This window comes from Pseudomonas sp. IT-93MI4 (assembly GCF_949767635.1).
Lineage (GTDB): Bacteria > Pseudomonadota > Gammaproteobacteria > Pseudomonadales > Pseudomonadaceae > Aquipseudomonas > Aquipseudomonas putida_A.
This window is the reverse complement of sequence record NZ_CATKPP010000022.1, coordinates 341949-397723: the sequence shown is the minus strand read 5'-3', so window position 1 is coordinate 397723 and position 55775 is coordinate 341949. Positions and strand designations below refer to the sequence as shown.

Below are 55775 nucleotides of genomic sequence, written 5' to 3'. Positions count from 1 at the left end.
GGTAAACAATACCCGCTGACGATGATCAACAGCGTCACGGACATGGCCATGCGCACCTTGCGCGATGACATGCCGGCGATCATTTCCCGCGCCATGTTCCGCGCCAACATGGCCGCCATCAGCCAGGCGCAAATGAACGAGCGCGATCCGTCCAAGGCGTCGTTGGTGGTGACCGATCCTGATCCTTTTGAAGAGGCTGACACCCGAACCTGGCGCACGCTGCCGGACAAAACCCTGGTCGCCCGTCTGCGGCTGAAAAAAGGCCTGCACCGCGTGCGCTTTCCGTATTTTCGTGCAGAAGACGGGTTCACGGTACGCGTCGACCACAGCCATCAAGTGTTCAACCTGCGGGTATTCATGGGCCAGAACTATTACGTCGGATCCGCATTGGTCCTGCCCGAAACGCCATGAACGAAAGGTGTCAGATAATGCAGAGGAGTAATGGCACCAAACTAACAAGTGCGATTAAAAAGCTATTACATGGCCAGCATCGGCCGCTTATAATGCCGCGCCCGCGCTATCGCGATGCGGCATAAAAGCTCCTCTGGTTATGAGGAATTGGCAGGAGGCCAGCGCCACTGTCGATGGGTCACACCAGCCCGACCAGCACCGGCGGCTGATGCAGTTACTAGCTCAGGGAAGAAGTACCCCCATGGCATTGCGCACTCCCACCTTGATCGCGCTCAGCGCGGTTACTCTGCTGTCCGGCTGTTCGGCGTTTCGCAACTACGATTCGGAACTGGCCCAGACCAACCAGCAACTGGCCACCGGCAACGTCGACGCCGCGCTGAGCCTGCTGGAAAAAAACAACACCGGCCCCGACAAAGACCTGCTCTATTACTTCGAGAAAGGTGAGTTGCTGCGCGCCAAGGGCGACCTGTCCGGCAGCCAGAACGCCTGGACCAGCGCCGATCAGGTGGTTGGCCAGTGGGAAGATTCGGTCAAGCTCGACACCGGTAAATACCTGGCTCAGTTCGGCAGCTTCCTGGTCAACGACAAGGTGCGTCGCTACGAAGGCTACGACTACGAAAAAGTCATGCTGACCACACAGATGGCCCTCAACCTGCTGGCAGTCAATGACTTCGACGGTGCCCGCACCGCGATCAAGAAAACTCACGAACGTGAAGCGGTGATCGCCGACCTGCGCGACAAGGAATACCTCAAGAGTGAGGAAGAGGCCGAGAAAGAAGGCATCAAGACTCAGTACAAGGATCTGCAAGGCTACCCGGTCGCCAGCCTCGACGCGCCAGAAGTGGTCAGCCTGAAAAACAGCTACCAGAGTGCGTTCAGCCATTACCTGGCCGGTTTCGTCTACGAAGCCCTGGGCGAGAAAGACCTGGCTGCGCCGGGCTACCGCAAGGCGGCCGAACTGCGCCCGAACACCCCGCTGCTGGAGCAGGCGCTGGTCAACCTCGACAAGCCGAGCAAGTCCGACGACAGCGATATCCTGATCGTGGTGCAAAGTGGTCTGGCACCCTCGCGTGATTCGATCCGCGTGCCACTGCCATTGCCGATCTCCAACAACGTGGTGATCACTCCACTGTCGTTCCCGATCATCAAGCCTGACACCTCGACCGCACCGTTCGCGCAGATTGGCGTCGATGGCCAGCAAGTCAACCTGACCGCTCTCAACAGCACTACCGCCATGTCGCGCCGCGCCCTACGCGATGACATGCCGGGGATCATCGTCCGCACCACCGTGCGCGCAATCACCAAAGCTGTGGCGCAGAAGAAGATCAACGAAACCAACCCGCTGGCCGGTCTGGCCGTGGGTATTTCTTCAGCTGTGCTGGAAGGTGCCGATACCCGTACGTGGCGTACCCTGCCGGACAACACCCAAGTGGTGCGTCTGCGCTTGAAGAAAGGCGAGCACCAGGTCAGCCTGCCGAGCGCCGTCGGCGGTTCGTTGGTCAAGGTCACCGTCGATCAGCGTTATCAAGTGATCAGCCTGCGTGCCGTGGGCAATCAGGTATTTGCCGGCGGCGTCGCCGCCCATGTCATCCCGAGCGCCGGCGCGACCAACGTCGCCAGCCTCAAACAACCTTAAGAACGGAGTCTTTGCATGCGCTTGAAACTCTTCGCCGTCGCCGCTCTCGCCATCCTGGCCAGCGGCTGCGCCACCCCGCCACCACCGGAGCCGGGCAGCGCCGCGAGCAAGGTCGTGGCCATGGGCCCGCAGAAACACATTGCGGTCGGCGCCATGCGCGTCGCCCGTGAGAACGGCTTCATGACCGTCAATGTGCAGTTGACCAACACCCTCAACAGCAACAAGACGTTCTACTACCGTTTCGCCTGGCTCGGCCCGGAAGGTTTCCCGATCGCCGAGGAAGAAGTCTGGAAAAGCCAGATGATGTACGGCGCTCAGACCAGCTTCATCCAGGGCATCGCCCCGACCCCGAAAGCCGTGGATTTCCGTCTCGAACTCAAGACGCCTTAAGTCCGCCACCCTATTCCTGTTTTAGAGAGCATTCCCATGTTTGCACGCTTTTCCCTGATCGCTGTCCTCGCCCTGCTGGCTTCCGGTTGCGCCAACACCTCGCCGACCCTGGGCAGCAAGAACATCAGCTACGGCGACACCAAAGCGGTTGAAACCGTGACCAACGAATTCGGCTCGACCGACCTGCAAATGATCGCCGAATCGATGACCCGCTCGCTGGCCCAGTCCGGCATTCTGCAGGGCCGCCCGGTGGTGCAGGTTTACGACGTGAAGAACAAGACCAGCGAGTACATCGATACCCGCGAAATCACCACCAGCATCAAGACTCAGCTGATGAAGTCCGGCACCGCCCGCTTCGCCAGCGACAACACCGCGATGCAGAGCCAGGTCGACCAGCTCAAGCTGCAGAACCAGAGCGGCCTGTACAAGAAGAGCACCGTGGCCAAGACTGGCAACATGATCGCCGCCAAATACCGTCTGGAAGGTTCGATCAGCTCGATCGTCAAGCGCAGCAGCGACTACAAGGACGTCTTCTACAAATTCAGCCTGCAACTGATCGACGTCGAAAGCGGTCTGGCCGAATGGATGGACGAAAAAGAGATCCGCAAAACCACGGAGCGTTAATTGATGCGCGCATGGATTGGCATGATGGCCCTGGCTTGCGCGTTCAGCGTGCAAGCGGCCCCGAAAGTCGCGGTGACGGATCTGGCGTATCAGGAGCGTGTGGAGCAGTACATTCACATCGTTTCGGCGCAGAACAATTACCGCGAGGGTTACTACAGCTCCAGTGGTTCCTCGAACTACAACGAGCTGGAAGCGACCACCAGCTACATCGAACAAGGTGAGCTGCGTAAATTCACCGGCGACATCAAGGGCGAGATCCTCCGCACCGGCATGTTCCAGCTGGTGCAGGGCACGCCGTACACCGCGTCGTCCAAGGGTGACGTCTACGACGTGATCAAGCGCATCAAGGCCGGCAGCTTCAAGGGTGCCGACTACGTGCTGTTCGGCACCGTGTCGGACATCGACTTCACCCAGGACATGAACGAGCTGGCGCACACCGACAGCTACTCGGCGGTGCTGGGCCTGACGCTGGTGGCGGATTTCAGCCTGATCAACACCAAGACCTACGAGATCACCTCGGCCTTCACGGCAATGGGCGAAGCGCAGGACACCAAACTGGTGAACGGCCGCGACATCAAGATTTCGTTGAACCGCCCACGGGTGGTGCGTGAGGTATCGAAAGCGCTGGGTGAGGACGTGGCCGGGCAACTGAGCATGCAGCTCGGTGGCGGCGGTTACGAGCAGCCGCGTGAGGCGCAGCAGCGCAACAATCTGCCGCGTGATACCGCGCCGGTGATTTTGCACTGACCGGCTGAGTGAATAACTCTGTGGTGAGGGGATTCATCCCCGATGGACTGCGCAGCAGGCCCCTTCTTGTCAGGTCAAGAGCGGGGCCGCTTCGCGCCCCATCGGGGATGAATCCCCTCGCTACAACGGAGTTCACTGGAGAAATCAGTAGGAATAAAAAGGCGACCTCAAGAGGTCGCCTTTTTTGTGCCGGCAGGTTTTACACCGCCGCTTTACGCAACGTCGCCATGAATGCCGCCGCGCCAATGAACAGCCCGGCAAACGTGCGGTTCATGCGTTTCTGCTGCTGCGGTGTACGCAACAGGCGCAGCACCTTCGACGCCAGTCCGGTGTAGCCGGCCATGACAATCAGATCCACGCAGATCATGGTCGCACCGATCACCACATACTGAATCAGCAACGGTGCGTGAGGATTGATGAACTGCGGCAGCACCGCCAGCATGAACACCAGTGCCTTGGGGTTGCTGATGTTGACCAGGAAGCCGCGAAACACCAGCGCCAGAGGTTTGCCGATCGGCCGTACCGCCGCGTCATCGCTCATGTCCATGGGCAGCGCACGCCATTGCTTGATCGCCAGATAGACCAGATAGGCCACACCGAACCATTTGATCGCGTGGAATGCGGTGGCCGAGGCGGTCAGGATCGCGCCGACACCGGCGCCGACAATCGCAATCTGCACCGCCAGGCCGATCTGCAGGCCGAGGGCGTTCCAGTAACCGCGCCAGAAACCGTATTGCAGACCGCTGGACATCGACGCAATGGCGCCAGCACCCGGGGACAGACTGATCACCCAGCAGGCGGCAAAGAATGCCAGCCATGTTTGAAGCTCCATCGCACACCTCGACTCTGAATCGTGACAGACGTCAAAGCTAATGCGCTTTGGCGCGGATGACTACCGATTTTTGCTGGAGGGTTCGGGCGCGGCTGAGGGCCTCTTCGCGAGCAAGCCCGCTCCCACGTTGGATTTGTGTCGATCACAGATCCAATCTGGGAGCGGGCTTGCTCGCGAGGGCGTCAGATCAGACGCCCGAAGACTACTTCTCGAAACCGCTCGAAGGAAACACATCACTCCCGCGCCAGCGCCGCACCGAACGCTGGAAGAACAGGCTGTTCGGCACTTGCACCATGGCGCTGCCCGTCCCCAGTTCCTCTGCTTCGATCAACGTGGTGTAGAGCAGATTGATCGCCACCACCCGGCCTTTGACACCCGGCTTGTCGGTGGTGTCCACCAGCTCGACCACATCGCCGAGGCGGAACGGGCCGACGGTGAAGATCAGGATCGCGCAAAGCAGGTTCGACAGCACACTCCACATGGCGAAGAACGCCACCGCCGCCACCGCGACGAAACCCGACAGCGCCGTCCACAACACCGTGGCCGATACGCCGAGGCGTTCCAGCACAAAGATCAGCGCGCTGCCCATGATCAGCCAGCGCAGACCGCCCCGCAGGGGCATCAGCAACTGCGGCGGAAACGGATAGCGCTCGCCCAGGCGGGTGAGGAATCGAGCGACGACACGTTGAGCGAAGTAGCCGGCCAGCAGGATCAGCAGAATCTGCACGCCGAGCCAGATCGGTTCGACCCACACCGCCGGCAGCGGCAGCTTGAACGCTTCCATCAGGACAGCGCCTCCAGCTCCGCCTGCATGCTTTCCAGCGTTTCGAGTGCCTCCATCCACGCTTCTTCCAGCTCGGCTTCGCGCACTTTCAGCTTGGCCTGCTCTGCCAGCAGATCACGCAACTCGTTCTTGCGCGCCGGCTCGTAGATGTCGCTGTCACCGAGGCTGGCATCGACCTTGGCGAGTTTTTCGTGGAGCTTGCCCAGTTCGGCTTCGAGCTTGTCGGCCTCGCGCTTGTGCGGTGCCAGTTGCTGACGCAATGCAGCAGCGGCCTGGCGCTGGGCCTTTTTGTCGGTCTTGTCCGGGTTCACCGGGGTGTTGCTGACCGGCGCATTGCGTTGACGGTATTCCACCAGCCAGCGCGCGTAGTCTTCGAGGTCGCCATCGAACTCTTCTACCTTGCCGTCAGCGACCAGGTAGAAGTTGTCGGTGGTGCTCTTGAGCAAGTGCCGATCGTGAGACACCACCAATACCGCGCCGCTGAATTCCTGCAGCGCCATGGTCAGCGCCAGGCGCATTTCCAGGTCTAGGTGGTTGGTCGGTTCGTCGAGCAGCAACAGGTTCGGCCGTTCCCAGGCGATCAATGCCAGCGCCAGACGCGCTTTCTCGCCACCGGAGAAATTCAGCACTGGCTCGTCAATGCGTGCGCCACGGAAATCGAAACCGCCGAGGAAGTCGCGCAGGGTCTGCTCGCGTTCGGTCGGCGCCAGACGCTGCAAGTGCAGCAGCGGGCTGGCCTTGGCATCCAGCGAGTCGAGCTGATGCTGGGCGAAATAGCCAACCACGGTGTTTTCGCCACGGGTCAGGCGCCCGGCCAGCGGTTCAAGCTCGCCGGCGAGGTTCTTGATCAGCGTCGATTTACCGGCACCGTTCGGCCCGAGCAGACCGATCCGCGCACCCGGGGTCAGTTGCAGCTTGACCTTCTCCAGGATGGTTTTGTCGCCGTAACCCAGGCGCGCATCGGACAGGTCGATCAGTGGACTGGAGATCTTGGTCGATTCGCGGAACACGAAGTCGAACGGTGAATCGACGTGGGCCGCCGACAGCTCTTCCATGCGCTCCAGGGCCTTGATCCGGCTCTGCGCCTGACGGGCCTTGGTGGCCTGAGCCTTGAAGCGGGCGATGTAGCTTTCCATGTGCGCACGTTGCGCCTGCTGCTTCTCGTAGGCCTGTTGCTGCTGGGCCAGACGTTCGGCACGGGCGCGTTCGAACGCGGTGTAGCCGCCACGGTACAGGGTCAGTTTGCGCTGATCGACATGGGCCACGTGATCGACCACTTCATCGAGGAAGTCGCGGTCGTGGGAAATCAGCAGCAGGGTGCCCGGGTAGCTTTTCAGCCACTCTTCGAGCCAGATGATCGCGTCGAGATCCAGGTGGTTGGTCGGTTCGTCGAGCAGCAACAGGTCCGACGGACACATCAAGGCCTGCGCCAGGTTCAGACGCATCCGCCAGCCACCGGAGAAATCTCCTACCTGACGATCCATCTGCTCGTTGGTGAAACCGAGACCGGCCAGCAACTTGCGCGCCCGCGCATCGGCGGTATAGCCGTCGGCGCTGTCGAGTTCGGCGTGCAGGCGGGCCAGAGCCGTGCCATCGTGGGCCGCTTCGGCCACGGCGAGGTCACGTTGCACCTCACGTAGACGCAGGTCGCCATCGAGCACATAGTCGACCGCCAGGCGTTCGAGGGTGTCGACCTCCTGGCGCATGTGCGCGATCCGCCAGTCGGCCGGCAGCAGGCAATCGCCCGAGTCCGGGTGCAACTCGCCGCGCAGCAAGGCAAACAGGCTGGATTTGCCGGCGCCGTTGGCACCGATGAGGCCGGCTTTGTGGCCGGCGTGCAGGGTCAGCTCGGCGTCTTCTAGCAGACGTTGCGGGCCACGCTGTAAAGTCAGGTTCTGAAGTCGGATCATAATGGCGGCGGAGTCTACCAGCTTCGCTCACAACTGGCGCGAGTAGCACGATGTCCTCTGACCTGTGGAGCTTTTCCCTTGCCATCTACGCCCGACCGGGCGTGGAACCTGCTTGCCTGCAACTGCAAACGGCGGGGGCCAATGTCTGCCTGCTGCTCTGTGGTCTGTGGCTTGAGCAACGGGGCACGGCCTGTGACGAACAGCGCGTAGAGCAGCTGAAAGAGCTGGTGGGGCCTTGGGATCGGGAGGTGGTGCAGCCACTGCGTGCGTTGCGCACTCAATGGAAAACCCTGGCCGAAGACGATCCGGTACTCAAGGGTCTGCGAGAACAAATGAAAGCGCTGGAGCTGGAAGCCGAACGGCATCTGCTGTGGCAACTGGAGCAGGTTGCGCAGGACTGGCCGCGCGATGATGCATCAGCGTCGGGGCAATGGCTGGAGAGTCTGGCTGGATCGACCGCCAGCCCGAACCGCGACGCGCTGCAAGTGCTGCGCGTCGCGGCAACCGGCACTTAGGAAGCGCTGGTCGGGTTGCTGCTGGCGCTCGACGCGGCGGCTGGCGTTGGCGCCGTCGTGGTGGTCGAGGTGGAAGCGGCTGGAGCAGGCGCGGCGGCGGCCGGCGCCGGAGCGGCTGGCTTGGCGGCAGGTGCAGTCGCCGGCTTGGCGGCAGCTGGTTTGGCAACGGCCGGTTTTTTCGCGGCAGGTTTGGCAGCTGGCTTGGCGGCTGGTTTAGCGGCTGGCTTTGCGGCTACTGGTTTGGCGGCAGGCTTGGCTGCAGCGGTCGCAGGTTTTGCTGCTGCAGGTTTGGCAGCGGTTTTAGCGGCAGGCTTGGCCGCTGGTTTGGCAGCAACCTTGGCAGCAGGTTTTGCCGCGACTGGTTTGGCCGCAGTCTTGGCTGCCGGTTTTGCAGCGGCGGTTTTCGCGGCAGGTTTGGCAGCCGGTTTTACCGCTACTTTGGCAGCTGGTTTAGCAGCAGCGGTTTTTGCCGGAGCGACTTTGCGCGCAGCAGGTTTTGCTGCTGGCTTGGCAGCCGGTTTGGCCGCTGCAGGTTTGGCAGCGGCAGTACGTGCGGCCGGTTTCGCAGCGCTCGCCGCAGCCGGTGTTTTCACTGCGGTTTTTGCAGCAGGTTTGGCGGCGGTTTTAGCCGGTGCCTTGGCTGCTGGTTTGGCTGCCGGTTTTGCCGCAGCGGTTTTCGCCGGGGCTTTCGCCGCAGCAGGTTTGGCTGGCGCTTTTTTCGCAGGCGCTGCTGCTGGTTTGGCGGCGCGGGAGGACAGCGCTTTGCCGGCGGCCTCTTGCACCCGGCCGACACCCTGGGCCAGTTTCAGGCTTTCCTGGGCATCGCGCTTGAGTTGCAGAATGTAGCCGCGAGTGTCGGACTGACGATCCTTCAACGCATCGAGCAGGTCTTCAAGTTCTTTGACGGCAGCCTTGGCCTTGTTCTGTGCCTTGGCTTTACCGGCAGCAGCGGCGTCCTGCAATTTGGTGCGGGACTTGTGCAGTTTTTCTTGCGCCTTGCCGCGTTGCTTTTCCAGTTTGGCGAGCAGTTTTTCAGCATCAGCCAAGGCTTGGGAGCAAGCGTTTTCCAAATGCTCGAGCAGGCTGCCCGAGAGTTGTTGGAGTAAGTGCAACGGAGTGTTTACAGGCTTCTTGGTGGCCGACATGGTTTACCTCCTGGCTGACGTGAGTGCGGCTCATACTAGACCTCTGCAGTTACCGCCGCTAGGTCATCTTGACAGTAACGAAACCGTTGCGTTGCAACGAAGCGAAAATGTTCTGCACAAAGACAAAAGCAGTTCACCGTTGCAGACCTTCGCGCTGGCATAATCGCCCGCATCTCAGGACGGAGAGTGCCCATGTCGCGCTACCTTTTTTTATCCCTCTGCATGATTTTTTCCGCCGCCCACGCCGACGAAAAAACCACCGCGAACGATGCTCACGATCTGGCCTACAGCCTCGGCGCCAGCCTCGGTGAACGCTTGCGCCAAGAGGTGCCGCAATTGCAGATTCAGGCATTGGTCGACGGTTTGCAGCAGGCCTATCAAGGCAAGCCACTGGCACTGAGCGAAGCACGGATCGAGCAGATCCTCGCCGATCATGAATCGCAAAACGCCGAACACGCGTCGCTGCCTTCCAGTGATGCTGCGATGGAAAACGAGCAGCGTTTTCTCACCGCCGAAAAAGCCAAACCGGGTGTGAAGGAATTGGCCGACGGCATCCTGCTGACCGAACTGACGCCGGGCACCGGTGCCAAGGCCGGTCCGGATGGAAAAGTCCAGGTGTTGTATGTCGGACGCCTGCCGGATGGCACGGTGTTCGATCAGAACACTCAGCCACAATGGTTCAGCCTCGACAGCGTGATAGCCGGCTGGCGTTCCGCGCTGCAGAACATGCCGGTGGGTGCCAAGTGGCGACTGGTGATTCCATCGGATCAGGCCTATGGCGCCGACGGTGCGGGCGATCTGATCGCGCCGTTCACACCGCTGGTGTTTGAAGTCGAATTGCGCGGTGCAACGAGCTGAACGACGCCGATTCGCAGGCATAAAAAAACGCGGTGCGCTTTCGGCGCATCGCGTTTTTTTGCCTGAGAAAACCAATCAGGCCTGAGCGGTATCTTCTTCCTTGTGTGCCGTGTGCAACACTTCAATCAGGCAGTCTTCAAGTTCGAAGCGTTCGTGAAGCAGGCCACCGAGCTCCTTGAATTTCTCCGCAACGCATTTGCCTTCGTCGCAAAGGTCGTTGAACGCGAGGAGTTTTTCGGTGATGACGTCGATGCGCGGGTAGATTGTCTCGGCCAATTCCAGACCGCGCGTGTCACCGAACGCCTTGGCTTCACCGGTCAGCTGTTCGTAGATCTCGAAGTGCCCGGCCGAGACGTAATCGACCAGCACGCCGCAGAATTCAAGCAAGGGTTTACGGTTCTCGGACAGAGCCTGTGGTTTGTCACCCAACTTGTCGTAGGCACCGATCAGATCTTCACGCTCTTGCAACCAGCGGTCGATCAGCAGATGAACTCCACCCCAGCGTTCCTGAGCATTCTGACAACTTTCGAGCATGGCGATCTCTCTTCCCTTGTGGGTCATGCTGCTCTACACCCGCGCCCCTCTTCTGGCTGTTATCGCTTGGGGGCCGACCGGGCAGAGCGTCATCGAGCAACATAAATCCAATGACACGTGCGGGCCAGATTATGCCCGCACGCCTATGGCTTCAAGGTACGCAGGAGATAAAGTTCATACAAGTGTTTAATCCCTGACCAGCGTGCGGTGCGACGCTTCGCCGCTGAGCGGTCGCTGCAGAGCGCTCCAGACCAGCCGCAGCAATTGATAGACCGCCAGGATCGACATCGCCACAAAGAACAGCAGGCTCCATTCCGGGATGCTCAAATCGAACAGCGTCCAGGAAATTTCTGCGCAATCTACACCGCCCCTAAGCATCCGCAACGTTGCACACAACCACGGCAGGTTGCTGAACAACGCTTCGGCATCAGGCGCGCACCTCGCCATCTGCATCAACGGGTCACTCTGCAACAATACCTGTCGCCAGGCCGCCGTAGTCCCGCCCAGGCTCAGGCCAAGCGCGGCGACCCAGTACAGCGACAGGCCGACACGCCGTGGGCCGTGGACCGCCGCCAACCCGCAACAGAACGTCAGCAACGCCATGAAAAACCTTTGCGCCAGGCACAGGCTGCAGGGCGTCAGCCCGACCGCATACTCGAGATAATAGGAAGCTCCCAGGGCCATGGCCCCTGCAGTGAAAGCCGTGAAAAACAAGGAGCGTGAACAGGCCAACGACATGGCTTTTCCGTAACAGTGGAGACAGGCAGTTACGGTAGAGGAAAGCTTGTCAGCCTTTCAAGGCGGGGCCTTGGCGACAGTTCACCAGAAGTGTAGGGAAAACCCGACAGGTGCGAGAGGAATAGGTGTAGTCCGTTGTAGGACTTTGCCCAAGACGCCCGCCACAGGTAATTTTTCGCTCACTGAACGTTAACGAGGGAGCATGCTCCCTCGCGATATCAGGCGTGAACCGGCACCGGCAACGGCGCGGCCAGCAGACGCTCATCCAGCAATCCGAGACCCTCCTGGAACAGCTGGTTACTGCGCTCGGTGTCACCCAGTTGCGCAAGCAGACGTGCCAGCTCGGCGCAGGCTTCAGGGTTACGCTGCACTCGCAGACTGCTTTCCAGGTAATCCCGTGCCTTGCCCCACAAGCTGGCTTGCAGACAGAGACGACCGAGGGTCAGCAACAGGCTCGGGTCAGCAGGATGTTCCTTGAGCCAACCTTCGGCGGTCTGCAACTGGCGCGCCGGATCGCTGCCGCGCACCAGGCCATACAGACGCGCGAGATGGCTGTCGTACTTGCGCTTGAGGGCACTGCGCAGGATTTCTTCTGCTTCGACCTGAGCACCCAACTGACGCAATTGCTCGGCGTATGCCAGCACCAGCGCCGGCTCCTGACGCTGCGCGGAGGTCAACTGCTCCCAGGCACGGGTGAGTGACTGCAGACCGACCTTGCCGTCCTCGTCCCGATGCGCTGCCAGAGACAGGTTGTTGCCCCAGGCACGCCGCTCCAGTTCAGCCAGTTCGGCCGCAGGCAAAGCCTTGTCCTTGCGCAGCTCCGGCAACAGGCGAATCACCGCCGACCAGTCGCCGCGCTGCTGATGCAGACGCTGCAACTGTCGCAAGGTCTGCACGTTATGCGGATGTCGCTCGTGCATCGCCTGCAGGGTCACCAAGGCGCCGTCGGTATCACCACGATCGGTCTGCAACTGCGCATGACTCAAGGCAATCGCCAATTCGGCCTGCGGCTGGCGCTCCAGCGCACGTTCAAGCAGGTGATCACACTCTTCGTACTTGCCTTGTTCGTTGGCCGCGCGTGCCGCGCCGAGGTAATACAACAGCGGCTGGCGCTCGGCCTCGGCGGCGCGAGACAGATGACGTTGCGCGCTGGCCCAGCGACCTTCGGCCAGATCCAGCTGCCCGTGTTCGATGGCCACCTGCACCCGCCGGCTGCGGTTGCGGCGCGACCACGGATTGACCACGCCACTGGAGGCCATGACCAGCTCGACCAAGGCCTTGATCCCCCAGATCAGCAGCCACAACACCGCGATCAGGCCCAGCGTGGCCCACAGACTGGCCTCGTAGCGGAAGCTCTTGTAGGCAATCAACACGTACCCGGAGTGCTCGGCAATCGCCAGGCCCAGTGCCGCCGTCGCCGCGATCACCAGAAACACGATCACATACAGGCGTTTCATGGCGTGGTCTCCTGCGCGGTATTGGCGGCAGGTTTGGCGAACGGTTTGACCGATTCTTCAGCGTTGACGTTACGGCGCTCCAGATAAGCCTGCACCGCACTCAGCGTGCCGGTCAGGTCCGGCGTCTTGACCGTGACCGGTTGCTGGCTCAGCTCGGCAACCTGTTCAAGCATGATTTTGCTCTGCGGATTGTCCGGGTTGAAATTGCCCGTGAGCACATCCCGCGCTTCGGTCAGTGCCTGGGTGTAGACCGGTGCCTGGCCATTGAGCGCCGCCCATTGCGCTTGCTCCAGCGCGAGACTCAGGGCAAGGCGCACCTGGCTCAGACTTTGCCCGGCCAGCAGTGGCTTCACGTTCTTGTCGGCATTGAAATCGATGCGGATGTAACGCGACACCTGATCCCACCACTGCGCCCAGCGACTGGCACCATCGCCGTCAGCGGTCAGGCCCAGCAGCGACTCGCCGCGATCCTTGTACTCAGGCGCCAGCTCGGTCAGTTCGATGACCTGATCACGCAAGGCACCGATGCGCAGGAACAGACCGGTGCGATCCGGCTGCTCGGTGCTGCGCAGCGCGACGAGGGTTTTCGCCACTTGCTCGCGGGCGGCGAACGAGCCGGGATCGTTCTGCTCACGCAGAATTTCGTCGGCACCCTGCACCAGCGCCTGGGCGCTGCTGATGTCCTGCAAGGCCGACAGACGCAGGCTGGCCAGACGCAGCAGATGCTCGGCCTCGGCCAGACGCCAGTCCTTGCGGCTGGCACCGAGGACGGTTTCCAGACGCTGGTTGAGACGCTGCTGATCCCCCTGCAGTTGCGTCACCAGACGCTGACGTTCGGCGAGTTCATCGGCACCGGGCAATTGCGCGAGGCGCTCGGTCAGGCGCTGTTCGTTGAGCTTGAGGCTCTGCGCCTGATCGTTCAGTGCCTGCACCTGGCCTGACTGTTGTGCGGTGTTGCTCTGCAGGTGACGCACCTGCCAGACACCCCAGCCACCGATCGCCACGCCGGCAGCGCCGAGCAACAGGGCGACAATGGCCAGTCCGTTGCCTCGGCGCGGCTCTTTGGCCGGCGGTGGAGTTTCAACCTGGGCATCGATCACAGGCTGGACATCATCTTTAGGCAAGGCTGTTTCGCTCACGTATCCATCCTTTGCATTAGAGAACGGGCACGGGATGCTCCCGTAACGCCGTCAGCAAAGCCGCGGCACTCGCGCCGCGGCAATCCACAACTGTTCGGGCCCCGGCGGCACGTGCCAGCTCGGCGACCCTTGGGCTTGGCACAAACAACGGCAACTGCGCAATTGACGGCCAGGCATCGCCGGCCATCTGGCGCAAGTGCTCGAAACCCTGTCCACTGCTGACCACCAGCCCGTTCAAGCGTTCCGCTGCGATGCGCCGCGGCAGCTCTTGCGGCGGGTAGGCCGGCAGGTCACGCCGATACAACTCCAGATACTCGACACTAGCACCAAGCGCGCGCAGGCGCTCGGCGAGCAGCTCGCGACCACCCTCGCCACGCAGGATCAGCACCTGCGCGCCGGGCTCGGTGACCGCCTCGCGCAGACGCGACAATTGCAGCAGGGCTTCACTGTCATCGCCGTCGGCGGGACAGTGCACATCGAGACCGTGATCGCGAAGAATCTGCGCGGTCGCCGCACCGACGCTGAACCACGGCATCGACAGCGACTGAAGCCCATGAGCGTCTAGCAGATCAAGCGCAATCCGCGCCGCCGGCTTGCTGACCACGATGACCGCGCTGCAACCCGAAAGCCGCGCCAGCGCCTGACGTATCTTGTCAGAGACCGGCAGCGGCGCGATGTCCAGAAGCGGCAGGCAACTGCTGAAAATCCCCTGTCCGGCCAACACCGCGGCCAGCGCCGCGCAGTCATCCGCAGGGCGCGTCAGCAGCAGGCGCCAGCCAGTCACTCGTGACCTGCCTCGCCATACACCGCTTTGAGAATGTTGTCGGCACCCTGGCTGAGCAAGTCTTCGGCAACCTTCACCCCCAGCGTCTCGGCATCGGCACGCGGCGCGCGCGCCTCGGCGCTGAGCAGCTTGCCACCGCTCGGTTCGCCCACCAGACCACGCAACCACAACTGCTCACCTTCAAGCACGGCGTAGCAGGCGATCGGCACCTGGCAGCCGCCATTCAGGTGTTTGTTGAGGGCACGTTCAGCGGTCACGCGCGAAGCGGTGTCGGCGTGATGCAACGGTGCGAGCAAGGCGTGGATTTGCGTGTCGGCGCTGCGGCATTCGATGCCGACAGCGCCTTGGCCACCGGCCGGCAGACTGTCGTCGACGCTGATCGCAGAAGTGATGCGCTCTTCGAAACCGAGGCGGATCAGGCCGGCCGCCGCGAGGATGATCGCGTCATATTCGCCGGCATCGAGCTTGGCCAGACGGGTATTGACGTTACCGCGCAGGAAGCGGATTTCCAGATCAGGACGACGGGTCAGCAGTTGCGCCTGACGCCGCAGGCTGGAGGTGCCAACGATGGCGCCGGCAGGCAGCGCATCGAGGCTGGCGTAGGTATTGGAAACGAAAGCATCGCGCGGGTCTTCGCGTTCGCAGATACAGAACAGGCCAAGGCCTTCGGGGAAGTCCATCGGCACGTCTTTCATCGAATGCACGGCGATGTCGGCTTCGTTTTCCAGCAGCGCGGTTTCCAGCTCCTTGACGAACAGGCCCTTGCCGCCGATTTTCGACAGCGGCGAGTCGAGCAGCTTGTCGCCGCGACTGACCATGGGCACCAGCGTCACCAGCAGACCCGGATGGGCCGCTTCCAGACGGGCTTTGACATATTCGGCCTGCCAGAGGGCCAGCGCACTTTTACGGGTGGCGATGCGGATTTCGCGAGAGGACATGGATCAATCCGTACTGAATAGATACGGCGGATAATAACAGCTCAGCCAAATCCACTTTGACTTGAATCAGAAACGGCGTGGCCTCCCTGGCCTGCAATGCCCGGCAGAAGAAAGTGCAACCGTGCGCGAAGGCCGGGTCAGAGGCCCTGCATCATCTTGCGCACACCGGCCACATGCCGGCGGCTGACAATCAGCGCATCACCATTGAGGCCTTTGAGGAACAGCTGGAAATGCCCCAGCGGTGTGCGTTGCAGACGCTCGATGCGGTCGCGGGCGACCAGCGCGTTGCGGTGGATGCGCACGAAACGCTCGCCGAATTCGTCTTCGAGGGCTTTCAGCGGCTCATCCAGCAGCACCTCGCCGCTTTCATGGCGCAGGGTCACGTATTTGTGATCGGCAATGAAATAGACCACCTGATCCAGCGGGATCAGCTCGATGCCTTTGCGGGTGCGGGCGCTGATGTGACTGCGCGGGCCATTACCGCTTTCGGCGGCGGGACGGGTCAGGGCCGAGAGTTGCGCCCGGTTGGGACGTTCAGCCCGTTTCAGGGCGTCATGCAGATGTTCGGTTCGCACGGGTTTCACCACATAGCCCACGGCGCTGGCCTGCAGGGCTTCCACGGCAAATTCATCGGGGCCGGTGCAAAACACCACGGCCGGCGGCGTTTCGCGTTCGCACAGACGGGCAGCGACTTGCAGGCCATCAAGGCCCGGCATGCGAATATCGAGCAGCACGATATCCGGCTTGTGGCTGTCGATCAGCGCCAACGCCTCTTCGCCATTCGTGGCGCTGGGCTCCAGGACTGTATAACCCTCGAGCTCGCTTACCATTCGGCTTAGGCGCTCGCGAGCCAGTGGTTCGTCATCAACGATCAGGACATTCATATTGCGCTGGATTCCTGCGTGAGTCTCGCACAAGGATAGCGTAGACAGGTGAAGTGACGTCCGTCACCGCGATCCACGCTAAGACTAGCCCGAGCGCCAAAAAGTGCCGTACGTCGGCCAGCAATATTTGCCAGTGTCCGGGTCGTACCGCTCAAAGCCCGCTGTTTCCTGCGTTTTTCACGGGGTATGCCAAAGGACAAAACCACCCACCCCCTCTTCTTATAGTCGGCGTCCGAACCTTTGTGCGATCCGCAGTCGCGCCGACCCTTATGTCCAACTGTAGACGCTTGCCGGGCCGATATTGCTCAATCGAAAAATATCCTTGCGCAAATCCCCCGCAGACGGCGCCGACTATGAATGAGCAGATGAGAAAAAAACGTATCGACCGGTGTCAGCGACAGGATTGGCAACCCTGTTATTATCCGCGCCAGCGTTTCACGCCTTCTTTCTTCAAGCCGATACGAGCGAATTCATGAGCACTGACAAGACCAATCAGTCCTGGGGCGGCCGCTTCAGTGAACCCGTCGACGCCTTCGTCGCCCGCTTCACCGCCTCCGTCACCTTCGACCAGCGCCTGTATCGCCACGACATCATGGGCTCGATCGCCCACGCCACCATGCTGGCCAAGGTCGGCGTGCTGACCGATGCCGAGCGCGACAGCATCATCGACGGCCTGAAGACCATTCAGGGCGAAATCGAAGCCGGCCAGTTCGACTGGCGCGTCGACCTCGAAGACGTGCACATGAACATCGAAGCGCGCCTGACCGACCGCATCGGTATCACCGGCAAGAAACTGCACACCGGGCGCAGCCGCAACGATCAGGTCGCCACCGACATCCGTCTGTGGCTGCGTGACGAGATCGACCTGATCCTGGCCGAAATAACCCGCTTGCAAAAAGGTTTGCTGGAACAAGCCGAGCGCGAAGCGGCGAGCATCATGCCCGGCTTCACTCACCTGCAAACTGCTCAGCCAGTGACCTTCGGCCACCACATGCTGGCGTGGTTCGAAATGCTCAGCCGCGACTACGAGCGTCTGGTCGACTGCCGCAAGCGCACCAACCGCATGCCGCTGGGCAGCGCCGCGCTGGCCGGCACCACCTACCCGATCGATCGCGAATACACCGCGCAACTGCTGGGCTTCGACGCCGTGGGCGGCAACTCGCTGGACAACGTTTCCGATCGCGACTTCGCCATCGAATTCTGCTCGGTCGCCAGCATCGCGATGATGCACCTGTCGCGTTTCTCCGAAGAGCTGGTGCTGTGGACCAGCGCGCAGTTCCAGTTCATCGATCTGCCTGATCGCTTCTGCACCGGCAGCTCGATCATGCCGCAAAAGAAAAACCCGGACGTACCGGAACTGGTTCGCGGCAAGACTGGCCGCGTGTTCGGCGCATTGATGGGCCTGCTGACCCTGATGAAAGGCCAGCCTCTGGCCTACAACAAGGACAACCAGGAAGACAAAGAGCCGCTGTTCGACGCCGCCGACACCCTGCGCGATTCGCTGCGGGCGTTTGCCGACATGATCCCGGCGATCAAACCGAAACACGCGATCATGCGTGAAGCGGCCCTGCGTGGTTTCTCCACCGCGACCGATCTGGCGGACTACCTGGTGCGCCGTGGCCTGCCGTTCCGTGACTGCCACGAAATCGTCGGTCACGCGGTGAAGTACGGCGTCGACACCGGCAAGGATCTGGCCGAGATGAGCCTGGAAGAACTGCGTCAGTTCAGCGACCAGATCGAGCAGGACGTGTTCGCCGTGCTGACCCTGGAAGGCTCGGTGAATGCCCGTGACCATATCGGCGGGACTGCGCCGGCGCAGGTCAAGGCAGCGGTGGTTCGCGGTCAGGCCCTCATCGCCAGCCGCTAAGGTCAAAAGCTTCGCGAGCAGGCTCGCTCCCACATTTGGATTTTTGTTAAATACAAAATTTGTGGCCGACAAAAATCCCCTGTGGGAGCGAGCCTGCTCGGGAAGGCTTCCCTTCAGAGCGCTATAAAATTCACTTCTTGGCAGCGATCATCGCCAAAAACGCCGGCATCGCCGCCTCTTTGTCCGCTGCAATCTTCTGCACATGCGGATTCTGCTCAAGCCGCTCCAGCAGCGCCTTGGCTTTCGGCATCTCTGCCAGCAAATCGATCCCGAACAGTTTCTGCCCGACCGCACACGCCAGCGGCACGCTGTACAGGAAATACAAATCCGCGATGCTCAAACTGTCGCCCGCCACGTACGGGGCGAATTTGCCGTGGCGGCCCAGTGCCGCGAAACCCAGCAGCAGCTCGGCTTTGGTTTTCTCCTTGATCGCCTCCGGCACCGGCGAGCCGAAGAACGCTTCGCCATAACAGGCGCGGCCCGGCAGTTCGATGTACAACTCGATTTCCTTGGCGATCGCCAGCACCTGCGCCCGCTCGAATGGATCGCTCGGCAGCAGCGGCGTGCCTTTCTGGGTCTGCTCGAGGTATTCAAGGATGATCGCGGTCTCGTTGATGAAACCCGCCTCGACGCCCAGCACCGGCACTTTGCCGCGTGGACTGATCGCCAATGATTCAGGCGTCGGCGTCGGGTAGAAGGTGACTTCTTCGAACGCCAGGCCTTTTTCCAGCAGCGCCAGCTTGACCATGTTGTAGTAGTTGCTGACAGCGAATCCGTAGAGCTTGAACATCACATAGCCTCCAGGCCGTGCGGGGTGGGCAGGCACTGTTTATAGATCGCCGGGCTCGATCCTGCCAGCAGCATCACGCCGCTGAATGCGGGTAAACTGGCGCCTTTCCTTGAGGAGCCTGCCATGAGCGAGCCGACTGACATCGACAATGATGAAGAAGAGTTCACCGAATCGACGCTGATCGAAGCGATCGAGAACCAGATCGAAAGCGACAACCCGCCAGCGGCCAAGGCAACCTTCAACAAGCTGACGCTGGTCGGTTACGAGCGTGATGACATCCTGAATCTGATGGCCCACGTGCTGGCCTACGAAATCGACGCGATGCTTGACGAAGACCGCGCGTTCAATACCGAGTGGTATGAAACCGCGCTGCGTGCATTGCCTGAGCTGCCACCGGAAAAGCAGTAGGCCAAACACATCCCCCCTGTGGGAGCGAGCCTGCTCGCGAATGCCGTGCATCAGCAAAGACAACGCTATATGACACATCGCTTTCGCGAGCAAGCTCGCTCCCACACAATTTGTCACCCATCCATCCAGCCAACTCTCCGGCCCCGACTAGACTGGAATCCGCCTCAAGACAAAATCCCTGATCTGAGCACTGGACATGCCGCAAAAGCGGGTTCACCTTAGGGGCGCTGTCGTCCAATTCCTAGAAAGTCTGGAGTCCTTATGTCGCTTACCCCTGAGCTGGTTGCCGAACTGGAAGTCCTCGCACTCTTTCCCCTGGACAGTTCCCAGGAAGGTTTGAAAATTCATCAGACCGCTGCCCCGAAACATATCGCCGCCGCCAAACGCCTCTTCGAGAAAGACCTCACCGACCAGCCCGATGGCGGGTATCTGACCAGTCTGGGTCGTGATGCCGCGCAAAATGTGCAAACCGTGCTGACCATTCTGAGAGAACAGGAAACCGCCTGATTTTTCCCGTCTTCGCCCACGGGAACTCCTGCCACGGGATTTCCGCGGGCCCGCTTGATCGCTCACCGCTAAAAATCTGACGTCAAAAAACAAATTCAGCTTAAAAGTCCCGCTGCGCAAAGGCTAAACTGCCTCCCATTCCGAGACCCTCTTCTTCCGAGCCTGCGAGCCGGTTTGAGCTGACATGACGCGCACCCATGAAATCCGCCCCGACCTGGACGAAGGCATCGACCGCAAGGTGCTCAGCCAGCTGCGCGCGCGCTTTCTCAAGCTCAATGAGGGTCGCCTTGGCCGGGCGCTCGAAGGTCTGTCGAGCCGCCAGCAAGGCGTGCTGACCCTGCTGCCGCTGTTCTTCCACGTCAATCACCCGCTGTTGCCGGGCTATGTTTCCGGCAGCACCCCAGCCGGGCTGTCCAACTATGAACCGGACGCCAGCGCCCTCACCGAAGCGCAGCGCCTGACCCGCTCGTTCTCCTACAAGCCGCGCCATGGCAGCAACCCGCCTCGGCCGATTCACGGACTGTTTCTGATGGGCAGCCTCGGCACCCTGGCCCAGGCCGATCAGAGCGACATGGACGTGTGGGTTTGCCACGCACCGGACCTGAGCGACAACGAACTCGCCGAGTTGCGCAAAAAATGCCAGCTCCTCGAAGCCTGGGCCGCGACCCAAGGCGCCGAGGCGCACTTCTTTCTGATCGACCCGGTACGCTTCGTCAAAGGCGAACGCGACACCCAGCTCAGCTCCGAAAACTGCGGCAGCACGCAGCACTATCTGTTGCTGGACGAGTTTTATCGCACCGCGATCTGGCTGGCCGGGCGCACACCGATCTGGTGGCTGGTGCCGGTCTACGAAGAACGCGCTTACGACCTGTACACCCACACTCTGCTGTCCAAGCGTTTCATTCGCGCCGACGAGACGCTTGATCTCGGGCATCTGGCGACAATTCCGCCGGGCGAGTTCATCGGTGCCGGCCTGTGGCAGTTGTTCAAGGGCATCGAATCGCCCTACAAGTCGGTGCTCAAGCTGTTGCTGACCGAGGTCTACGCCAGCGAACACCCGCAAGTGCAGTGCCTGAGCCTGCGCTACAAGCAGGCCGTGTTCGCCAATCAGCTGGATCTGGATGAGCTGGATCCGTACATGGTGGTGTACCGACGCATCGAGGAATACCTCAGCGCCCGCAACGAACCGGAGCGTCTGGAGCTGGTGCGCCGCGCGCTGTACCTCAAGGTCAACCGCAAGCTCACCGGCAACAGCCGCACCCAAAGCTGGCAGCGTTCGCTGCTGGAGCGCCTGGCGCACGAATGGCATTGGGATCAGCGGCAACTGGCCTTGCTCGACAGCCGCAGCCAGTGGAAAGTCCGCCAGGTCAGCGCCGAACGCCGCGCCCTGGTCAATGAGCTGAATTACAGCTACCGCTTCCTGACCCAGTTCGCCCGCACCGAACAGACCGTCAGCCTGATCAACAAGCGCGACCTGAACGTGCTCGGTCGTCGCTTGTACGCCGCATTCGAGCGCAAGGCCGACAAGGTCGAATTCATCAACCCCGGCATCGCCCCGGATCTGGCCGAAGACACCCTGACGCTGGTGCAATCGCCGAACAAAAAAGAGCCCGGGCAAACCCAGTGGGGTTTGTACAACGGTAGCCTGAACGCGCTGGAGTGGGAGCACTTCGCGCCGATCAAGCGCAGCCGCGAGTTGCTCGAACTGCTGACCTGGTGCCACCGCAACGGTGTGATCGACAGCAGCACCCGACTGGCGCTGCACCCCGGCACTAGCGATATGAGCGAGTTCGAGCTGTTCAACCTGCTCGGCAGCCTGCAGCAGTGCATCGCCCTGCCCCTGCCGACCGTTGCCGAAGAACGACTGCTGCGCGCTGCGGTGCCGAGCGAAGTGCTGATGCTGGTCAACGTCGGTATCGATCCGCTCAAGCATCACCGCGACCTGAATATCCTGATGACCACCGAGCGCACCGACTCACTGAGTTACGCCGGGGTGCGCGAAAACCTTGTGCTGACCCTCGATCAGGTCACGCTCAACAGCTGGAATGAAGTGCTGGTCAACCGTTTCGACGGCCCCCACGCGCTGCTCGATTGCCTGCGCGACTACCTCAACAATCTGCCGCGCGGCGCGCAGCAGCCGTCATTGAAGGTGCGCTGCTTCTGCCACAACCGCGCGCAGTTCATTGCCCGGCGCGTGGAAGAAGTCATCGACACCGCGCAGACCCTGCTGCTCAGCGAGCTCAATCACCGCTACCTGATTCAGGTGCAACAGCACTATCACGTGCTGGAGCTGGTGCCGGGCCAGGTCAACCATGTCGCACTCGCCACACTGCCGGCGCTGCTCGATTATCTGGGCGAAGAACAGCCGCGCTACAGCCCGCTGCACCTGGACCCGATGGCGCTGGAGGATCACGACCTCGCGTTGATCCTGCCGATGGGTCAGCCGGAATCGATTCAGGTGTTCTACCGGATCAGCGAACAACAGGCCGAGCTGTACGTGCTGGATGAGTTCAACGCGCTGTGGCAACAGCATCTGCCGTATCACGATGAACAGAGCCTGCTGGTACCGCTGCAGCGCTTCCTGCAATCGATCCAGTACCGACGCGAAGCGCTGTTGCCGATGGATGGCAACCCGGCGGTCGGCCTCGACACCTTGTATTACCAGCTATTGCCTTCCGGCCCCGGGCGGGCGCGCCGGGTCGAACCACGACCGGCGCCGCAGACACCGGTCAACAAACCGTTCTACGACGTGCAGGCGATCGTCGGCAAAGCCGCACCGGGCGAGGTGCAGGTCACCTTGTATTGCAATCAACGGGAATTCAGCGAGCTGGAATATGGCGACCAGCTGTTCCACGTGGCCGCCCGGGAGATCGTCGAGCAGCGCCGCGAGACCGAGCGCTATCGCTGCTACATCACCGACCTGGACCTCTCGGGCCTGCTCGGTGATGGTCAGAGTTCAAGCAATTTGTATCTGCGCTACAAGGCCGACCTGGAGCGCGCCCTGAACGAGGCGCTCGAACAGGTCTGAGGCGGGATCACTCGCGGAATTCACCGCCGTTGGCAGGCTGCGATTCAACTTCCAGCAACGTCAGTTTTAGGGTCTTGCCACCCGGAGCCGGCCAGTCGATGTGCTGACCGACCTTCAGGCCCAGCAGCGCGCTGCCGACCGGCGCGAGGATCGAGATCTTGCCTTCGTCGGCGTTAGCGTCCTTGGGATAGACCAATGTCAGGTGATAGTCCTTGCCACTGCCCTCTTCGCGGCAGTGCACACGGGAATTCATCGTCACGACATCAGCGGGCACTTCATCGTGGCCGACCAGTGTATCGGCGCGGTCCAGTTCGGTTTGCAGCGCGATCACGCCCGGCGCAGCCTGGTCTTTCTCATTCAGGTTGTCGATCAAGCGCTCCAGACGTTGCACGTCCAGACGGGTAAGAGTGATGGAAGGTGCGGTCATGATCCGGGCAGACTCCTTTCTTCTGCACACAAAAAAAGCAAAACCCCGCCAAAAAAGACGGGGTTTTCACCATGCCTCGATGGGTTGAGGCGTGTTCGGACACTATCACAGCTCAAAAAATATACAAGTCACCCACTTTTGAAATGGCAAGAACCCCTGTGGCGAGGGGATTTATCCCCGATGGGTCGCGCAGCGGCCCCAAGCTTCTGAGACTGCTGCGCAGTCTATCGGGGATAAATCCCCTCACCACAAGGTCGAGTCAAGTCAGGGCTTTTCGTGCGGCAGCCTGCTGGCAGATGATCCGGCGGCGTTGATCGTCTGCCGAGCGCCATTCGCGAATATCCTCGACATGGCGGAAGCAGCCGAGACAAACCTTCTGTTCATCCAGCCGGCACACGCCGCTGCACGGCGAAGGCACGGCCGGGCTGATGTTGCTGTAAAGCGGCTTTGGCGGACGAACAGATGCGCTATCAGTCACGAAATCACAGACCTTCGAAGTCAAATTCGACGCCGGCTTGCTGCTTGACGATGCGCTCGAGCATCTCGCCCAGTTGCTCTTCGCTCTTGTCGCACATCCAGCGCTCGCTCTCTTCGTCGTAGTCGAAGTGGAAACCGCCGGACACCGCCGCCAACCACAGCTGACGCAACGGCTCCTGACGACTGAAAATCAGCTGCGTGCCGTTTTCAAACTTCACAGTCAGTACACCGGCCGAGCTTTCCAGGTCGATATCCAGGTCGCTTTCGTCAAAGATGTCCTCCAGTTTTTCCTGGGTTTCATCGACCAGATCGTGGAAACGCGCTTCGGACAAACTCATTGTGGCAACCTCAAAAAATGTCTGATCAGGCTCAAGCGCCGCAAGATACGGACGCTGCCGGCCGATTGCAAAGATTAACGACCAAGCACCTGCCGGCACATCCAACACAACACTTGTGGGAGCGGGCTTGCTCGCGAAGGGGCCGGCACATCCAGCATTTTTCTCGACTGGACCGACGCCTTCGCGGGCAAGCCCGCTCCCACAGGGGTTTGTGTGTATTCACAGAGCCCCGCCGGACGGGAACCCCCTCGCATAGGCAAGCTGCCGGGTGGCCGGTATACTCCGGCGCAATTAACGCATTTTCAAGGATTTCGCCATGAAGCGCCTGATCTCTTCCCTTGCTGCGCTCGTCGCGGTTGCCTGCCTCGTTTCGGCCTGTGGTCAAAAAGGCCCGCTGTACCTGCCGGATGACGATCAGGACCCGGCCGAGCAAGCCCAGTCTTCGCAAAAGCAGCCGTCCAAAGCACACAAGCACGACGTTTACCAATAAGGGATCGCCATGGACGCTTTTAACTACCGTGGCGGGGAGCTGTTCGCGGAAGGTGTGGCGCTGTCCGCCATCGCCGACCGCTTCGGCACGCCCACCTATGTCTACTCGCGTGCGCACATCGAAGCCCAGTATCTGGCCTACGCCGACGCGCTGGCCGGCATGCCGCATCTGGTCTGCTACGCCGTCAAGGCCAACTCCAACCTCGGGGTTCTGAATGTCCTGGCCCGTCTCGGCGCCGGTTTCGACATCGTTTCCCGTGGCGAGCTGGAACGTGTACTCGCCGCTGGCGGCAGCGCCGACAAGATCGTGTTCTCCGGCGTCGGCAAGACCCGTGACGACATGCGTCGCGCGCTGGAAGTCGGCGTGCACTGCTTCAACGTCGAATCCACCGACGAGCTTGAGCGCCTGCAAGTCGTGGCTGCCGAGCTGGGTGTTCGCGCACCGGTCTCGCTGCGCGTGAACCCGGACGTCGACGCCGGCACCCACCCGTACATTTCCACCGGTCTCAAAGAGAACAAGTTCGGCATCGCCATTGCCGACGCCGAAGACGTGTACGTGCGTGCCGCGCACCTGCCGAACCTGGAAGTGATCGGTGTCGACTGCCACATCGGCTCGCAACTGACCACCCTGCCGCCGTTCCTCGATGCCCTCGATCGCTTGCTGGATCTGGTCGACCGCCTCGGCGACTGCGGCATCCACCTGCGCCACATCGATCTCGGTGGCGGCCTGGGCGTGCGGTATCGCGATGAAGAGCCGCCACTGGCCGGCGACTACATCAAGGCTGTGCGCGAGCGTCTGAACGGTCGTGACCTGGCGCTGGTGTTCGAACCGGGCCGCTTCATCGTCGCCAACGCCGGCGTGCTGCTGACCCAGGTCGAGTACCTCAAGCACACCGAACACAAGGATTTCGCCATCGTCGACGCGGCGATGAACGACCTGATTCGCCCGGCGCTGTATCAGGCCTGGATGGACGTCACCGCGGTCAAACCGCGTGACTCCGCTGCGCGCAAATACGACATCGTCGGCCCGATCTGCGAAACCGGCGATTTCCTCGCCAAGGATCGTGAGCTCGCGCTGGAAGAAGGCGACCTGCTGGCCGTGCATTCGGCCGGTGCCTACGGCTTCGTGATGAGTTCCAACTACAACACCCGTGGCCGTGCCGCTGAAGTGTTGGTAGACGGTGATCAGGTTTTTGAAGTGCGCCGCCGCGAAACCGTGGCCGAGCTGTTTGCCGGCGAAAGCCTGCTGCCGGAGTAACCCATGCTGCTGCGTTTTACCAAAATGCACGGCCTGGGCAATGACTTCATGGTTCTCGACCTGGTCAGCCAGCACGCGCATATTCAGCCCAAGCACGCCAAGCAATGGGGCGACCGGCACACCGGTATCGGTTTCGACCAGTTGCTGATCGTCGAAGCACCGAGCAACCCGGACGTGGATTTCCGTTACCGGATCTTCAACTCCGATGGCTCGGAAGTGGAACAGTGTGGCAACGGTGCGCGCTGCTTCGCGCGCTTCGTGCTCGACAAACGTCTGACGGCCAAGCGGCAGATTCGCGTCGAGACCAAGGGCGGCATCATCGAGCTGGACGTGCGTAACGACGGCCAGATCGGGGTGAACATGGGCGCGCCGCGTCTGGTGCCGGCGGATATTCCGTTCGACGCACCGGCGCAGGCCAGCAGCTATCAGCTGGAAGTCGACGGCACCACGGTCGAACTGGCCGCTGTGTCAATGGGCAACCCCCATGCGGTGCTGCGCGTACAGGACATCAACAATGCACCGGTGCATGAACTGGGGCCGAAAATCGAACACCATCCGCGCTTCCCGGCGCGGGTCAACGTCGGTTTCATCCAGGTCATCGACCGCAACCGCGCGCAGTTGCGCGTCTGGGAACGCGGGGCCGGGGAAACCCAGGCCTGCGGTACCGGCGCTTGTGCCGCTGCAGTTGCGGCCATCAGCCAGGGGTGGATGGATTCGCCGCTGTTGATCGACCTGCCCGGCGGGCGTCTGTCCATTGAATGGGCAGGCCCTGGCCATCCAGTGCTGATGACCGGCCCGGCAGTGCGTGTATACGAAGGACAAGTGCGTCTTTGAGTGAGCAGAAGCCATGACCGATAAGCCTCAGGTACCCGCCCGACAGTCCGACGAATCCGCGTCCGAGAGCCTGGAGGCGGCAGCGGTTGCCGCATACCTGGAGGCTCATCCGGACTTCTTCGTCGAGCACGAAGAACTGCTGCCCGCCATGCGCATTCCCCACCAGCGCGGTGACACCGTTTCGCTGGTCGAGCGGCAGATGAGCATCCTGCGCGACCGCAACATCGAGATGCGTCATCGTCTCTCGCAGTTGATGGACGTCGCCCGCGACAATGACCGGCTGTTCGACAAGACCCGTCGCCTGATTCTGTCGCTGATGGACGCGGCCAGTCTGGAAGACGTGGTGATCAGCGTCGAAGACAGCCTGCGCCAGGACTTTCAGGTGCCCTTTGTCAGCCTGATCCTGCTCGGCGACAACCCGGCACCGGTTGGCCGCTGGGTGACTCATGCCGACGCGCAAACCGCGATCGGCGGGCTGCTCACCGAAGGCAAGAGCGTCAGCGGCACTCTGCGAGAACATGAGCTGGACTTCCTGTTCGGCGAAGAACAGCGCAAGCAGATCGGCTCCACCGCGGTAGTCGCGGTCAGTCATCAGGGCATTCACGGCATTCTGGCAATCGCCAGCCGCGATCCACAGCACTACAAGAGTTCGGTCGGCACGCTGTTCCTCAGCTACATCGCCGAAGTCATGGGCCGCGTGCTGCCAAGGGTCAACAGCTCCCTGCGCTCGGTACGCTGAGCATGGAACGACAACTGGACGCTTACTGCGAACACCTGCGCAGTGAGCGACAGGTGTCGCCGCACACCCTGTCGGCCTATCGCCGCGACCTCGATAAAGTCCTCGGCTGGTGCATCAAGCAGAACATCGGCAGTTGGGCGGCGCTGGATATTCAGCGTCTGCGCAGCCTGATCGCCCGCCTGCATGCGCAGGGTCAGTCGTCACGCAGTCTCGCCCGATTGCTTTCAGCGGTGCGCGGGCTCTATCACTATCTGAATCGCGAAGGTCTGTGCGACCACGACCCGGCGACCGGTCTGGCGCCGCCGAAAGGCGAACGGCGCCTGCCGAAAACCCTCGACACCGACCGCGCATTGCAACTGCTTGAAGGCGCGGTCGAGGACGACTTTCTCGCCCGTCGCGATCAGGCGATTCTCGAATTGTTCTATTCCTCGGGCCTGCGCCTGTCCGAGCTGACCGGGCTCAATCTCGATCAGCTGGATCTGGCCGACGGCATGGTTCAGGTGCTCGGCAAGGGCAGTAAGACCCGCCTGCTGCCGGTCGGCAAAAAGGCCCGCGGAGCACTGGAGCAATGGCTGCCGCTGCGGGCCATGACCAACCCGGCCGACGACGCCGTGTTCGTCAGCCAGCAAGGCCGCCGCCTCGGCCCACGGGCGATTCAGGTGCGGGTGAAACTGGCCGGCGAGCGCGAACTGGGGCAGAACCTGCACCCGCACATGCTGCGGCATTCCTTTGCCAGCCACTTGCTGGAATCCTCACAGGACCTGCGCGCGGTGCAGGAATTGCTCGGCCACTCGGACATCAAGACCACGCAGATCTACACCCACCTGGACTTCCAGCACCTGGCGGCGGTCTACGACAGCGCCCACCCACGGGCCAAACGCAGCAAAGGCGACGATTCATGAACATCCAGTTGATCACCTTCGACCTCGACGACACCCTGTGGGACACCGCCCCGGTGATCGTCAGCGCCGAAGCGGTATTGCGCCAATGGCTGAGCGAACACGCGCCGAATCTGGGCGCAGTGCCGGTGGAGCATTTGTGGGGGATTCGTGAGCGGGTACTGGCCAGCGAACCGGGCCTCAAGCACCGCATCAGTGCGTTACGTCGGCGGGTGCTGTTCCACGCACTGGAGGAAGCCGGGTACGCCCACGGCGAAGCTGCGGATCTGGCCGACAAAAGCTTTGAAGTGTTCCTGCATGCGCGGCATCAGATCGAGGTGTTCCCGGAGGTCGAACCGACTTTGGAAATCCTCGCCAACCATTACGCACTCGGCGTGGTCACCAACGGCAACGCCGACGTGCGTCGGCTGGGCCTGGCGGATTACTTCAAGTTTGCCTTGTGCGCCGAAGATATCGGTATCGCCAAGCCGGATGTGCGGCTGTTTCACGAGGCGTTGCAGCGTGGTGGCGCCACAGCCGAAACCGCCGTACATATCGGCGATCATCCGGGCGATGACATTGCCGGGGCGCAACAAGCGGGCATGCGTGCCGTCTGGTTCAACCCGACGGGCAAGGTCTGGGAAGCCGAGCGACTGCCGGATGCTGAAATCCGCAGCCTGACCGATTTGCCAGCCGTGCTCGCACGCTGGAATGCCCTCTCCACCTGACGTAACCCCCTGTGGGAGCGGGCTTGCTCGCGAAGAGGCCGTGTCAGTCGACATACAATTTGAATGACACACCGCCTTCGCGAGCAAGCCCGCTCCCACAGGGGGTTGCGTGTATCCATGACCTCTTTGTTTCAGGCATGAAAAAGCCCGCAGCGACGGCGGGCTTTTTCAGCAAGCAGATAGCACGCCTCAGATAGGGCGGCTGCCGTACTTGTTGTCCGGCTTTTTGGGCGGATCGGCGACCACGTTGGCCTCCACTTCCTGCACCTTGCCGCCGCGCGCAAGGAATTCTTCCATGGCCTTGGCCAGGGCGTCGCGCTCCTTGTTCTTGGCTTCGATGCTCGGCAACTCGTCGACCGACACCGCAGCCTTGGCTTTGCCTTTGGCAGCCGGGGCCGGCGTATCGTCACCGCCATCGTCTTCAGCAACGTCTTCCGCTGCTGCTTCCAGACCGTCCTCGGCCTCGTCTTCGTCGCCTACTTCGAGGTCGTCGTTTTCCAGATCATCGTCGCTCATGTTCTACCTCATGACTTGCGAAAAGCAGATTAGTTATAGACCAGCTTTGGCGACTGTCGAAAGTCGCCGGAAAAAAATCGGTAACCGCGGGTGACCAACGGTTTACGCCCCTTCACCCTGCAGGGTGGCGAGGACTTTACGGGCACCGCCATGATCACGGTGCTCGCCCAGATAAACACCTTGCCAGGTGCCCAGTGCCAGTCGCCCTGCCGAAACCGGCAGACTGATCTGACAGCCAAGTACGCTGGCCTTGAAGTGCGCCGGGAGGTCGTCCAGGCCTTCGTCGTTATGCTCATAGCCGTCTGTTCCTTGTGGGATCAGACGATTGAAAAATCGTTCGAAGTCGCGACGGACCGCCGGATCGGCGTTCTCGTTGATGGTCAACGACGCCGAGGTGTGCTGCAGCCACAAATGCAACAGACCGACCCGGCACGCCTTGAGTTCAGGCAGGCCGGCGAGTAACTCGTCCGTTACCAGATGAAAGCCCCGGGGCCGTGCCCGCAGGGTTATCAGAGTCTGTTGCCACATACAGTTCTCCGCACGTTCGGGGCGCATTCTAGCGCGCTCTGGGAAAAAACAAAGGCCCTAATATTCCTGCAATGATGTAAGCGATTGGCCGCAGAAAAATGCCCGCCGTAAACACGACCAAAGCCGTACGAAAAATCCTTTCAGCCTTCCTTTCAATGACAAATTCCAGACAAAAAAATGCCCGGCGAACCGGGCAAGTTTTTTAATGCGCGTACTTACAGGTTGTAGCCGCGTTCGTTGTGTTGTGCCAGATCCAGACCCACCGACTCTTCTTCCTCAGTCACGCGCAGCCCCATCACGGCGTCCAGGACCTTGAGGATGATGAAGGTGACGATCGCGGTGTAGATCACCGTGAAGCCGACACCTTTGCACTGAATCCACACTTGAGCGGCGATGTCGGTGACGGTGCCGAAGCCACCCAGCGACGGTGCAGCGAACACACCGGTGAGGATCGCACCGAGGATACCGCCGATACCGTGTACGCCGAACGCGTCCAGAGAGTCGTCATAGCCGAGTTTGCGTTTCAGCGTGGTGGCGCAGAAGAAGCACACCACACCTGCCGCCAGACCGATCACCAGTGCACCCATCGGGCCCACAGTGCCGGCCGCCGGAGTGATTGCCACCAGACCGGCAACCACACCCGAGGCGATGCCCAGTGCGCTTGGCTTGCCGTGAGTGATCCACTCCGCGAACATCCAGCCCAGAGCCGCTGCTGCTGTTGCAATCTGAGTGACCAGCATCGCCATGCCGGCGGTGCCGTTGGCGGCTGCGGCGGAACCGGCGTTGAAGCCGAACCAGCCGACCCACAGCATCGCAGCACCCATCAGGGTGTAACCGAGGTTGTGCGGCGCCATCGGAGTGGTCGGGAAGCCTTTGCGCTTGCCCAATACCAGGCACGCAATCAGACCGGCCACACCGGCGTTGATGTGCACCACGGTGCCGCCCGCGAAGTCGAGTACGCCCCAGTCCCACATCAGGCCGCCGTTACCGGACCAGACCATGTGCGCGATCGGTGCATAGACGAGGGTGAACCAGATGCCCATGAAAATCAGCATCGCGGAGAATTTCATCCGCTCGGCGAACGCACCGACAATCAGCGCCGGGGTGATGATCGCGAAGGTCATCTGGAAGGTGATGAACACCGCCTCGGGGAACAGCGCCGCAGGGCCGGTCAGGCTCGAAGGCGTGACACCGGCGAGGAACGCCTTGCCCATGCCGCCGAAGAACGAGTTGAAGTTGACGACGCCCTGCTCCATGCCGGTGGTGTCGAACGCAATGCTGTAGCCATAAATGACCCACAGGATGCTGATCAGACCGGTAATGGCGAAGCACTGCATCATCACGGAAAGAATGTTTTTCGAGCGAACCATGCCGCCGTAAAACAGCGCCAGGCCCGGGATGGTCATGAACAGCACGAGGGCTGTCGAGGTGAGCATCCAGGCGGTGTCGCCGGAATTGAGGACCGGGGCCGCCACTTCGTCTGCCGCCATTGCAAGGCCGGGCATTACGATGGACAACAGGGCTCCTAGCCCTGCGAATTTACGCAGAGTCATATTGTTTTCTCCTGGGGCGTTGGGGTTTGTGGCGGCTTAAATCGCGTCGGTATCGGTTTCGCCGGTACGGATGCGGATCGCCTGTTCCAGATTGACCACGAAGATCTTGCCGTCACCGATCTTGCCGGTGTTGGCCGCTTTGGTTATCGCCTCGATAACCCGATCCAGATCCTTGTCGTCGATGGCCACGTCGATTTTCACCTTGGGCAGAAAATCGACCACATATTCCGCGCCGCGATACAGCTCGGTGTGACCCTTCTGCCGGCCGAAGCCTTTGACTTCAGTAACGGTAATGCCCTGCACGCCGATTTCGGACAGCGACTCGCGCACGTCGTCCAACTTGAACGGCTTGATGATGGCAGTGACTAGCTTCATGAAACTCTCTCCCGAATTGGTGGACTTGCCCCAGGAAAACAAACCCGACTCAAGTCTAAGCGCAGTGCCTGGCTTTGTAACGCATCGTCGGCCTTACCTGCCCGACTGACGCCAGCTAACCGCTGCCGGCGAAACTCCCCGTCCCGCCTGCCGCACTGCATTCGTCACAGCGACTGCATCAGTGCATGGGTCACTACCGACTAAGCAGAAAGCTTGCCATCTCGCCAAATTCCCCTGATTTCAAGCCCTTGGCCGCTGCCACAGGCGCCCGCGCAAAAAAGCCCCGACGGTTACGCACAACAACGGTGCGTTGCCGTCCGTCCGCTTGCGCGAAAAGCGTGCATCCGTGCCTGCGTCAATGACTATAGACACTGCGTGATACACTGCCCGCCACTGTTTACAGGACACATTCCATGCTCGCGCCCAAAGACTTCCTCGACGCCCTGAGCGGCACCGCCTCCCGCCTGTTCAGCGGCGACACCCCGCTGCCGAAAGCCGAAATCGAAAGCCAGTTCAAGATGCTGCTGCAGAGTGCGTTCAGCAAACTCGATTTGGTGAGCCGTGAAGAGTTTGACAGTCAGATGGTCGTACTGGCCCGCACTCGTGCCCGCCTCGAGAGCCTCGAAGCGAAAGTTGCCGAGATGGAAGCGAAGCTGACACCGCCTGCGGAATAACAATCCCGAGTAGAAATGCCTTCAAATTTGCGAAGAGAAGTTAAACCGCTCCTGCCAAGGCAGGAGCGGTTTCCGTCAAATCAATCCTTACAACGAATTATTCCAACGGTCTCGCAGAAACTCGTACAGGCGAAAAGCCCATAACGCGATTCTGACGAGGCGCCACATATGTTTAAGAAACTTAGACATACTTTGGCCCTCCTTGCGTGGGGCCAAACCTCCGATGCACTTTCCGGCGTACGAACACCTTCGGGACTACACGTGAGTATGTCCGCTAAGGCGGCCGGGTGTGGGTTCCTCAAATACTGCACCGGCACGGGTCTCACACCGTGTCGAGGAACATGAAGTCTTTGCGCTCCCGGCCACACTTCGCGAATACCCCATGAGTGGGCATCGTCATTGCGGACTTTATGACAGCCCTTAGAAAGCGATTTAAACAACTTGTATCAAGTCGTTATGAGGCACTATCAACGGGACCGTTGCCCCCCTTTCAAGCCCATCTGATACTTGCGCCAATGAGCAAACATGCATAACCTGATCGCACGTGAGTGTGTCCGCAAAGGATACGCAGGCCTTGGCCTCACCGAAGCCTGCAAACTGAAAACCGTCTCCTCAAGGCGGTTTTTTTTCGCCTCGAGATTGGTTGACCACTTTCCCGCAACATCCAGTGAAAGTTCGCCCCGCCTGATCGCCCTTCCCCAACTACCCTTAAAAAACCCGCAGGAAGCGGCTCCCGATTCAGCTCAAGGAACGACCATGTCCCTCTCCATCGTCCACAGTCGCGCCCAGATAGGCGTGGATGCTCCCGCCGTCACCGTCGAAGTCCATCTGGCCAACGGTCTGCCTTCGCTGACCATGGTCGGCCTGCCCGAGGCGGCGGTGAAGGAGAGCAAGGACCGGGTGCGCAGCGCGATCATCAATTCCGGGCTGCAGTTTCCGGCGCGGCGGATCACCTTGAATCTGGCGCCGGCGGACTTGCCCAAGGATGGCGGGCGCTTTGATCTGGCGATTGCCCTAGGGATTCTGTCGGCGAGTGTGCAGGTGCCGTGTCTGACGCTGGATGAGGTGGAATGCCTTGGTGAACTGGCGTTGTCCGGCGCTGTGCGGCCGGTACGCGGAGTGTTGCCGGCGGCGCTGGCGGCGCGCAAGGCCGGGCGGGCACTGGTGGTGCCGCGGGCGAATGCCGAGGAAGCATGTCTGGCTTCGGGTTTGAAGGTGTTTGCGGTGGATCATCTGCTGGAAGCAGTGGCGCATTTCAACGGGCATACGCCGGTCGAGCCTTATGTCTCGGACGGGCTGATCCATGCGGCGAAACCTTATCCCGACCTCAGTGAGGTGCAAGGACAGATGGCCGCGAAACGGGCGCTGCTGATTGCGGCGGCAGGCGCGCACAACCTGTTGTTCAGTGGGCCACCGGGAACCGGCAAGACCTTGTTGGCAAGTCGCTTGCCGGGGCTGCTGCCGCCGCTGTCCGAATGCGAGGCGCTGGAAGTGGCGGCGATTCAATCGGTCGCCAGCGGCGTGCCACTGACCCATTGGCCGCAACGGCCCTTTCGCCAGCCACACCACTCGGCCTCCGGGCCGGCGCTGGTCGGTGGCAGCTCGAAACCGCAACCCGGCGAGATCACCCTCGCCCACCACGGTGTGCTGTTTCTCGACGAGCTTCCGGAATTTGATCGCAAGGTGCTGGAGGTGCTGCGCGAGCCGCTGGAATCCGGGCATATCGTGATTGCCCGAGCCAAGGATCGCGTACGCTTTCCCGCGCGTTTCCAGTTGGTGGCGGCAATGAATCCTTGCCCCTGTGGATATCTTGGCGAGCCGAGCGGCAAGTGCTCTTGTACACCGGACATGGTGCAGCGCTACCGCAACAAGCTATCGGGGCCGTTGCTGGATCGGATCGATCTGCACCTGACGGTGGCGCGGGAAGCGACGGCGTTGAATCCGGCAGTGAAGCCAGGCGAGGACAGCGCCAGTGCGGCAGCCGTGGTGGCCGAGGCACGCGAACGCCAGCAAAAGCGTCAGCGTTGTGCCAATGCGTTCCTCGATCTGCCAGGCCTGAAGCGGCACTGCCAATTATCTACAGCCGATGAGAAATGGCTGGAGTCAGCCTGCGAACGGCTGACCTTGTCACTGCGCTCAGCCCATCGTTTGCTCAAGGTCGCCAGAACCCTGGCAGACCTTGAGCAAGTCGATGCAATCAGCCGTGAGCATCTGGCCGAAGCGCTGCAATACCGCCCGGCGACGCCTTAATGCTCGGTCAGATCCACCAGCGGCGCCTGTCGCACTTCGGTTTCACGCCCGGCCTGGATTTCGCTCACGCGCTTCAGCGCGTTATCCACAGCGCCTTTGTCTGCCAGCAGGCTGTAGCTGATCTGAAACTGTTGGCTGGCCTTTGGCGCAATGGTCGGCACCAGATTCAGCGGACGCTGATAGCGGCGGTTGTAGGAAAAGCTGGTGCCTGGCTCAAGGCCCGTGACATAGCCCTGCCCTTGGGTGTCGGTGTTTTTCCACAGGGAAAACACTGGCAGCTGTTGAGTATTGAAGCCAACAGAGACACCGAGGCTGCCAGCCTTGTTGTGCAAAACAGTCAGGGTTTCGCCTTTGGCGTCGGCGTAGGGCACGACGTTATAGACGGTTTCATCGTAGTCCTTGGTTGGACCGCGATAAATCTGCCAGTCCGCCAACTCGGCTTTGGCCTTGTCGTTGAATGGCGAGACCTGTTTCACCGGCGCCGCGAACCGCGCGCCCTGCTCAAGGAACGGTGTACTGAAGTTACTGTGATACAGCGCCTGGTATTCCTTCGGATAATCACCGTTGTTGGTCAGCGTATCGTTGAGGGCAAAGCGCACGCTGCCCGGCTCGGTGACCAGCTCAGTGACGACCGAGAAGTCGACTTTCTTGAACGCCTGTTCCTTCAGTTCACCGCGCAGACTGATGGCGTAGGGTGGTTTTTCATCGATGTGCAGCGTGACAGTGCTGGCCGGAATGTTCGCGGCGCGGCCGTGCAGGGTCAGCAACTCGCCATTGTCCATACCGGGATGGCCGACCCATTCGTAACCGCAGCGGGTCACCAACTCATTGAAGCCTTCCAGCCAGCCCAGGCCACCGCGTCCATTGAGTTCGATGAAGGCCGGGTTGACCACTTCCTTGACCGGCGAATCCCAACCCATGCGCACGTTGCCGACAGACGCCTGCAGGACATTCATGCCACGGGTCGGCACCACCGAGAGTTTCATCGTGCCGTTATCGATATCGACGATGCTGACACCTTCCTGTCGCCCGCCGTGCAAGGTGCGCAGGCTGACGGAGAAAGGCTTGTCGGTTTTCAACCCGAGCTGCTCACTGGTAATGCTCCAGTTTTGCGCGGGCTTGTTGGTATCGAGGAGTACGTAATCCCAGGCCATGGCGTGGGAAGCAGCAGAGAGTGCGCCGAATGCAACGGCGAGTTTGAACGGGGTCATGGCAGCAGCCTTTATTGGAGTTGTGCCATTTTTATAGCGTTGCGGAAACGTTTCAGCAAGAAAAGATGAGAGACATATAGGATGATTTGCCATGGATCGGCGGCGTTGCATTCGCGAGCAGGCTCGCTCCCACAGAGTATTCGGGTGCTCAAACGATTTATGAGCTACCCCGGAAACTGTGGGAGCGAGCCTGCTCGCGAAAGCGATATCAAGGCTGTATCAACGGAAGCGATCAACCTCGGAACGCAAATCCGCCGCCAGCTTTTCAAGCTCTTTGGCGGTGACCGCGAGGTTCGACACCACCTCACGCTGCTCACTGTTGGCCAGCGCAATGCTCTGCAGGTTACTGCTGAGCAAAGTAGCCGTGCTGCTCTGCTCCTGGGTCGCGGTGGTAATCGCGGCGAACTGCTGCCCTGCCGAACGGCTCTGCTCATCGATCCGCGCCAGCGCCGACGCCACGTTGGCGTTGCGCGACAGGCCTTCCTGCATCAGCAGATTGCCCTGCTCCATGGTGCTGATGGCGTTGCCGGTTTCCTGCTGAATGCTGTGAATCATCCCGGAGATTTCATCAGTGGCCTGACGGGTGCGCGACGCCAGGTTACGCACCTCATCGGCGACCACGGCAAAACCACGGCCCTGTTCACCGGCACGGGCCGCTTCGATGGCCGCGTTGAGCGCCAGCAGGTTGGTCTGTTCGGCAATCGAGGTGATCACACTGACAATGCCGCCGATTTCCTGGGAACGCTGGCCAAGGGTGTTGATCACGGTAGCCGTGGTGTTCAACGCGCCAGCGATTTGCTCCAGCGAGGAAGACGCTTCGTCCATGGAAGTACGACCGATCTGCGTCTGCTGAGCGTTTTCCTGGGCCAGACGCTGGGTGGCACCCATGTTGTCGGCAATGTTCAGCGAGGTGGCGCTGAACTCTTCAACTGCGCCGGCCATGCTGGTGATTTCGCCGGACTGCTGTTCCATGCCTTCGTACGCACCGCCGGACAAACCGGACAGCGCCTGGGCGCGGCTGTTGACCTCTTCCGAGGAGCGGCGGATGTGTTCGACCATCGTCGACAGCGCCTGGCTCATCTGGTTGAACGCGCGGGACAGCTGACCGATCTCGTCGTTGCTCGACACGTTCAGGCGCACGCTCAGATCACCGGCACCGAGAGCTTCGGCCTGACGCACCAGATCACTCAGCGGCGCCAGTTTGCTGCGCAGCAACCACACCACCGAACCCACCGCCAACAGCATCGCCAGCAGGCTGCCGATGGCCAGTTGCGTGCCGACGCTCCAGGTCACCGCGCGAATCTCGGCTTTCGGCATACTCGCCACCACCGCCCACGGCCCACCGTCAAATGGCACCGAAACGCTGTAGAAATCTTCGTTCTTGTCGCTCCAGAACTGCCCCTTGCCCGGGGTTTTCGCCAGGCCGCCGATCACCGTGACCGCCTGATCCAATGCCTGGACGCCCGCCGGGGCCACCAACCATCTGTTCTGCTCATCCAGCAACGCCAGCGAACCGGTCTGGCCGATGCGGAAGCGCTTGAGGTTGTCGAACTGGGCGTTCTGCGCATCGGTGTAATCAAAACCAACGAACAACACCGCAATCACTTTGCCGCTGCCATCGCGCACCGGGGTGTATTGGGTCATGTAGGAGCGATCAAACAGCAACGCGCGGCCGACGTAACCCTGACCCGCCATCAACTTCGCGTAGGCCGGGTGTGCGTGATCGAGCAGAGTGCCGATAGCGCGCGTGCCGTCCTGTTTGGTCAACGAGGTGCTGACCCGCACGAAGTCTTCGCCGCTGCGCACGAACAGCGTGGCAACGCCGGCGGTCATCTGCTTGAACTCGTCGACTTCCTTGAAGTTGTTGTTCAACACTTCGCTGCCCAAGTGCAGGCCCGGGGTCTGGGTGCCGGCGACGTTCACCGGTTCATCCGGGTGAATGCTCAGGCCCGCGCTGAAGCGCTTCTCGAACAGCCCGCTCAGGCGCTGGGTGCTTTCGCGCAGCGTGCCGTGGAAAGTGCTCAACTGGTCGGCCAGCAGCCGCGCCTCACTGGCGAGGTGCTCTTCACGGGTGGCGAGGTTGGCGGAATCCAGCGAACGCAGGGCGAACACCGTACTGCCGCTGATGACGATCGCCAGTATCACAGCGAGCGCGAGGCCCAGCTGCGAGGCGATCCGAGCGCGAGGTTGAGACATGGACAGCTCCTGGCCGAACTTGCCGATCCTCCTTGATCGCAGCTCGGATAATTTTCTAATGGGGGTGAATCGTGGATACCTGCACGGCGGTTCCACATGCACGTATTCGGCGGTAAAGCCGAATACTTGAGCGAACAGCAGGGTTATGGCACAAGGCCGGCATTGTGGCGGCTCTAACGTTTCAGCTCAAGCGCTTGACCACCGGCAACGCCATGGCTCGCACTTCGCCTTGCAGGAAGTCGCTGAGACGGCGCAAACGTTCACCTCCCGGACGGGTTTTTGGCCACACCAGGTAATAATTCAGTCCGCTGGCGACCGCGGTCGGCCATGGCAGGCTCAGTCTTCCTTGCGCCACATCTTCGGCGACCATCAGCAGATCGCCCATCGACACCCCGTAGCCTCGCGCCGCGGCAATCATGCCCAGCTCCAGGGTATCGAACACCTGTCCGCCCTTGAGCGAAACCTGATCGGACAGCCCCATATGTTCCAGCCAACTGCGCCAGTCGCGCCGGTCCGGGGTCGGGTGCAGCAACTCGGTGGAGGCCAACCGCGTCACATCCCAGGGTTGATCGTTCAGCAGGTTCGGCGCGCCGACAGGAATCAACTCCTCGGGAAACAGCAGGCTGGCCTCCCAGTCCGGCGGGAAGTGCCCATCGCTCAGCAGCACCGCGCAGTCGAAGGGCTCGTTGTTGAAGTCCACCGAATCCACGTCCATCCACGCACTGGTCAGTTGTACTTCATTGCCGGGCTGTAGGTGACGAAAACGGCTGAGCCGGGCCAGCAGCCAGCGCATGGTCAGGGTCGACGGCGCTTTCATGCGCAGGATGTCGTCTTCGGCGCGCAAGGTGTTGCAGGCGCGCTCCAGCGCCGCGAAACCATCGCGAATGCCGGGCAGCAGCAGCCGCGCCGACTCGGTGAGTTGCAGGTTGCGTCCGCTGCGGTGAAACAGCTTGCAGGCGAAATGCTCTTCCAGCGTCTTGATGTGCCGGCTGACTGCACTCTGGGTAATCGACAATTCCTCGGCCGCCCGGGTGAACGAGCTGTGCCGCGCCGCCGCTTCGAATGCGCGCAGGGCATACAAGGGAGGAAGACGACGGGACATACACAAAGCTCCTTTAGCGGCATCCGGCCACCCCGGCGAGGTTTACTCATGATGAGTTTTAATCATGCCACCCATCCTTTTTATCCTTTTGTGCAAACCCTGCCAAGCGCCGAGAATCGACGGTCTCTTGTTCCCTCTGATTAATGGGTGGTGATGACCATGCAGCATCCTGTGCGTACCGAACTCTGGGCCATCCTGCGGCTGGCGGGGCCGTTGATTGCTTCGCAGTTGGCGCACATGTTGATGGTGCTGACCGACACCCTGATGATGGCGCGCCTCAGCCCCGAAGCCCTGGCCGGCGGCGGACTGGGGGCAGCGAGTTATTCATTCGTGTCGATTTTCTGCATCGGTGTGATTGCAGCGGTCGGCACGCTGGTGGCGATCCGTCAGGGTGCCGGCGACATCATCGGCGCGGCACGCCTGACGCAGGCCGGGTTGTGGCTGGCGTGGCTGATGGCGCTCGGCGCCGGGTTGCTGTTGTGGAATCTGAAACCGGTGTTGCTGCTGTTCGGCCAGACCGAAACCAACGTCAACGCCGCTGGACAATTTTTGATCGCTCTGCCCTTCGCCCTGCCCGGCTACCTGAGCTTCATGGCCCTGCGCGGCTTTACCAGTGCGATCGGCCGGGCAACCCCGGTGATGGTCATCAGCCTCGGCGGCACCGTGGCCAATTTCCTGCTCAATTACGCGCTGATCACCGGCATGTTCGGCCTGCCGAAACTGGGGTTGACCGGCATCGGTCTGGTCACGGCAATCGTTGCCAACTGCATGGCGCTGGCCCTCGCCTGGCACATTCGCCGGCACCCGGCCTACGACGCCTACCCATTGCGCGCCGGCCTGTCACGGCCAAATCGTCAGTATCTGAAAGAACTGTGGCGTCTCGGCCTGCCGATTGGCGGTACCTATGCGGTGGAAGTCGGCCTGTTTGCCTTCGCGGCGCTGTGCATGGGCACCATGGGCAGCACGCAACTCGGCGCACACCAGATCGCTCTGCAGATCGTTTCGGTGGCGTTCATGGTGCCGGCGGGGATGTCCTACGCGATCACCATGCGCGTCGGCCAGCACTACGGCGCCGGGCAACTGAGCGATGCGCGGATGTCCGGCCGGGTCGGCATCGTTTTCGGTGCAGTGGTGATGCTGGGTTTCGCCATGGTGTTCTGGCTGTTGCCGAATCAGTTGGTCGGGTTGTTCCTTGATCACAACGATCCGGCCTTTGCCGAAGTGATTCGTCTGGCGGTGAGCCTGTTGGCCGTGGCGGCATGGTTCGAATTGTTTGACGGCACGCAGACCATCGCCATGGGCTGCATCCGTGGGCTCAAGGATGCGAAAACCACGTTTCTGGTCGGCCTTGCTTGTTATTGGTTGATTGGCGCGCCGGCGGCGTGGTGGATGGCGTTCCACCTGAACTGGGGGCCGACGGGCGTCTGGTGGGGCTTGGCGCTGGGACTGGCGTGCGCGGCGGTGAGCCTGACGCTGGCGTTTGAATGGAAGATGAAGCGGATGATTCAGCGCGAACCTCTGTCATCAAACCAGTACACAGTCGCTCAGGCAGACTGAGATTCCCTTGTGGGAGCGGGCTTGCTCGCGAAAGCGGTGGGTCAGGCAGCCTATGCTTTGACTGACACGACGCTTTCGCGAGCAAGCCCGCTCCCACAGGGATTCATGCCTAACCCGGAGATTGCGTTCAACTGACGATTTCGAGGGCTGGCTGCTGGCTAGAGCCGAAGGTCAGGTACTCCACCAGCTCGGCCAACGGCAACGGCCGGCTGATCAGATAACCCTGCACCTGATCACAGCCAAACCCGCGCAATAACTCCAGTTGTTCAGGCGTTTCCACCCCTTCCGCCACCACTTCCAGATGCAGGTTGTGCGCAAGGTTGATCATCGCGTGCACCAGTTTGCGATTCTCTTCGCGCTGCTCCATGCCGCCGACAAAGCTTTTGTCGATCTTCAGCAAGGTGATCGGCAGGCTGTTGAGGTGCACGAACGAGGAGAACCCGGTGCCGAAGTCATCCAGCGAGAAACGCACACCGAGACGGCCGAGGGCGTCCATGGTCTGTTTGACCAGATCGCTGCGGCGCATGACGGCGGTTTCGGTGAGCTCAAACTCCAGCCACTGCGCCTCGACCCCGCGCTCGGCAATCAGCCGGCTGAGCGTCGGCAGCAACTGGCTGTCCTGAAACTGGCGGAACGACAGGTTGATCGCCATGTGCAGCGCCGGCAGCCCGCGCTCGCGCAGTGCCTGCATGTCGCGCAACGCGCGGGAAATCACCCAGTAGCCCAGCGGCACGATCAGACCGCTCTGCTCGGCCAGCGGCACGAATTCGCTTGGCGGTAGCAGACCGCGCTCGCCATGGCGCCAGCGCACCAGGGCTTCGAGGCCGACGATCTGCCCGTCTGCCAGATTCAGCCGTGGTTGGTAGTGCAGCTCCAGCTCATCGCGGCGCAAAGCCCGGCGCAGCTCACTTTCGAGGTCGGCCATGCTCCGGGCGTTGCGGTTGATGCGTTCGTTGAAGATATGGAAGGTGCAGCCCTGCGTACTCTTGGCCTGCTGCATGGCAATGTGCGCGTGCCACATCAGTGGGTCGGCGCCACCCTGTGCACGGGCATGGGCGATGCCGAGGCTGGAGCCGATCAGCAGGCTTTCGCCATCGACCCAATACGGTTCGGCCAGGGCTTCGGTAATGCGTTCGGCCATCCACTCGGCGCGTTGCGGCGCGCGACGGGTGTCGATCAGCAGGGCGAATTCGTCGCTACCGAGGCGCGCCAGTTGATCACCGGCCTCGAGCTGACTTTTCAGCCGCGCGACGACTTGCAGGATCAACCGGTCGCCAGCCTGATGACCGAGGGCGTCGTTGGCGTGACGGAAGTTGTCGAGATCGAGATGCCCGAGGGCCAGACCACGGCCGTCGTTTTCCGCCAGGCGCGCCGCGAGCAGGGTCTGGAAGCCCTGGCGGTTGGCGATGCCGGTCAGAGGATCCTGTTCGGCCAGGCGTTGCAGGGTGTTTTCGAGGACGCCGCGTTCACGCACATGGCGCAGACAACGGCGGAGCATGCCGGCGTCGAGGGCGTCGAACACCAGCCAGTCGCTGACACCAACCGGCGCGGTGACCGGCTCGTGATCCAGCAGCAACACCGTCGGCAGGCTGCAACGGCCCGGGGCCGGCTGCAACGCGGGAACGGTCAACAACACCGCGTGACGATTGTCTTCGAACAGACTGCTGACCGACTCCCAGCTCGGCGCACTGATCAGCACCGCCGCGCTCCCCATCGGAGCCAGACACTCGCGCAATAACGCTGTCCACGCTGGCTCTTCGGCCAGTAGCAGCAAACGCAAGGGTTCGACAGGCGTAGACAAGCTAGCTCCCTAGACTCTGCAATGATGTGGGCGGGGCATTATGCCGTTGCGATGTTCAATGACAACGATTATCAGAACGTTATTTTGTGTCACGAATGAGAACATTAGCCGCAAAATCACCGTGTATCCTCCGCGAAAGTAACAAAACCGGCAAATTTGAATCGCGTGGTACGTCACAAGTCGGACAGAGCAGCACAAATCGCTGAGCCTGTTAAAATGCCGGCCCATTTCGTCAACGACTCCCGAATTTTCGTATGTCCCGACTCAATCCCCGGCAGCAAGAAGCCGTGAACTACGTCGGCGGCCCTCTATTGGTGCTCGCCGGCGCTGGCTCCGGCAAGACCAGCGTGATTACCCGCAAGATCGCGCACCTGATCCAGAACTGTGGCATCCGCGCCCAGTACATCGTCGCCATGACCTTCACCAACAAGGCTGCGCGCGAGATGAAGGAGCGGGTCGGCACCCTGCTGCGTGCCGGCGAAGGTCGCGGCCTGACGGTCTGCACCTTCCACAACCTGGGCCTGAACATCATCCGCAAGGAGCATGCGCGGCTGGGCTACAAACCCGGCTTCTCGATCTTTGACGAGACCGACGTCAAAGCCCTGATGACCGACATCATGCAGAAGGAATACGCAGGCGACGACGGCGTCGACGAGATCAAGAACATGATCGGCGCCTGGAAAAACGACCTGATCCTGCCGGCCCAGGCGCTGGAAAATGCACGCAATCCGAAAGAACAGACCGCTGCCATCGTCTACACCCACTACCAGCGCACGCTCAAGGCATTCAACGCGGTGGACTTCGACGACCTGATCCTGCTGCCGGTAAAGCTCTTCGAAGAGCACGCCGACATTCTCGAAAAGTGGCAGAACAAGGTGCGTTACCTGCTGGTCGACGAATACCAGGACACCAACGCCAGCCAGTACCTGCTGGTGAAGATGCTGATCGGCAAGCGCAATCAGTTCACCGTGGTGGGTGACGACGACCAGTCGATCTACGCCTGGCGCGGCGCACGGCCGGAAAACCTGATGCTGCTCAAGGATGACTACCCGTCGCTGAAAGTGGTGATGCTCGAGCAGAACTACCGCTCCACCAGCCGCATCCTGCGCTGCGCCAACGTGCTGATCTCGAACAACCCGCACGAATTCGAAAAACAGCTGTGGAGTGAGATGGGCCACGGCGACGAGATCCGCGTGATCCGCTGCCGCAACGAGGACGCCGAAGCCGAGCGCGTGGCCATGGAAATCCTCAGCCTGCACTTGCGCACCGACCGCCCGTACAGCGATTTCGCGATCCTCTATCGCGGCAACTACCAGGCCAAGCTGATCGAACTGAAGTTGCAGCACCACCAGGTGCCGTACCGCCTGAGCGGCGGCAACAGCTTCTTTGGCCGTCAGGAAGTGAAGGACCTGATGGCCTACTTCCGCCTGATCGTGAACCCGGACGACGACAACGCCTTCCTGCGAGTGATCAACGTGCCGCGCCGGGAAATCGGCTCGACCACCCTGGAAAAACTCGGCAACTACGCCACCGAACGCAAGATCTCGATGTACGCCGCGACCGACGAAATCGGCCTGGGCGAACATCTCGACAGCCGCTTCACCGATCGCCTGTCGCGCTTCAAGCGCTTCATGGACAAGGTGCGCGAGCAGTGTGCCGGCGAAGACCCGATCTCGGCGCTGCGCAGCATGGTCATGGACATCGACTACGAGAACTGGCTGCGCACCAACAGTTCCAGCGACAAGGCTGCGGACTACCGGATGAGCAACGTCTGGTTCCTCATCGAGGCCTTGAAGAACACCCTGGAAAAAGACGAAGACGGCGAAATGACCGTCGAGGACGCCATTGGCAAACTGGTCCTGCGCGACATGCTCGAGCGTCAGCAGGAAGAAGAGGACGGCGCCGAAGGCGTGCAGATGATGACCCTGCATGCGTCCAAGGGCCTGGAGTTCCCTTACGTGTTCATCATGGGCATGGAAGAGGAAATCCTCCCGCACCGCTCCAGCATCGAAGCCGACACCATCGAAGAAGAGCGCCGCCTGGCCTACGTGGGCATCACCCGCGCACGCCAGACCCTGGCGTTCACCTTCGCCGCCAAGCGTAAACAGTACGGCGAGATCATCGATTGCGCGCCAAGCCGCTTCCTCGATGAGCTGCCGCCGGACGACCTGGCCTGGGAAGGCAACGACGACACACCGACCGAAGTCAAAGCCGTGCGGGGCAATAGCGCATTGGCTGATATACGCGCGATGTTAAAGCGCTAGAATTGACCACTTTTTACTAGACCTTCGGCGCACAAAGCGCCAAATGAGGACAGCTTCATGGAAGCATTGCACCAGAAAATTCGCGAACAAGGCATCGTGCTTTCCGACCAGGTCCTGAAAGTCGACGCCTTCCTGAACCACCAGATCGACCCGGCCCTGATGAAGCTGATCGGCGACGAATTCGCCACGCTGTTCAAGGATTCGGGCATCACCAAGATCGTCACCATCGAAGCCTCGGGCATCGCTCCGGCGATCATGACCGGTCTGAACCTCGGCGTGCCGGTGATCTTCGCCCGCAAGCAACAGTCCCTGACCCTGACAGAAAACCTGCTGTCGGCGACCGTTTACTCGTTCACCAAGAAGACCGAAAGCACCGTGGCCATCTCGCCGCGTCACCTGACCAGCAGCGACCGCGTGCTGATCATCGACGACTTCCTGGCCAACGGTAAGGCTTCGCAGGCGCTGATCTCGATCATCAAACAGGCTGGCGCCACCGTCGCCGGTCTGGGCATCGTGATCGAGAAGTCGTTCCAGGGCGGCCGTGCCGAGCTGGATTCGCAGGGCTACCGCGTTGAATCGCTGGCCCGCGTGAAATCGCTGAAGGATGGCGTTGTCACCTTCATCGAATAAACCAGCAGCACCGCAATACCCCTGTGGGAGCGAGCCTGCTCGCGAATGCTTAGGGTCAGTCGACATCTTGGTTGACTGATACACCGCTTTCGCGAGCAGGCTCGCTCCCACAGTGGGTTTTGCGGTGGGCGGTTACTGCGCGGTGGCTTTGAGGCCGGTGAGCAGCAGACGTTGGAACAGGTCTTCTTTCAAGCCTTCCGGGTTGGTCAGTTGCATACGTTCAAGGTGCTCGGGGAACGTCGAAGCCTCTGGCGCATCCAGCGCAGCCTTGCCCAGCTCCAATATCTCGCTCAGCTTGAACTTGCTCTTCAGCCAGCTCAGCGCCCGCAGCAGATCCCGCTCGATCGCGGTGAAATCACAGCCCAGCGGATATTCCGGAAACAGGTTCGGATGCTTCGCGGCAATCGCCTGCAAACGTTGCGGGGTGTTGTCGGCAAAGCGAGGATCGAGGCGGAAATCCTTCGGCAGTTTGCCGACCTTCTGCGCCTGTTCGATCAGCCCCGGTTGAAAGCGTGAATCGCTGATGTTCAGCAACGACTCGATTACCACCGCATCGGTCTTGCCGCGCAGATCGGCAATGCCGTATTCAGTGACCACGATGTCGCGCAGGTGCCGTGGAATCGTGCAATGTCCGTACTCCCAGACGATGTTCGAGCTGACCTCGCCGCCGGACTCGCGCCAGCTGCGCAGGATCAGAATCGAGCGCGCATCGTGCAGCGCGTGGCCCTGGGCGACAAAATTGTATTGCCCGCCAACACCGCTGAGCACCCGCCCGTCTTCCAATTGATCGGCCACACCGGCGCCCAACAGCGTCATGGTGAACACGGTGTTGATGAACCGGGCATCGAGGCGCTGCAAGCGCTTGAGCTCTTCCTGCCCGTACAGCTCGTTGATGTAGCTGATGCGGGTCATGTTGAATTCGAGGCGCTTGCTCAGCGGCAGCTCGCGCAGGCGCTCGTAGAAACTGCGCGGGCCGAGGAAGAAGCCGCCGTGCACCGAGATGCCATCGGTCTGCGCCGACTCATCGAGGGTGCCGGCGTTGGCCTGCTCCTGAGTGTGCACGTCGGGGTAGACCTTGCGCCGGATGATCCCGGCATCGGCCAGCACCAGCAGGCCGTTGACGAACATTTCGCTGCAGCCATACAGGCCTTTGGCGAATGGCGCGGTACCGCCCTCGCGCTCGATCAACTGCGCCCACTGGCTGAGATTGATGTCGTTGAGCAAGGCTTGGTAACCGGCGTTGTCCGCCTGCCGCGCGAGCAATGCGGCCGTGAGCGCGTCGCCCATCGAACCGATGCCGATCTGCAAGGTGCCGCCGTCGCGCACCAGCGTACTGGCGTGCAGGCCGATGAAATGATCCTGAAAGCCCACCGGCATGTTCGGCGTGGAAAACAGCGTGCTGCTGTCCTTCGCGTCGATCAGCAGGTCGAAGGTGTCGATATCGACTTCGGCATCGCCGGGCATGTACGGCAGATCGGTGTGCACCTGACCGACCAGCAGAATGGTCTCCCCGGCGTCGCGACGTTTGGCGATCATTGGCAACAGGTCGAGGGTGATGTCCGGGTTGCAGCTCAGGCTCAGGCGATCGGGATGTTCGCTGCTGCTGGCGAGCAATTGCGCCACCAGATTGAGGCCGGCGGCATTGATATCGCGGGCGGCGTGGCTGTAGTTGCTGCTGACGTAATCCTGCTGGGCCGGCGCGCTGTTGAGCAGGCTGCCGGGCTGCATGAAGAACTGTTCGATACGGATGTTGGCGGGCAGGCTGTCACGCTGCAGATCGGCGAGGAAATCGAATTCGGGGTAGTCGCCGAACACGCGCTCGACGAAGGGTTCGATGAAGCGGTTCTGCAGACCGTCGCCCAGCGTCGGCCGCCCCAGGCACAGCGCGGTGTACATCGTCAGCTGTCGTTCGGGCAAGTCCTTGATCCGCCGGTACAGCGCGTTGACGAAGTGATTGGGCTTGCCCAGCCCCAGCGGCATGCCCATATGGATATGCGCCGGCAGACGTGCAAGCACATCGTCCACTGCCTGTTCGATCGAACACAACTGCACCATCTGAAGCCTCCTGCCCGTTCCGTGAATAGGGGTAGACCGAGCTTGCCTCGACTTTGCTGCAAAGGACAGCGAAAGCCGTGAATCGCAGGCACAAAAAAACCGTCCGAAGACGGTTTTTTTCGTCAGAAGCGCGGCTTATTTCAGGCCGGACATCTTCTGGATCGCGCCTTTCAACTCGTCATCCGAGCAGTCGGCGCAAGTGCCTTTGGGTGGCATCGAGTTCAGGCCGGTGATGGCTTTGGCCAGCAGGCCGTCGAGGCCGCCCTGGTGATCGGCACGGTCTTTCCAGGCCGCTGCGTCACCGATTTTCGGGGCGCCCAGCAGGCCCGTGCCGTGACAAGCGTTGCAATGTTTTGCAATCACTTCATCCGGCGTCTTCGCCCCACCACCGCCGCCAGCGGAGGCAGCGACTTCCATCCCTTTGCATTCCTGCCCCTGAACGCACACCTGGCCGACCGGCTCGAGGCGCTTGGCAATGTCGTCATTCGTCGCAGCTTGAGCGCTGACAGCCCAGAGGGCCAGTACGGTTGCTGGTGCGGCCAGCATTTTCATAATTAGGTTCACGCGTTCACCCTCAATGGTGGCTATTCACGCCTGCGGCCACGGTTCGCAGGCGGGCGCAAGTATAGCGGGTAGCCCGCCACACTGAAACAACCCCATAGTCGAAGGGGTTATACCGCGCTGTGGAAAAACTCATCGGATGCCTTCACCGTCATGGCCTGGCACCTCTGTCTTTAAAAATTCGCCGGCGTGGCTGCGCTGATTAGTCGCGCGGGCGCGTCGAACGGATTACGGAAACGGTGCGGCTTGGTACTTTCAAAATAGTAGCTGTCACCGGCTTCGAGAATAAAAGTTTCCAGACCCACCACCAGTTCCAGACGCCCTTCCACCAGAATCCCGGTTTCTTCGCCTTCATGGGTGAGCATTTCTTCGCCGGTATCAGCGCCCGGCGGGTAGATTTCGTTGAGAAACGCGATGGCCCGGCTCGGGTGCGCGCGGCCGACCAGTTTCATGGTCACGGCGCCGTCGGAGATGTCGATCAGCTCGTTGGCCTTGTAGACGATCTGGGTCGGCACTTCCTGCAGGATTTCTTCGGAAAAGAACTCGACCATGGACATGGGAATCCCGCCCAGAACCTTCCTCAGCGAACTGATCGAAGGGCTGACGCTGTTCTTTTCGATCATCGAAATGGTGCTGTTGGTGACGCCCGCGCGTTTGGCGAGTTCACGCTGGGAAAGCCCTTTGAGCTTGCGGATCGATTGCAGTCGTTCACCGACGTCCAAGGCGGGAGCCTCCTGATGTTGTAAGAATATTGAGCGTTATCATGGCGACAGCGTTCAGTATTTACAACACTTGGCCCCCGCAGTGGCCTCAACCCTCGGAATAGAGCCTTGGCACGCGACGCAGGTTGCAGAAGATCTGGTACGGAATGGTGTCCGCCCACTGCGCCACTTCGCTGGCGAGGATGTTTTTGCCCCACAGTTCGACGGTCGAACCGAGGTCCGCTTCCGGCACATCGGTGAGGTCGATGCAGAGCATGTCCATCGATACGCGGCCAAGCAGGCGGCTGCGTTTGCCGGCCACCAGCACCGGCGTGCCGGTCGGGGCATGACGCGGGTAGCCATCGGCATAGCCCATGGCAACCACGCCGATGCGCATCGGCTTGTCGGTGATGAATTTGGCGCCATAGCCGATCGGCTCGCCGGCGGGCAGTTCACGTACGCAGATGACTTTCGATTCGAGGGTCATCACCGGTTGCAGACGCTCGGCCACGGCGTTGGCTTCTTCGAACGGGGTCGCGCCGTAGAGCATGATGCCCGGGCGCACCCAGTCGCTGTGGATCTGCGGCCAACCGAGCACGGCCGGCGAGTTGCGCAGGCTGACTTCGGCAGCCAGACCCTGACGCGCCGCTTCGAACACCGCGACTTGATCGGCGCTGCTCTGCTCATGCAGTTCATCGGCGCGGGCGAAGTGGCTCATCAGCACGATTTTCGCCACTTTGCCGCTGGCCAGCAGGCGCTGGTAGGCCGCCGCGTAGTCCTTCGGATGCAGGCCGACGCGGTGCATGCCGGAATCGAGCTTGAGCCACACGGTGATCGGTTTGCTCAGTGCCGCCTGCTCGATGGCTTCAAGTTGCCACAGCGAATGCACCACGGTCCAGAAATCATGCTCGACGATCAGTGCCAGCTCGTCAGCCTCGAAGATGCCTTCGAGCAACAACACCGGGGCCTTGATGCCGGCCGCGCGCAGCTCCAGCGCTTCTTCAATGCAGGCGACGGCAAACCCGTCGGCCTCGGTTTCCAGCGCCTGGGCGCAACGCACCGCGCCGTGACCGTAGGCATCAGCCTTGATCACCGCCAGCGCCTTGGCGCCGGTGACTTCGCGGGCAATTCGGTAGTTGTGACGCAGGGCTTCTAGGTCAATCAGGGCACGGGCAGGACGCATGGCGGCAGACTTCTAGGCGGTCATGGAAATAAAAAACCGGCGCCGACTGACGACGTGAACCGCCAACAGCGCCGGGAGAGGGATCTTTGAATCGGTTACGGCAACGCGGCGACGATGGAGATCTCGACCAGGATGCTCGGCTTGGCCATCTTCGCTTCGACGGTGGCCCGGGCCGGCGCGGCGCCTTTGGGCAGCCACTGATCCCACACCGAGTTCATCCCGGCAAAGTGCGCCTCGATGTCGTTCAGGTAGATCGTTGCCGACAGCAGATGCTGCTTGTCAGTCCCGGCCAGATCCAGCAAACGCTCGATATTGGCGAGCACCTCGCGGGTCTGCTGTTCGACTCCGGCGTCGAAGTCGTCGCCGACCTGCCCGGCCAGATACACGGTGCCGTTGTGGGTGACGATCTGACTCATGCGCTCATTGGTGAGCTGGCGCTGGATTGCCATGTTTTGCGGACTCCTGAGGCTTGTTGCCGTAACGGGAAATATCGAGGCCTTCGGCGCTGATCTGCGGCTTTTTCTTCGCCATCAGATCGGCCAGCAAACGACCGGAACCGCACGCCATGGTCCAACCCAGGGTGCCGTGACCGGTGTTGAGGAACAGGTTCTTGAACGGTGTGGCGCCCACGATCGGCGTGCCGTCCGGGGTGGTCGGACGCAGACCGGTCCAGAAGCTCGCCTCGGCCAGATTGCCGCCCTGAGGATAAAGGTCGTTGACGATCATCTCCAGAGTTTCGCGCCGACGCGGGTTCAGCGACAGGTCAAAACCGGCGATTTCCGCCATGCCGCCGACGCGGATGCGGTTGTCGAAACGGGTGATCGCGACCTTGTAGGTCTCGTCGAGAATGGTCGAGGTCGGGGCCATGTCCGGGTTAGTGATCGGCACGGTCAGGGAGTAACCCTTGAGCGGATACACCGGCGCCTTGATGCCCAGCGGCTTGAGCAACTGCGGCGAGTAGCTGCCGAGGGCCAGCACGTAGCGGTCGGCGGTTTCCAGCTTGCCGTCGATCCATACACCGTTGATGCGGTCACCGGCGTAGTCGAGGCGCTGGATGTCCTGGCCGAAGCGGAACTCCACACCGAGTTTCACGGCCATTTCCGCCAGACGCGTGGTGAACATCTGGCAGTCGCCGGTCTGGTCGTTCGGCAGACGCAGAGCACCGGCGAGGATGTCGGTGACATTGGCCAGTGCCGGCTCGACACGGGCAATGCCGGCGCGGTCGAGGACTTCAAACGGTACGCCGGATTCTTTCAGCACGGCGATGTCTTTGGCGGCGCCATCGAGCTGCGCCTGAGTGCGGAACAGTTGGGTGGTACCGAGGCTGCGGCCTTCGTAAGCGATGCCGGTTTCGGCGCGCAGTTCGTCGAGGCAGTCGCGACTGTACTCGGACAGACGCACCATGCGCTCCTTGTTCACCGCGTAACGGCTGGCAGTGCAGTTGCGCAGCATCTGCGCCATCCACAGGTACTGGTCGATGTCGGCAGTGGCCTTGATCGCCAACGGCGCGTGGCGCTGCAGCAACCACTTGATGGCCTTGAGCGGTACACCCGGCGCGGCCCACGGCGAGGCATAACCCGGCGACACCTGGCCGGCGTTGGCGAAACTGGTCTCCATGGCCACGGCTGGCTGCCGGTCGACCACCACCACTTCAAACCCGGCACGGGCCAGATAGTAAGCACTGGCGGTACCGATGACGCCGCTACCCAAGACCATTACGCGCATTTTTGTATCCCTCATCGCGGCGGGGCCGCGTACGTCTGTTGTTAGAGCAATGATGCGCGCAGTGTAAAAAAGAATGGCCAGTGCATTTCACTATATAAGCGCCTATATTTGGCGACAATTCTCGGCAAAAACCCTTTTCACGGAGGCGCATCCCCTATGCGTACCAACACTCAGACCAAACGTGAGCTGGACAAGATCGACCGCAACATTTTGCGGATCCTGCAGGCGGACGGGCGCATATCGTTTACCGAACTCGGGGAGAAGGTTGGTCTGTCCACCACGCCGTGTACCGAGCGGGTGCGGCGACTGGAGCGCGAAGGGATCATCATGGGCTACAACGCCCGCCTGAATCCGCAACACTTGAAGGGTAGCCTGCTGGTGTTCGTCGAGATCAGCCTCGACTACAAATCCGGCGACACCTTCGAAGAGTTCCGCCGCGCGGTGCTGAAACTGCCGCACGTGCTGGAATGCCATTTGGTGTCAGGGGATTTCGACTATCTGGTGAAGGCGCGGATTTCCGAGATGGCCTCGTACCGCAAGCTGCTCGGCGACATTCTGTTGAAGCTTCCGCATGTGCGTGAGTCCAAAAGCTATATCGTGATGGAAGAGGTGAAAGAGAGCCTGAGCCTGCCGATTCCAGACTGAAGATTGGCATCGCTCCATTCGCGAGCAGGCTCGCTCCCACAGGGGAATGCATTTCAAATGTGGGAGCGAGCCTGCTCGCGAAGGCGTCAGCTCGGTTCCGAGTGAACCCGTTAAACCAACACCTGCCGATTCGCCGCCATGTATTCGAAGATCTGCTTTTCAACCCGTGGATGAATCAACTCCACCGGCCCCCGCCCGTTCGGGCATGGCAGGGTTTTGGTGGTACCGAACAAGCGGCAAATCAGCGGCCGCTCGCCATACACCGTGCAACCATTCGGCCCCAGGTGTACACAGTTCAGTTCTTCCATCGCCGCATCCTGCTCGGCGCGGGTCTTGCGCGGCAGGCGTGACATTTCTTCCGGCGAGGTGGTCACCGGCCCACAGCAGTCATGGCAGCCCGGCACGCACTCGAACGTGGGGATCTGCTGACGCAGGTCGCGAATGGTCTGGCGGTTGCAACTCATCGAAACGGTAATCCACATGAAATAGGCGGCAATTGTGCCGCAAAAGCCGAGATCCACACAGCAACGGCCGACCAGTGTTGCCCGTCTTCGGCCGTGCGGCTTATGCTCCGTCAAATTTTCTCGACACCCAGCCGTTGGATGATGCCCATGAATGCCCGCGCCCGAACCTTCGCGAGCCAACCCCACGTTGCCTCTTACTACGCCGCCAGCAGCCTGCCGCAGCCCGACTATCCGGCGCTGCAAGGCGAGCTGAGCGCAGACGTGTGCGTGGTCGGCGGCGGCTTTTCCGGGTTGAACACCGCGCTGGAACTGGCCGAACGCGGCCTCAGTGTGGTGTTGCTGGAAGCGCACCGGATCGGCTGGGGCGCCAGCGGCCGCAACGGCGGGCAGTTGATTCGCGGGGTCGGCCACGGCCTCGACCAGTTCAGCAACGTCATCGGCACTGATGGTGTGAGGCAGATGAAACTGATGGGCCTGGAAGCGGTGGAAATCGTCCGCCAACGCGTCGAGCGCTTTCAGATCCGGTGCGACCTGACCTGGGGCTACTGCGACCTCGCCAACAAACCGGCCGATCTCGAAGGCTTTGCCGAAGATGCCGAAGAGCTGCGCAGCCTCGGCTATCGCTACGAAACCCGCCTGCTGCAAGCCGATGAAATGCACACCGTAGTCGGCTCCAAACGCTATGTCGGTGGCTTGATCGACATGGGTTCCGGGCATTTGCACCCGCTGAACCTGGCGCTGGGCGAAGCCGCTGCCGCACAGCAATTGGGCGTGCAACTGTTCGAGCAATCGGCGGTGACGCGTATCGATTACGGCCCCGCAGTTCGCGTCCACACCGCTCAAGGTTCAGTGCGGGCGAAAACCCTGGTGCTGGGCTGCAACGCTTACCTCAACGATCTCAATCCGCAACTCAGCGGCAAAGTACTGCCCGCCGGCAGTTACATCATTGCGACCGAACCGCTGTCCGAAGAACTGGCGCACAGCCTGCTGCCGCAAAACATGGCGGTCTGTGACCAGCGGGTGGCGCTGGATTACTACCGGCTCTCGGCGGATCGGCGCCTGCTGTTCGGCGGTGCCTGCCACTATTCCGGGCGCGACCCGAAGGACATCGGCGCCTACATGCAGCCGAAGATGCTCGAAGTGTTTCCGCAACTGGCGGGCGTGAAAATCGACTATCAATGGGGCGGCATGATCGGCATCGGCGCCAACCGTCTGCCACAGATCGGCAGGCTCAATGATCAACCGAACGTGTATTACGCCCAGGCCTATTCCGGGCACGGAGTGAATGCCACGCACCTGGCGGGCAAGCTGCTCGCCGAGGCGATCAGCGGGCAGCACAGCGGTGGCTTTGATCTGTTTGCCAAGGTGCCGCACATCACCTTCCCCGGCGGCAAGCATTTGCGCTCGCCGTTGCTGGCGTTGGGGATGTTGTGGCATCGGCTTAAAGAGTTGGTCTGAGGTTTTCTCTGCGTCCTTGAAACCGCCATCGCTGGCAAGCCAGCTCCCACAGGTTTTTGCGGCGAATACAAATATTGTGAACACCAAAATACTGTGGGAGCTGGCTTGCCAGCGATGAGGCCCGCAAGAAAAATACAGACTTCAGATCCGCCAGAACGGCTTCAACCCCTCCTCCTGCGCCTGCTCCCGGGTCAACCCGATATCCTTGAGCTGCTCCGGCGTCAGATTCAAAAGCGCCTTGCGCGTGTGCAGACGATGCCAGAACAGGCCCCAGCGACTCAGGCCGGACGGCGCGTTACGCATGGCGCTATTCCATGCACTGTCCTCCTGCCCTGTCTCCAGTTCCTGACTGTGTAACATCAGCCGCACATCGCTCAAGCCGTTCATTTTTGTCGCTCCTGTTTACTTGGGTAGCCAGAGATTCCATGATGCGCGGGTCGGCAAAAGCATTACAGATTCAACACATCTGTATTAATTCCATACAGATTTGCCATTCCTGAGACTGAATTACCGATTTTTGCTGCATCTGTACTGGTTTAACGAATCACCTGCATCGAGGCAGTGCCATGACCCTGTATGTGAACCTCGCCGAACTGCTCGGCACCCGCATCGAACAAGGCTTCTACCGTCCTGGCGATCGCCTGCCTTCGGTGCGCGCCTTGAGCGTAGAACACGGGGTCAGCCTGAGCACGGTGCAGCAGGCTTATCGCATGCTCGAAGACAGCGGTCTGGCCACACCGAAACCCAAGTCCGGCTACTTCGTGCCGGTGGGTCGCGAGCTGCCGGAGCTGCCCGCGGTCGGGCGCCCGGCGCAGCGGCCGGTGGAGATTTCGCAGTGGGATCAGGTGCTGGAGCTGATTCGCGCGGTGCCGCGCAAGGACGTGGTGCAACTGGGTCGCGGCATGCCCGACGTGACCACGCCAACGATGAAACCGCTGTTGCGCGGACTGGCGCGGATCAGCCGCCGCCAGGACATGCCCGGTCTGTATTACGACAACATCCACGGCACCCTCGAACTGCGCGAGCAGATCGCCCGACTGATGCTCGATTCCGGCTGCCAGTTGAGCGCCAGCGACCTGGTGATCACCACCGGTTGCCACGAAGCGCTGTCCACCAGCATCCACGCGATCTGCGAGCCGGGAGACATCGTCGCGGTGGATTCGCCAAGCTTTCACGGCGCCATGCAAACGCTCAAAGGGCTGGGCATGAAAGCCCTGGAAATCCCCACCGAT

The 55775-nt window shown here is 61.2% G+C and carries 56 protein-coding genes and 1 pseudogene (2 of these 57 cut by a window edge); 25 read left to right on the top strand and 32 right to left on the bottom strand.

Annotated elements, in window-relative coordinates:
* The 5 genes from ACM6I7_RS13620 to ACM6I7_RS13600 all read left to right on the top strand — a co-directional run.
* Window positions 1-411 carry the end of a COG3014 family protein gene (locus ACM6I7_RS13620; RefSeq protein ID WP_103368178.1) on the top strand. It extends 969 nt beyond the left edge of the window, so 411 of the gene's 1380 nt are visible here — the last part of the coding sequence; its start codon lies off the left edge, out of view; the stop codon is at window positions 409-411.
* A gap of 241 nt (window positions 412-652) precedes the next feature.
* On the top strand, window positions 653-2047 hold the full coding sequence (locus ACM6I7_RS13615; protein WP_414888724.1) for a COG3014 family protein: 1395 nt from the start codon (window positions 653-655) through the stop codon (window positions 2045-2047).
* A 15-nt stretch (window positions 2048-2062) separates the two neighbouring features.
* The gene (locus tag ACM6I7_RS13610; RefSeq protein ID WP_027610463.1) at window positions 2063-2437 is read left to right on the top strand and encodes a YcfL family protein; all 375 of its coding nucleotides are present in this window, start codon (window positions 2063-2065) and stop codon (window positions 2435-2437) included.
* Window positions 2438-2473: 36 nt separating this feature from the next.
* A complete protein-coding gene (gene lpoB / locus ACM6I7_RS13605) occupies window positions 2474-3061 on the top strand; it encodes a penicillin-binding protein activator LpoB (protein ID WP_003229365.1) in 588 nt (195 codons plus the stop codon).
* Window positions 3062-3064: 3 nt separating this feature from the next.
* Complete coding sequence (locus ACM6I7_RS13600; protein ID WP_047297243.1) at window positions 3065-3808, top strand: hypothetical protein; 744 nt, start codon at window positions 3065-3067, stop codon at window positions 3806-3808.
* A gap of 199 nt (window positions 3809-4007) precedes the next feature.
* Here ACM6I7_RS13600 and ACM6I7_RS13595 read toward each other — a convergent pair whose 3' ends face one another.
* The 3 genes from ACM6I7_RS13595 to ACM6I7_RS13585 form a co-directional block, all read right to left on the bottom strand.
* Window positions 4008-4640, bottom strand: a complete 633-nt coding sequence (locus ACM6I7_RS13595) for a LysE family transporter (protein WP_027610461.1) — start codon at window positions 4638-4640, stop codon at window positions 4008-4010.
* 202 nt (window positions 4641-4842) lie between these two features.
* Complete coding sequence (locus ACM6I7_RS13590) at window positions 4843-5424, bottom strand: mechanosensitive ion channel family protein (protein ID WP_098966213.1); 582 nt, start codon at window positions 5422-5424, stop codon at window positions 4843-4845.
* Window positions 5424-7334, bottom strand: a complete 1911-nt coding sequence (locus ACM6I7_RS13585; RefSeq protein ID WP_027610459.1) for an ATP-binding cassette domain-containing protein — start codon at window positions 7332-7334, stop codon at window positions 5424-5426. The genes ACM6I7_RS13590 and ACM6I7_RS13585 overlap by 1 nt, the downstream gene beginning before the upstream one ends.
* Before the next feature lie 50 nt (window positions 7335-7384).
* Between ACM6I7_RS13585 and ACM6I7_RS13580 the strand changes: the two genes are divergently transcribed.
* The gene (locus ACM6I7_RS13580) at window positions 7385-7849 is read left to right on the top strand and encodes a TIGR02444 family protein (RefSeq protein WP_414888722.1); all 465 of its coding nucleotides are present in this window, start codon (window positions 7385-7387) and stop codon (window positions 7847-7849) included.
* Here ACM6I7_RS13580 and ACM6I7_RS13575 read toward each other — a convergent pair.
* Window positions 7846-8994, bottom strand: coding sequence for an AlgP family protein (locus tag ACM6I7_RS13575; RefSeq protein WP_414888721.1), 1149 nt, complete (start codon window positions 8992-8994; stop codon window positions 7846-7848). The genes ACM6I7_RS13580 and ACM6I7_RS13575 overlap by 4 nt on opposite strands.
* Window positions 8995-9186: 192 nt before the next feature.
* On the opposite strand from ACM6I7_RS13575, the gene ACM6I7_RS13570 reads away from it, so the two are divergent.
* The gene (locus ACM6I7_RS13570; RefSeq protein ID WP_096796111.1) at window positions 9187-9852 is read left to right on the top strand and encodes an FKBP-type peptidyl-prolyl cis-trans isomerase; all 666 of its coding nucleotides are present in this window, start codon (window positions 9187-9189) and stop codon (window positions 9850-9852) included.
* Between the two features lie 75 nt (window positions 9853-9927).
* On the opposite strand, the gene ACM6I7_RS13565 is transcribed toward ACM6I7_RS13570, so the two are convergent.
* From ACM6I7_RS13565 to ACM6I7_RS13530, 8 genes and pseudogenes are all read right to left on the bottom strand, one after another.
* The gene (locus tag ACM6I7_RS13565; RefSeq protein WP_027610455.1) at window positions 9928-10386 is read right to left on the bottom strand and encodes an Rsd/AlgQ family anti-sigma factor; all 459 of its coding nucleotides are present in this window, start codon (window positions 10384-10386) and stop codon (window positions 9928-9930) included.
* Window positions 10387-10572: 186 nt separating this feature from the next.
* Entirely contained in the window at window positions 10573-11124 is a 552-nt protein-coding gene (locus ACM6I7_RS13560) for a disulfide bond formation protein B (protein ID WP_027610454.1), read from the bottom strand.
* 218 nt (window positions 11125-11342) lie between these two features.
* On the bottom strand, window positions 11343-12581 hold the full coding sequence (locus tag ACM6I7_RS13555) for a heme biosynthesis protein HemY (RefSeq protein WP_150370095.1): 1239 nt from the start codon (window positions 12579-12581) through the stop codon (window positions 11343-11345).
* The gene (locus ACM6I7_RS13550) at window positions 12578-13720 is read right to left on the bottom strand and encodes a uroporphyrinogen-III C-methyltransferase (RefSeq protein WP_150370094.1); all 1143 of its coding nucleotides are present in this window, start codon (window positions 13718-13720) and stop codon (window positions 12578-12580) included. Before ACM6I7_RS13550 ends, ACM6I7_RS13555 begins: the two co-directional genes overlap by 4 nt.
* A 16-nt stretch (window positions 13721-13736) precedes the next feature.
* Window positions 13737-14504 carry a uroporphyrinogen-III synthase gene (locus tag ACM6I7_RS13545; RefSeq protein WP_096796109.1) on the bottom strand — a complete coding sequence of 256 codons (768 nt, stop codon included), beginning with the start codon at window positions 14502-14504 and terminating at the stop codon, window positions 13737-13739.
* A complete protein-coding gene (gene hemC / locus ACM6I7_RS13540; protein WP_027610450.1) occupies window positions 14501-15442 on the bottom strand; it encodes a hydroxymethylbilane synthase in 942 nt (313 codons plus the stop codon). Before hemC ends, ACM6I7_RS13545 begins: the two co-directional genes overlap by 4 nt.
* A 137-nt stretch (window positions 15443-15579) precedes the next feature.
* Window positions 15580-16326: a LytR/AlgR family response regulator transcription factor gene (locus tag ACM6I7_RS13535; RefSeq protein WP_003229385.1), complete on the bottom strand. Its 747-nt coding sequence runs from the start codon at window positions 16324-16326 to the stop codon at window positions 15580-15582.
* Window positions 16323-16475 (bottom strand): annotated as a pseudogene (locus tag ACM6I7_RS13530) (sensor histidine kinase); the annotation flags it as partial. The gene ACM6I7_RS13535 and the pseudogene ACM6I7_RS13530, both read right to left, overlap by 4 nt.
* 323 nt (window positions 16476-16798) lie before the next feature.
* Here ACM6I7_RS13530 and argH point away from each other — a divergent pair.
* A complete protein-coding gene (gene argH / locus ACM6I7_RS13525; RefSeq protein ID WP_115988642.1) occupies window positions 16799-18193 on the top strand; it encodes an argininosuccinate lyase in 1395 nt (464 codons plus the stop codon).
* Window positions 18194-18323: 130 nt separating this feature from the next.
* On the opposite strand, the gene ACM6I7_RS13520 is transcribed toward argH, so the two are convergent.
* The gene (locus ACM6I7_RS13520) at window positions 18324-18983 is read right to left on the bottom strand and encodes a glutathione S-transferase family protein (protein ID WP_097089524.1); all 660 of its coding nucleotides are present in this window, start codon (window positions 18981-18983) and stop codon (window positions 18324-18326) included.
* A gap of 123 nt (window positions 18984-19106) precedes the next feature.
* Between ACM6I7_RS13520 and ACM6I7_RS13515 the strand changes: the two genes are divergently transcribed.
* The 3 genes from ACM6I7_RS13515 (at window position 19107) to ACM6I7_RS13505 (ending at window position 22926) form a co-directional block, all read left to right on the top strand.
* A complete protein-coding gene (locus ACM6I7_RS13515; protein WP_027610447.1) occupies window positions 19107-19391 on the top strand; it encodes a hypothetical protein in 285 nt (94 codons plus the stop codon).
* A gap of 261 nt (window positions 19392-19652) precedes the next feature.
* On the top strand, window positions 19653-19898 hold the full coding sequence (locus ACM6I7_RS13510; RefSeq protein ID WP_027610446.1) for a TIGR02647 family protein: 246 nt from the start codon (window positions 19653-19655) through the stop codon (window positions 19896-19898).
* A 184-nt stretch (window positions 19899-20082) separates the two neighbouring features.
* Window positions 20083-22926: a class I adenylate cyclase gene (locus ACM6I7_RS13505; RefSeq protein WP_414888720.1), complete on the top strand. Its 2844-nt coding sequence runs from the start codon at window positions 20083-20085 to the stop codon at window positions 22924-22926.
* A gap of 7 nt (window positions 22927-22933) precedes the next feature.
* Here ACM6I7_RS13505 and rnk read toward each other — a convergent pair whose 3' ends face one another.
* From rnk to cyaY, 3 genes are all read right to left on the bottom strand, one after another.
* The gene (gene rnk, locus ACM6I7_RS13500) at window positions 22934-23353 is read right to left on the bottom strand and encodes a nucleoside diphosphate kinase regulator (RefSeq protein ID WP_003229397.1); all 420 of its coding nucleotides are present in this window, start codon (window positions 23351-23353) and stop codon (window positions 22934-22936) included.
* 259 nt (window positions 23354-23612) lie between these two features.
* Window positions 23613-23831 carry a DUF1289 domain-containing protein gene (locus tag ACM6I7_RS13495; protein WP_096796106.1) on the bottom strand — a complete coding sequence of 73 codons (219 nt, stop codon included), beginning with the start codon at window positions 23829-23831 and terminating at the stop codon, window positions 23613-23615.
* Between the two features lie 4 nt (window positions 23832-23835).
* Complete coding sequence (cyaY, locus tag ACM6I7_RS13490) at window positions 23836-24168, bottom strand: iron donor protein CyaY (RefSeq protein WP_003229398.1); 333 nt, start codon at window positions 24166-24168, stop codon at window positions 23836-23838.
* A gap of 316 nt (window positions 24169-24484) precedes the next feature.
* Here cyaY and lptM point away from each other — a divergent pair, with 316 nt between their 5' ends.
* The 6 genes from lptM to ACM6I7_RS13460 are packed head-to-tail and all read left to right on the top strand — an operon-like array spanning window position 24485 to window position 29094.
* A complete protein-coding gene (gene lptM / locus ACM6I7_RS13485; RefSeq protein ID WP_007911098.1) occupies window positions 24485-24658 on the top strand; it encodes an LPS translocon maturation chaperone LptM in 174 nt (57 codons plus the stop codon).
* A gap of 9 nt (window positions 24659-24667) precedes the next feature.
* The gene (gene lysA / locus ACM6I7_RS13480) at window positions 24668-25915 is read left to right on the top strand and encodes a diaminopimelate decarboxylase (protein WP_027610442.1); all 1248 of its coding nucleotides are present in this window, start codon (window positions 24668-24670) and stop codon (window positions 25913-25915) included.
* Window positions 25916-25918: 3 nt separating this feature from the next.
* Window positions 25919-26749 (top strand): diaminopimelate epimerase, encoded by an 831-nt coding sequence (dapF, locus tag ACM6I7_RS13475; protein ID WP_027610441.1) that lies wholly within the window; start codon window positions 25919-25921, stop codon window positions 26747-26749.
* 13 nt (window positions 26750-26762) lie between these two features.
* Complete coding sequence (locus tag ACM6I7_RS13470) at window positions 26763-27488, top strand: DUF484 family protein (protein ID WP_097089519.1); 726 nt, start codon at window positions 26763-26765, stop codon at window positions 27486-27488.
* A gap of 2 nt (window positions 27489-27490) precedes the next feature.
* Window positions 27491-28390 (top strand): tyrosine recombinase XerC, encoded by a 900-nt coding sequence (gene xerC / locus ACM6I7_RS13465; protein WP_333989201.1) that lies wholly within the window; start codon window positions 27491-27493, stop codon window positions 28388-28390.
* Window positions 28387-29094, top strand: a complete 708-nt coding sequence (locus tag ACM6I7_RS13460) for an HAD family hydrolase (RefSeq protein ID WP_096796104.1) — start codon at window positions 28387-28389, stop codon at window positions 29092-29094. Before xerC ends, ACM6I7_RS13460 begins: the two co-directional genes overlap by 4 nt.
* 189 nt (window positions 29095-29283) lie before the next feature.
* On the opposite strand, the gene sutA is transcribed toward ACM6I7_RS13460, so the two are convergent.
* The 4 genes from sutA to glnK all read right to left on the bottom strand — a co-directional run bounded on the left by sutA (window position 29284) and on the right by glnK (window position 32066).
* Window positions 29284-29610 (bottom strand): transcriptional regulator SutA, encoded by a 327-nt coding sequence (gene sutA / locus ACM6I7_RS13455; RefSeq protein WP_007951900.1) that lies wholly within the window; start codon window positions 29608-29610, stop codon window positions 29284-29286.
* Window positions 29611-29712: 102 nt separating this feature from the next.
* Window positions 29713-30138 carry a secondary thiamine-phosphate synthase enzyme YjbQ gene (locus ACM6I7_RS13450; RefSeq protein WP_414888719.1) on the bottom strand — a complete coding sequence of 142 codons (426 nt, stop codon included), beginning with the start codon at window positions 30136-30138 and terminating at the stop codon, window positions 29713-29715.
* A gap of 215 nt (window positions 30139-30353) precedes the next feature.
* The gene (locus tag ACM6I7_RS13445; protein ID WP_027610437.1) at window positions 30354-31691 is read right to left on the bottom strand and encodes an ammonium transporter; all 1338 of its coding nucleotides are present in this window, start codon (window positions 31689-31691) and stop codon (window positions 30354-30356) included.
* 36 nt (window positions 31692-31727) lie between these two features.
* Entirely contained in the window at window positions 31728-32066 is a 339-nt protein-coding gene (gene glnK / locus ACM6I7_RS13440; protein ID WP_002555808.1) for a P-II family nitrogen regulator, read from the bottom strand.
* A gap of 413 nt (window positions 32067-32479) precedes the next feature.
* Here glnK and ACM6I7_RS13435 point away from each other — a divergent pair, with 413 nt between their 5' ends.
* Window positions 32480-32740: an accessory factor UbiK family protein gene (locus tag ACM6I7_RS13435; RefSeq protein ID WP_007920416.1), complete on the top strand. Its 261-nt coding sequence runs from the start codon at window positions 32480-32482 to the stop codon at window positions 32738-32740.
* A gap of 756 nt (window positions 32741-33496) precedes the next feature.
* On the top strand, window positions 33497-34990 hold the full coding sequence (locus ACM6I7_RS13430; protein ID WP_096796103.1) for a YifB family Mg chelatase-like AAA ATPase: 1494 nt from the start codon (window positions 33497-33499) through the stop codon (window positions 34988-34990).
* Here ACM6I7_RS13430 and ACM6I7_RS13425 read toward each other — a convergent pair.
* The 3 genes from ACM6I7_RS13425 to ACM6I7_RS13415 all read right to left on the bottom strand — a co-directional run bounded on the left by ACM6I7_RS13425 (window position 34987) and on the right by ACM6I7_RS13415 (window position 39499).
* Window positions 34987-36201, bottom strand: coding sequence for an aldose 1-epimerase family protein (locus tag ACM6I7_RS13425; RefSeq protein WP_096796102.1), 1215 nt, complete (start codon window positions 36199-36201; stop codon window positions 34987-34989). The two genes, ACM6I7_RS13430 and ACM6I7_RS13425, sit on opposite strands and share 4 nt — an antisense overlap.
* 219 nt (window positions 36202-36420) lie before the next feature.
* Window positions 36421-38397 carry a methyl-accepting chemotaxis protein gene (locus ACM6I7_RS13420; RefSeq protein WP_096796101.1) on the bottom strand — a complete coding sequence of 659 codons (1977 nt, stop codon included), beginning with the start codon at window positions 38395-38397 and terminating at the stop codon, window positions 36421-36423.
* A 181-nt stretch (window positions 38398-38578) separates the two neighbouring features.
* On the bottom strand, window positions 38579-39499 hold the full coding sequence (locus ACM6I7_RS13415) for a LysR substrate-binding domain-containing protein (RefSeq protein WP_166495229.1): 921 nt from the start codon (window positions 39497-39499) through the stop codon (window positions 38579-38581).
* Window positions 39500-39658: 159 nt separating this feature from the next.
* Between ACM6I7_RS13415 and ACM6I7_RS13410 the strand changes: the two genes are divergently transcribed.
* Window positions 39659-41056 (top strand): NorM family multidrug efflux MATE transporter, encoded by a 1398-nt coding sequence (locus tag ACM6I7_RS13410; protein ID WP_027610432.1) that lies wholly within the window; start codon window positions 39659-39661, stop codon window positions 41054-41056.
* A 127-nt stretch (window positions 41057-41183) separates the two neighbouring features.
* Here ACM6I7_RS13410 and ACM6I7_RS13405 read toward each other — a convergent pair whose 3' ends face one another.
* Window positions 41184-42857: a putative bifunctional diguanylate cyclase/phosphodiesterase gene (locus tag ACM6I7_RS13405; protein WP_097089513.1), complete on the bottom strand. Its 1674-nt coding sequence runs from the start codon at window positions 42855-42857 to the stop codon at window positions 41184-41186.
* A gap of 254 nt (window positions 42858-43111) precedes the next feature.
* Between ACM6I7_RS13405 and rep the strand changes: the two genes are divergently transcribed.
* Window positions 43112-45121 (top strand): DNA helicase Rep, encoded by a 2010-nt coding sequence (gene rep, locus ACM6I7_RS13400; RefSeq protein WP_027610430.1) that lies wholly within the window; start codon window positions 43112-43114, stop codon window positions 45119-45121.
* 57 nt (window positions 45122-45178) lie between these two features.
* The gene (locus ACM6I7_RS13395; RefSeq protein ID WP_003229440.1) at window positions 45179-45751 is read left to right on the top strand and encodes a xanthine phosphoribosyltransferase; all 573 of its coding nucleotides are present in this window, start codon (window positions 45179-45181) and stop codon (window positions 45749-45751) included.
* A gap of 132 nt (window positions 45752-45883) precedes the next feature.
* Here ACM6I7_RS13395 and ACM6I7_RS13390 read toward each other — a convergent pair whose 3' ends face one another.
* The 6 genes from ACM6I7_RS13390 to dadA all read right to left on the bottom strand — a co-directional run bounded on the left by ACM6I7_RS13390 (window position 45884) and on the right by dadA (window position 51976).
* Complete coding sequence (locus ACM6I7_RS13390) at window positions 45884-47806, bottom strand: acetyl-CoA hydrolase/transferase C-terminal domain-containing protein (RefSeq protein ID WP_414888718.1); 1923 nt, start codon at window positions 47804-47806, stop codon at window positions 45884-45886.
* 135 nt (window positions 47807-47941) lie between these two features.
* Window positions 47942-48358 carry a c-type cytochrome gene (locus ACM6I7_RS13385; protein WP_025112727.1) on the bottom strand — a complete coding sequence of 139 codons (417 nt, stop codon included), beginning with the start codon at window positions 48356-48358 and terminating at the stop codon, window positions 47942-47944.
* Window positions 48359-48540: 182 nt separating this feature from the next.
* Window positions 48541-49089 carry a cupin domain-containing protein gene (locus ACM6I7_RS13380; RefSeq protein ID WP_007920393.1) on the bottom strand — a complete coding sequence of 183 codons (549 nt, stop codon included), beginning with the start codon at window positions 49087-49089 and terminating at the stop codon, window positions 48541-48543.
* 88 nt (window positions 49090-49177) lie between these two features.
* The gene (alr, locus tag ACM6I7_RS13375; RefSeq protein ID WP_414888717.1) at window positions 49178-50251 is read right to left on the bottom strand and encodes an alanine racemase; all 1074 of its coding nucleotides are present in this window, start codon (window positions 50249-50251) and stop codon (window positions 49178-49180) included.
* Window positions 50252-50346: 95 nt separating this feature from the next.
* On the bottom strand, window positions 50347-50700 hold the full coding sequence (locus ACM6I7_RS13370) for a RidA family protein (RefSeq protein WP_027610426.1): 354 nt from the start codon (window positions 50698-50700) through the stop codon (window positions 50347-50349).
* Complete coding sequence (gene dadA, locus ACM6I7_RS13365; RefSeq protein ID WP_025112723.1) at window positions 50672-51976, bottom strand: D-amino acid dehydrogenase; 1305 nt, start codon at window positions 51974-51976, stop codon at window positions 50672-50674. The genes ACM6I7_RS13370 and dadA overlap by 29 nt, the downstream gene beginning before the upstream one ends.
* Before the next feature lie 156 nt (window positions 51977-52132).
* Between dadA and ACM6I7_RS13360 the strand changes: the two genes are divergently transcribed.
* Entirely contained in the window at window positions 52133-52621 is a 489-nt protein-coding gene (locus tag ACM6I7_RS13360; RefSeq protein WP_003177284.1) for an Lrp/AsnC ligand binding domain-containing protein, read from the top strand.
* A 110-nt stretch (window positions 52622-52731) separates the two neighbouring features.
* Here ACM6I7_RS13360 and ACM6I7_RS13355 read toward each other — a convergent pair whose 3' ends face one another.
* Window positions 52732-53085, bottom strand: a complete 354-nt coding sequence (locus ACM6I7_RS13355) for a YkgJ family cysteine cluster protein (RefSeq protein ID WP_027610425.1) — start codon at window positions 53083-53085, stop codon at window positions 52732-52734.
* A gap of 147 nt (window positions 53086-53232) precedes the next feature.
* On the opposite strand from ACM6I7_RS13355, the gene ACM6I7_RS13350 reads away from it, so the two are divergent.
* The gene (locus ACM6I7_RS13350; protein ID WP_414888716.1) at window positions 53233-54543 is read left to right on the top strand and encodes an NAD(P)/FAD-dependent oxidoreductase; all 1311 of its coding nucleotides are present in this window, start codon (window positions 53233-53235) and stop codon (window positions 54541-54543) included.
* A gap of 141 nt (window positions 54544-54684) precedes the next feature.
* On the opposite strand, the gene ACM6I7_RS13345 is transcribed toward ACM6I7_RS13350, so the two are convergent.
* Window positions 54685-54930: a DUF1127 domain-containing protein gene (locus ACM6I7_RS13345; RefSeq protein WP_414888715.1), complete on the bottom strand. Its 246-nt coding sequence runs from the start codon at window positions 54928-54930 to the stop codon at window positions 54685-54687.
* Between the two features lie 179 nt (window positions 54931-55109).
* Between ACM6I7_RS13345 and ACM6I7_RS13340 the strand changes: the two genes are divergently transcribed.
* Window positions 55110-55775: the start of a PLP-dependent aminotransferase family protein gene (locus tag ACM6I7_RS13340; protein WP_097089506.1), read on the top strand. The gene runs 753 nt beyond the window's last position; only the first 666 of its 1419 coding nucleotides appear in the window; its start codon is at window positions 55110-55112; the stop codon falls past the right edge of the window.

Coding starts and splice junctions, on each gene's coding strand:
- ACM6I7_RS13615 (WP_414888724.1), top strand. CDS start 653: ATGGCATTGCGCACTCCCACCTTGATCGCGCTCAGCGCGGTTACTCTG.
- ACM6I7_RS13610 (WP_027610463.1), top strand. CDS start 2,063: ATGCGCTTGAAACTCTTCGCCGTCGCCGCTCTCGCCATCCTGGCCAGC.
- lpoB (WP_003229365.1), top strand. CDS start 2,474: ATGTTTGCACGCTTTTCCCTGATCGCTGTCCTCGCCCTGCTGGCTTCC.
- ACM6I7_RS13600 (WP_047297243.1), top strand. CDS start 3,065: ATGCGCGCATGGATTGGCATGATGGCCCTGGCTTGCGCGTTCAGCGTG.
- ACM6I7_RS13595 (WP_027610461.1), bottom strand. CDS start 4,640: ATGGAGCTTCAAACATGGCTGGCATTCTTTGCCGCCTGCTGGGTGATC.
- ACM6I7_RS13590 (WP_098966213.1), bottom strand. CDS start 5,424: ATGGAAGCGTTCAAGCTGCCGCTGCCGGCGGTGTGGGTCGAACCGATC.
- ACM6I7_RS13585 (WP_027610459.1), bottom strand. CDS start 7,334: ATGATCCGACTTCAGAACCTGACTTTACAGCGTGGCCCGCAACGTCTG.
- ACM6I7_RS13580 (WP_414888722.1), top strand. CDS start 7,385: ATGTCCTCTGACCTGTGGAGCTTTTCCCTTGCCATCTACGCCCGACCG.
- ACM6I7_RS13575 (WP_414888721.1), bottom strand. CDS start 8,994: ATGTCGGCCACCAAGAAGCCTGTAAACACTCCGTTGCACTTACTCCAA.
- ACM6I7_RS13570 (WP_096796111.1), top strand. CDS start 9,187: ATGTCGCGCTACCTTTTTTTATCCCTCTGCATGATTTTTTCCGCCGCC.
- ACM6I7_RS13565 (WP_027610455.1), bottom strand. CDS start 10,386: ATGCTCGAAAGTTGTCAGAATGCTCAGGAACGCTGGGGTGGAGTTCAT.
- ACM6I7_RS13560 (WP_027610454.1), bottom strand. CDS start 11,124: ATGTCGTTGGCCTGTTCACGCTCCTTGTTTTTCACGGCTTTCACTGCA.
- ACM6I7_RS13555 (WP_150370095.1), bottom strand. CDS start 12,581: ATGAAACGCCTGTATGTGATCGTGTTTCTGGTGATCGCGGCGACGGCG.
- hemC (WP_027610450.1), bottom strand. CDS start 15,442: ATGTCCTCTCGCGAAATCCGCATCGCCACCCGTAAAAGTGCGCTGGCC.
- ACM6I7_RS13535 (WP_003229385.1), bottom strand. CDS start 16,326: ATGAATGTCCTGATCGTTGATGACGAACCACTGGCTCGCGAGCGCCTA.
- argH (WP_115988642.1), top strand. CDS start 16,799: ATGAGCACTGACAAGACCAATCAGTCCTGGGGCGGCCGCTTCAGTGAA.
- ACM6I7_RS13520 (WP_097089524.1), bottom strand. CDS start 18,983: ATGTTCAAGCTCTACGGATTCGCTGTCAGCAACTACTACAACATGGTC.
- ACM6I7_RS13515 (WP_027610447.1), top strand. CDS start 19,107: ATGAGCGAGCCGACTGACATCGACAATGATGAAGAAGAGTTCACCGAA.
- ACM6I7_RS13510 (WP_027610446.1), top strand. CDS start 19,653: ATGTCGCTTACCCCTGAGCTGGTTGCCGAACTGGAAGTCCTCGCACTC.
- ACM6I7_RS13505 (WP_414888720.1), top strand. CDS start 20,083: ATGACGCGCACCCATGAAATCCGCCCCGACCTGGACGAAGGCATCGAC.
- rnk (WP_003229397.1), bottom strand. CDS start 23,353: ATGACCGCACCTTCCATCACTCTTACCCGTCTGGACGTGCAACGTCTG.
- cyaY (WP_003229398.1), bottom strand. CDS start 24,168: ATGAGTTTGTCCGAAGCGCGTTTCCACGATCTGGTCGATGAAACCCAG.
- lptM (WP_007911098.1), top strand. CDS start 24,485: ATGAAGCGCCTGATCTCTTCCCTTGCTGCGCTCGTCGCGGTTGCCTGC.
- lysA (WP_027610442.1), top strand. CDS start 24,668: ATGGACGCTTTTAACTACCGTGGCGGGGAGCTGTTCGCGGAAGGTGTG.
- dapF (WP_027610441.1), top strand. CDS start 25,919: ATGCTGCTGCGTTTTACCAAAATGCACGGCCTGGGCAATGACTTCATG.
- ACM6I7_RS13470 (WP_097089519.1), top strand. CDS start 26,763: ATGACCGATAAGCCTCAGGTACCCGCCCGACAGTCCGACGAATCCGCG.
- xerC (WP_333989201.1), top strand. CDS start 27,491: ATGGAACGACAACTGGACGCTTACTGCGAACACCTGCGCAGTGAGCGA.
- ACM6I7_RS13460 (WP_096796104.1), top strand. CDS start 28,387: ATGAACATCCAGTTGATCACCTTCGACCTCGACGACACCCTGTGGGAC.
- sutA (WP_007951900.1), bottom strand. CDS start 29,610: ATGAGCGACGATGATCTGGAAAACGACGACCTCGAAGTAGGCGACGAA.
- ACM6I7_RS13450 (WP_414888719.1), bottom strand. CDS start 30,138: ATGTGGCAACAGACTCTGATAACCCTGCGGGCACGGCCCCGGGGCTTT.
- ACM6I7_RS13445 (WP_027610437.1), bottom strand. CDS start 31,691: ATGACTCTGCGTAAATTCGCAGGGCTAGGAGCCCTGTTGTCCATCGTA.
- glnK (WP_002555808.1), bottom strand. CDS start 32,066: ATGAAGCTAGTCACTGCCATCATCAAGCCGTTCAAGTTGGACGACGTG.
- ACM6I7_RS13435 (WP_007920416.1), top strand. CDS start 32,480: ATGCTCGCGCCCAAAGACTTCCTCGACGCCCTGAGCGGCACCGCCTCC.
- ACM6I7_RS13430 (WP_096796103.1), top strand. CDS start 33,497: ATGTCCCTCTCCATCGTCCACAGTCGCGCCCAGATAGGCGTGGATGCT.
- ACM6I7_RS13425 (WP_096796102.1), bottom strand. CDS start 36,201: ATGACCCCGTTCAAACTCGCCGTTGCATTCGGCGCACTCTCTGCTGCT.
- ACM6I7_RS13420 (WP_096796101.1), bottom strand. CDS start 38,397: ATGTCTCAACCTCGCGCTCGGATCGCCTCGCAGCTGGGCCTCGCGCTC.
- ACM6I7_RS13415 (WP_166495229.1), bottom strand. CDS start 39,499: ATGTCCCGTCGTCTTCCTCCCTTGTATGCCCTGCGCGCATTCGAAGCG.
- ACM6I7_RS13410 (WP_027610432.1), top strand. CDS start 39,659: ATGCAGCATCCTGTGCGTACCGAACTCTGGGCCATCCTGCGGCTGGCG.
- rep (WP_027610430.1), top strand. CDS start 43,112: ATGTCCCGACTCAATCCCCGGCAGCAAGAAGCCGTGAACTACGTCGGC.
- ACM6I7_RS13395 (WP_003229440.1), top strand. CDS start 45,179: ATGGAAGCATTGCACCAGAAAATTCGCGAACAAGGCATCGTGCTTTCC.
- ACM6I7_RS13390 (WP_414888718.1), bottom strand. CDS start 47,806: ATGGTGCAGTTGTGTTCGATCGAACAGGCAGTGGACGATGTGCTTGCA.
- ACM6I7_RS13385 (WP_025112727.1), bottom strand. CDS start 48,358: ATGAAAATGCTGGCCGCACCAGCAACCGTACTGGCCCTCTGGGCTGTC.
- alr (WP_414888717.1), bottom strand. CDS start 50,251: ATGCGTCCTGCCCGTGCCCTGATTGACCTAGAAGCCCTGCGTCACAAC.
- ACM6I7_RS13370 (WP_027610426.1), bottom strand. CDS start 50,700: ATGGCAATCCAGCGCCAGCTCACCAATGAGCGCATGAGTCAGATCGTC.
- dadA (WP_025112723.1), bottom strand. CDS start 51,976: ATGCGCGTAATGGTCTTGGGTAGCGGCGTCATCGGTACCGCCAGTGCT.
- ACM6I7_RS13360 (WP_003177284.1), top strand. CDS start 52,133: ATGCGTACCAACACTCAGACCAAACGTGAGCTGGACAAGATCGACCGC.
- ACM6I7_RS13355 (WP_027610425.1), bottom strand. CDS start 53,085: ATGAGTTGCAACCGCCAGACCATTCGCGACCTGCGTCAGCAGATCCCC.
- ACM6I7_RS13350 (WP_414888716.1), top strand. CDS start 53,233: ATGAATGCCCGCGCCCGAACCTTCGCGAGCCAACCCCACGTTGCCTCT.
- ACM6I7_RS13345 (WP_414888715.1), bottom strand. CDS start 54,930: ATGAACGGCTTGAGCGATGTGCGGCTGATGTTACACAGTCAGGAACTG.